The 57,671-nt window shown below is 59.5% G+C and carries 48 protein-coding genes and 1 tRNA gene (2 of these 49 cut by a window edge); 38 read left to right on the forward strand and 11 right to left on the reverse strand.

Annotated features, from left to right (window positions below):
* A protein-coding gene (locus N645_RS0101545) for a TonB-dependent receptor (RefSeq protein ID WP_036159756.1) crosses the window boundary here: on the forward strand, nt 1-969 show its final stretch. 2,088 nt of this gene lie to the left of the window's left edge; only the last 969 of its 3,057 coding nucleotides appear in the window; the start codon falls outside the window, past its left edge; the stop codon is at nt 967-969.
* 80 nt (nt 970-1,049) lie between these two features.
* Here N645_RS0101545 and N645_RS0101550 read toward each other — a convergent pair whose 3' ends face one another.
* Nucleotides 1,050-3,104 (reverse strand): VacB/RNase II family 3'-5' exoribonuclease, encoded by a 2,055-nt coding sequence (locus N645_RS0101550; RefSeq protein ID WP_238559177.1) that lies wholly within the window; start codon nt 3,102-3,104, stop codon nt 1,050-1,052.
* A gap of 83 nt (nt 3,105-3,187) precedes the next feature.
* Between N645_RS0101550 and N645_RS0101555 the strand changes: the two genes are divergently transcribed.
* From N645_RS0101555 to N645_RS0101565, 3 genes are all read left to right on the forward strand, one after another.
* Nucleotides 3,188-4,903 carry a potassium/proton antiporter gene (locus N645_RS0101555; protein WP_024459754.1) on the forward strand — a complete coding sequence of 572 codons (1,716 nt, stop codon included), beginning with the start codon at nt 3,188-3,190 and terminating at the stop codon, nt 4,901-4,903.
* A gap of 251 nt (nt 4,904-5,154) precedes the next feature.
* Nucleotides 5,155-6,759: a methyl-accepting chemotaxis protein gene (locus N645_RS0101560; RefSeq protein WP_238559178.1), complete on the forward strand. Its 1,605-nt coding sequence runs from the start codon at nt 5,155-5,157 to the stop codon at nt 6,757-6,759.
* A 92-nt stretch (nt 6,760-6,851) separates the two neighbouring features.
* Nucleotides 6,852-7,346: a shikimate kinase gene (locus tag N645_RS0101565; RefSeq protein WP_051174294.1), complete on the forward strand. Its 495-nt coding sequence runs from the start codon at nt 6,852-6,854 to the stop codon at nt 7,344-7,346.
* A 29-nt stretch (nt 7,347-7,375) separates the two neighbouring features.
* On the opposite strand, the gene N645_RS0101570 is transcribed toward N645_RS0101565, so the two are convergent.
* The 3 genes from N645_RS0101570 to N645_RS0101580 all read right to left on the reverse strand — a co-directional run bounded on the left by N645_RS0101570 (nt 7,376) and on the right by N645_RS0101580 (nt 9,011).
* Complete coding sequence (locus tag N645_RS0101570) at nt 7,376-7,861, reverse strand: Lrp/AsnC family transcriptional regulator (RefSeq protein WP_081665790.1); 486 nt, start codon at nt 7,859-7,861, stop codon at nt 7,376-7,378.
* 181 nt (nt 7,862-8,042) lie between these two features.
* The gene (locus N645_RS0101575; RefSeq protein WP_024459758.1) at nt 8,043-8,594 is read right to left on the reverse strand and encodes a hypothetical protein; all 552 of its coding nucleotides are present in this window, start codon (nt 8,592-8,594) and stop codon (nt 8,043-8,045) included.
* An 84-nt stretch (nt 8,595-8,678) separates the two neighbouring features.
* Nucleotides 8,679-9,011: a hypothetical protein gene (locus tag N645_RS0101580; RefSeq protein WP_024459759.1), complete on the reverse strand. Its 333-nt coding sequence runs from the start codon at nt 9,009-9,011 to the stop codon at nt 8,679-8,681.
* A gap of 302 nt (nt 9,012-9,313) precedes the next feature.
* Here N645_RS0101580 and adk point away from each other — a divergent pair, with 302 nt between their 5' ends.
* From adk to N645_RS0101625, 9 genes are all read left to right on the forward strand, one after another.
* Nucleotides 9,314-9,967: an adenylate kinase gene (gene adk / locus N645_RS0101585; protein ID WP_024459760.1), complete on the forward strand. Its 654-nt coding sequence runs from the start codon at nt 9,314-9,316 to the stop codon at nt 9,965-9,967.
* A 392-nt stretch (nt 9,968-10,359) separates the two neighbouring features.
* Entirely contained in the window at nt 10,360-10,986 is a 627-nt protein-coding gene (locus tag N645_RS16465) for a hypothetical protein (protein ID WP_152521602.1), read from the forward strand.
* A gap of 226 nt (nt 10,987-11,212) precedes the next feature.
* A complete protein-coding gene (gene tsaB, locus N645_RS0101595) occupies nt 11,213-11,929 on the forward strand; it encodes a tRNA (adenosine(37)-N6)-threonylcarbamoyltransferase complex dimerization subunit type 1 TsaB (RefSeq protein ID WP_024459761.1) in 717 nt (238 codons plus the stop codon).
* Nucleotides 11,930-11,955: 26 nt separating this feature from the next.
* Nucleotides 11,956-12,756, forward strand: a complete 801-nt coding sequence (locus N645_RS0101600; RefSeq protein ID WP_024459762.1) for an undecaprenyl-diphosphate phosphatase — start codon at nt 11,956-11,958, stop codon at nt 12,754-12,756.
* A gap of 56 nt (nt 12,757-12,812) precedes the next feature.
* Nucleotides 12,813-14,132, forward strand: a complete 1,320-nt coding sequence (locus tag N645_RS0101605) for a M18 family aminopeptidase (protein WP_036159759.1) — start codon at nt 12,813-12,815, stop codon at nt 14,130-14,132.
* A 17-nt stretch (nt 14,133-14,149) separates the two neighbouring features.
* Entirely contained in the window at nt 14,150-14,854 is a 705-nt protein-coding gene (locus N645_RS0101610) for a hypothetical protein (RefSeq protein ID WP_024459764.1), read from the forward strand.
* A gap of 20 nt (nt 14,855-14,874) precedes the next feature.
* Nucleotides 14,875-15,903, forward strand: a complete 1,029-nt coding sequence (locus N645_RS0101615) for a cyclic nucleotide-binding domain-containing protein (RefSeq protein ID WP_024459765.1) — start codon at nt 14,875-14,877, stop codon at nt 15,901-15,903.
* Nucleotides 15,903-17,039 (forward strand): DUF3524 domain-containing protein, encoded by a 1,137-nt coding sequence (locus N645_RS0101620; protein WP_024459766.1) that lies wholly within the window; start codon nt 15,903-15,905, stop codon nt 17,037-17,039. The genes N645_RS0101615 and N645_RS0101620 overlap by 1 nt, the downstream gene beginning before the upstream one ends.
* Before the next feature lie 82 nt (nt 17,040-17,121).
* Nucleotides 17,122-18,129, forward strand: coding sequence for a tryptophan--tRNA ligase (locus N645_RS0101625; protein ID WP_024459767.1), 1,008 nt, complete (start codon nt 17,122-17,124; stop codon nt 18,127-18,129).
* 374 nt (nt 18,130-18,503) lie between these two features.
* Here N645_RS0101625 and bioA read toward each other — a convergent pair whose 3' ends face one another.
* From bioA to N645_RS0101640, 3 genes are all read right to left on the reverse strand, one after another.
* On the reverse strand, nt 18,504-19,829 hold the full coding sequence (gene bioA, locus N645_RS0101630; RefSeq protein WP_024459768.1) for an adenosylmethionine--8-amino-7-oxononanoate transaminase: 1,326 nt from the start codon (nt 19,827-19,829) through the stop codon (nt 18,504-18,506).
* A 128-nt stretch (nt 19,830-19,957) separates the two neighbouring features.
* Nucleotides 19,958-20,938 (reverse strand): aldo/keto reductase, encoded by a 981-nt coding sequence (locus N645_RS0101635; RefSeq protein WP_024459769.1) that lies wholly within the window; start codon nt 20,936-20,938, stop codon nt 19,958-19,960.
* Nucleotides 20,939-21,066: 128 nt separating this feature from the next.
* Nucleotides 21,067-22,164 carry a beta-N-acetylglucosaminidase domain-containing protein gene (locus tag N645_RS0101640; protein WP_024459770.1) on the reverse strand — a complete coding sequence of 366 codons (1,098 nt, stop codon included), beginning with the start codon at nt 22,162-22,164 and terminating at the stop codon, nt 21,067-21,069.
* A 345-nt stretch (nt 22,165-22,509) separates the two neighbouring features.
* Between N645_RS0101640 and pgi the strand changes: the two genes are divergently transcribed.
* The 14 genes from pgi to N645_RS0101710 all read left to right on the forward strand — a co-directional run bounded on the left by pgi (nt 22,510) and on the right by N645_RS0101710 (nt 39,244).
* A complete protein-coding gene (gene pgi, locus N645_RS0101645) occupies nt 22,510-24,153 on the forward strand; it encodes a glucose-6-phosphate isomerase (RefSeq protein ID WP_024459771.1) in 1,644 nt (547 codons plus the stop codon).
* A 353-nt stretch (nt 24,154-24,506) separates the two neighbouring features.
* Nucleotides 24,507-26,321, forward strand: a complete 1,815-nt coding sequence (gene edd, locus N645_RS0101650; protein ID WP_024459772.1) for a phosphogluconate dehydratase — start codon at nt 24,507-24,509, stop codon at nt 26,319-26,321.
* A gap of 74 nt (nt 26,322-26,395) precedes the next feature.
* On the forward strand, nt 26,396-27,874 hold the full coding sequence (gene zwf / locus N645_RS0101655; protein WP_024459773.1) for a glucose-6-phosphate dehydrogenase: 1,479 nt from the start codon (nt 26,396-26,398) through the stop codon (nt 27,872-27,874).
* Complete coding sequence (gene pgl / locus N645_RS0101660; protein ID WP_024459774.1) at nt 27,874-28,578, forward strand: 6-phosphogluconolactonase; 705 nt, start codon at nt 27,874-27,876, stop codon at nt 28,576-28,578. The genes zwf and pgl overlap by 1 nt, the downstream gene beginning before the upstream one ends.
* Before the next feature lie 62 nt (nt 28,579-28,640).
* Nucleotides 28,641-29,273, forward strand: coding sequence for a bifunctional 4-hydroxy-2-oxoglutarate aldolase/2-dehydro-3-deoxy-phosphogluconate aldolase (locus N645_RS0101665; RefSeq protein WP_024459775.1), 633 nt, complete (start codon nt 28,641-28,643; stop codon nt 29,271-29,273).
* Between the two features lie 64 nt (nt 29,274-29,337).
* A complete protein-coding gene (gap, locus tag N645_RS0101670; protein WP_024459776.1) occupies nt 29,338-30,348 on the forward strand; it encodes a type I glyceraldehyde-3-phosphate dehydrogenase in 1,011 nt (336 codons plus the stop codon).
* Nucleotides 30,349-30,367: 19 nt separating this feature from the next.
* A complete protein-coding gene (gene pyk / locus N645_RS0101675) occupies nt 30,368-31,813 on the forward strand; it encodes a pyruvate kinase (protein ID WP_024459777.1) in 1,446 nt (481 codons plus the stop codon).
* A 245-nt stretch (nt 31,814-32,058) separates the two neighbouring features.
* Complete coding sequence (locus tag N645_RS0101680) at nt 32,059-32,892, forward strand: M23 family metallopeptidase (protein ID WP_024459778.1); 834 nt, start codon at nt 32,059-32,061, stop codon at nt 32,890-32,892.
* Nucleotides 32,893-32,971: 79 nt separating this feature from the next.
* Nucleotides 32,972-33,169, forward strand: coding sequence for a Trm112 family protein (locus N645_RS0101685; protein ID WP_024459779.1), 198 nt, complete (start codon nt 32,972-32,974; stop codon nt 33,167-33,169).
* A gap of 37 nt (nt 33,170-33,206) precedes the next feature.
* On the forward strand, nt 33,207-35,807 hold the full coding sequence (gene alaS / locus N645_RS0101690) for an alanine--tRNA ligase (RefSeq protein WP_024459780.1): 2,601 nt from the start codon (nt 33,207-33,209) through the stop codon (nt 35,805-35,807).
* Between the two features lie 253 nt (nt 35,808-36,060).
* A complete protein-coding gene (locus N645_RS0101695; RefSeq protein ID WP_024459781.1) occupies nt 36,061-37,308 on the forward strand; it encodes an aspartate kinase in 1,248 nt (415 codons plus the stop codon).
* 256 nt (nt 37,309-37,564) lie between these two features.
* Entirely contained in the window at nt 37,565-37,756 is a 192-nt protein-coding gene (gene csrA / locus N645_RS0101700; protein WP_024459782.1) for a carbon storage regulator CsrA, read from the forward strand.
* A gap of 200 nt (nt 37,757-37,956) precedes the next feature.
* Nucleotides 37,957-38,047, forward strand: a tRNA-Ser gene (locus N645_RS0101705).
* 627 nt (nt 38,048-38,674) lie between these two features.
* The gene (locus N645_RS0101710; RefSeq protein WP_024459783.1) at nt 38,675-39,244 is read left to right on the forward strand and encodes a transposase; all 570 of its coding nucleotides are present in this window, start codon (nt 38,675-38,677) and stop codon (nt 39,242-39,244) included.
* Between the two features lie 71 nt (nt 39,245-39,315).
* Here the strand turns inward: N645_RS0101710 and N645_RS0101715 are convergent, their stop codons facing one another.
* Nucleotides 39,316-42,168, reverse strand: coding sequence for a valine--tRNA ligase (locus N645_RS0101715; protein ID WP_024459784.1), 2,853 nt, complete (start codon nt 42,166-42,168; stop codon nt 39,316-39,318).
* Nucleotides 42,169-42,267: 99 nt separating this feature from the next.
* Here N645_RS0101715 and N645_RS0101720 point away from each other — a divergent pair, with 99 nt between their 5' ends.
* Nucleotides 42,268-43,920: an acyl-CoA dehydrogenase family protein gene (locus N645_RS0101720; protein WP_024459785.1), complete on the forward strand. Its 1,653-nt coding sequence runs from the start codon at nt 42,268-42,270 to the stop codon at nt 43,918-43,920.
* Here N645_RS0101720 and N645_RS0101725 read toward each other — a convergent pair.
* Complete coding sequence (locus N645_RS0101725; RefSeq protein ID WP_024459786.1) at nt 43,889-44,902, reverse strand: glutathione S-transferase family protein; 1,014 nt, start codon at nt 44,900-44,902, stop codon at nt 43,889-43,891. The two genes, N645_RS0101720 and N645_RS0101725, sit on opposite strands and share 32 nt — an antisense overlap.
* Nucleotides 44,903-45,165: 263 nt before the next feature.
* Between N645_RS0101725 and N645_RS16470 the strand changes: the two genes are divergently transcribed.
* The 6 genes from N645_RS16470 (at nt 45,166) to N645_RS0101755 (ending at nt 51,908) form a co-directional block, all read left to right on the forward strand.
* Complete coding sequence (locus N645_RS16470; RefSeq protein WP_024459787.1) at nt 45,166-46,284, forward strand: efflux RND transporter periplasmic adaptor subunit; 1,119 nt, start codon at nt 45,166-45,168, stop codon at nt 46,282-46,284.
* Entirely contained in the window at nt 46,281-49,439 is a 3,159-nt protein-coding gene (locus N645_RS0101735) for an efflux RND transporter permease subunit (protein ID WP_024459788.1), read from the forward strand. The genes N645_RS16470 and N645_RS0101735 overlap by 4 nt, the downstream gene beginning before the upstream one ends.
* 222 nt (nt 49,440-49,661) lie before the next feature.
* On the forward strand, nt 49,662-49,985 hold the full coding sequence (locus N645_RS0101740) for a YqjD family protein (protein WP_024459789.1): 324 nt from the start codon (nt 49,662-49,664) through the stop codon (nt 49,983-49,985).
* A 13-nt stretch (nt 49,986-49,998) separates the two neighbouring features.
* Entirely contained in the window at nt 49,999-50,511 is a 513-nt protein-coding gene (locus N645_RS0101745) for a hypothetical protein (protein ID WP_152521603.1), read from the forward strand.
* Nucleotides 50,508-50,774, forward strand: a complete 267-nt coding sequence (locus N645_RS0101750) for a hypothetical protein (RefSeq protein ID WP_024459791.1) — start codon at nt 50,508-50,510, stop codon at nt 50,772-50,774. Before N645_RS0101745 ends, N645_RS0101750 begins: the two co-directional genes overlap by 4 nt.
* A 15-nt stretch (nt 50,775-50,789) precedes the next feature.
* Nucleotides 50,790-51,908 (forward strand): AI-2E family transporter, encoded by a 1,119-nt coding sequence (locus N645_RS0101755; RefSeq protein WP_024459792.1) that lies wholly within the window; start codon nt 50,790-50,792, stop codon nt 51,906-51,908.
* On the opposite strand, the gene ylqF is transcribed toward N645_RS0101755, so the two are convergent.
* Complete coding sequence (gene ylqF / locus N645_RS0101760) at nt 51,881-52,816, reverse strand: ribosome biogenesis GTPase YlqF (RefSeq protein ID WP_024459793.1); 936 nt, start codon at nt 52,814-52,816, stop codon at nt 51,881-51,883. The two genes, N645_RS0101755 and ylqF, sit on opposite strands and share 28 nt — an antisense overlap.
* A 396-nt stretch (nt 52,817-53,212) precedes the next feature.
* Here ylqF and N645_RS0101765 point away from each other — a divergent pair, with 396 nt between their 5' ends.
* Nucleotides 53,213-54,607, forward strand: coding sequence for a family 43 glycosylhydrolase (locus N645_RS0101765; RefSeq protein WP_024459794.1), 1,395 nt, complete (start codon nt 53,213-53,215; stop codon nt 54,605-54,607).
* Between the two features lie 125 nt (nt 54,608-54,732).
* Here N645_RS0101765 and N645_RS0101770 read toward each other — a convergent pair whose 3' ends face one another.
* Complete coding sequence (locus N645_RS0101770) at nt 54,733-55,365, reverse strand: SDR family oxidoreductase (RefSeq protein WP_024459795.1); 633 nt, start codon at nt 55,363-55,365, stop codon at nt 54,733-54,735.
* A gap of 84 nt (nt 55,366-55,449) precedes the next feature.
* Between N645_RS0101770 and N645_RS0101775 the strand changes: the two genes are divergently transcribed.
* From N645_RS0101775 to N645_RS0101785, 3 genes are all read left to right on the forward strand, one after another.
* Entirely contained in the window at nt 55,450-56,226 is a 777-nt protein-coding gene (locus N645_RS0101775) for a TIGR01458 family HAD-type hydrolase (RefSeq protein WP_238559179.1), read from the forward strand.
* 34 nt (nt 56,227-56,260) lie between these two features.
* Nucleotides 56,261-56,845 carry an HD family hydrolase gene (locus tag N645_RS0101780; protein ID WP_024459797.1) on the forward strand — a complete coding sequence of 195 codons (585 nt, stop codon included), beginning with the start codon at nt 56,261-56,263 and terminating at the stop codon, nt 56,843-56,845.
* Between the two features lie 134 nt (nt 56,846-56,979).
* Nucleotides 56,980-57,671 carry the 5' portion of a glycoside hydrolase family 11 protein gene (locus N645_RS0101785; RefSeq protein WP_024459798.1) on the forward strand. The gene runs 121 nt beyond the window's last position, so 692 of the gene's 813 nt are visible here — the first part of the coding sequence; its start codon is at nt 56,980-56,982; the stop codon falls past the right edge of the window.

The raw sequence follows: 57,671 nt of genomic DNA on the forward strand, positions 1-57,671 counted from the left end.
CTCACCGTGGATCAGAACCAGGTGGGCAGCCCACAACCCTATGGTGCCGCCAACGAGTTCCTGGGCCAGGTCAGTACCGAGCGTTCTTACAGCGATGTGTTGCCCTCGTTGAACCTGCGTTTTGATCTGACCGACGAGTGGGTATTGCGTGCCGCGGCCACCAAGACGATGGCGCCGCTGGATCTGGCCCAGTGGGGTGCGGGACTGGCTCCCAACTACGCTATCGATGGTGAGGCGAGTAGCGATACGTACCAGCAGTTTATCGTGATAGGTGGCAACTCCGACGGTAACCCGGAGCTGGATCCCTGGCGCGCGGACAACTACGATCTGTCGCTGGAATACTACCTGGGGCCCGCCAGTGCCTTGAGTGCCGGCCTGTTCTACATCGATGTCGAAAGTTTCATCGAGAGCGGTTCGGTGCAGATGGCATTGCCGGACCAGGACGGTGTGGTGCGTCGGGAAGTGGAAGTGTCCACCAGTGTTCAGGGTAGCGGCGGTGAGCTGAAAGGGCTCGAGTTGAGTGCCAAGCTCGCCTTCGGTGACTTCCTGTATGACAGTGTGCTGGAGGATTTTGGTGCGGACGTGAACTACACCTACTCACCCAGCGAGTCTGGCAATCAGGATCTCAATGGCGGCGACCTGCCGTTCCAGGATAACTCCGAGCATGTGTTCAACCTGGTGGGTTGGTACGAGTCCGGTCCCTTCCAGGCACGGGTGGCGTACAACTACCGCAGCGAGCGTGTGGCGGGTTACAACCAGACTTGGGGTAATGGCGCCCTGTGGCAGGAGGCGACCGGCTATGTGGACCTGTCGGCCAGTTACGATATCAATGACGCGGTCAATGTGTTCTTAAACGCGTCCAACATCACCGATGAAAAGGAGCAGTACTACCTCGAATTTGAAGATCAGTTCGCCTGGCAGTACGAGTACGAAGCCCGGTACTCCCTGGGCGTGCGCGCGACCTTTTAATCGTCAATAAAAAAACCGGCCGTCAACGCTGTTGGCGGCCGGTTTTTTTTATGCCTCAGGTTTCCTGAGATGGGCGTGATTTACTCCGCGGAAGCGGGGGCGTCCGTCCAGGCTTTCAACCGCTCGGCGGTGGCTTCATCAACCACCTCCAGTATTACCCGCTGGCGTTCATCGTCCACGCCCTGAATGATCACATGCACCTGCTGATCCAGTTGGTACTGTTGGGCTTCATGGGTGATTTTCAGGCGCCGTGAATCAAATGCCGGCTTGACGTCATCTTTGGCCAACCGGACAAAACCTTCAATACCCCAATCGTCCAGACGCACCCCGAAGCCCATGGAGTTCACCAGGGCGATGGTGCCCGTGTGTACGCTGCCAATTTTGTCGCGCACAAAATCACAGGCCAGCCACTGCTCCAACTGACGACAGGCCTGACGGCCTTTCTGAAGCTGACTCTGCAGGCTTTCAAGCAGCGCAGGTTCCGGTGGCTGGGCGGGTTGCTCGCGCAGTATCCGCTTGATGGCCCGGTGATTGTAAAAGTCGTGGTAGCGCCGGATCGGCGAGGTGACTGTGGCGTAATGGGGAAAGCCCAAACCAAAGTGCTCGCTGGCATCGGCGGACAGGGAGGCGGCCTGCAGCATCCGTTGGACAATAGGCAGCAGGGACTCGAATTCCGGAGTATTGTCCGGGTTGACCCGCAGATCGCGCAGCAACTGCTGGAAGTGACGCAGCGCGGTCAGGTCGCCCACCTCGTAGTCCGGAACGTCTTCGTTCAACAGGCTGACGGCATCGTCCAGTCGTTCCGGGCGGAAGCCGACGTGGTTGGAGAAAATGCCCTGCCCGGGGTGCCGGGTGAACAGTTCTCCCGCACAGATGTTGGTGGCAAGCATGGACTCTTCTACAATCCGGTGCGCCTTGGTGCGCTCGCGTTTCTCGATGCGTTCGATTTTCTTCTGATCGTTCAGGACGAAGTAATAGTCCGGACGGTCTTCCATCATCAACGCGTGCTGATGACGGTAGTCGCTGCGTGCGGTGGCGCAGGCGTACAGGGCTTTGAGCATCTCGACCCGCTCGGCGGGCAAGTCAGCGGGGGCGTCCCCACCGTCGAGCAGCTCGGTGACGCCGGTGTAGCTCAGCTTGTGGTGAGAGCGGATCAGGGCCTCGGAAAACCGGTAGTCGGTAATGGTGCCGTCCTGCTGGATGCGCATCTGGCACACCAGGGCCGGGCGGCGCTGATCCGGCACCAGCGAAAAGGTGTCGTGGGACAGCTCCGCCGGCAGCATGGTCACGCTCTGGCCCAGCAGGTAGACGGTGCTGGCCCGGCTTGCGGCGGCCTGGTCCAGGGGGGTGCCCGGTTCGATGTAGCGGCTCGGGTCGGCAATGGCGACCCAGAGGTCCCAGCCGTCCTCGCGCGCCTCCAGGTAAACCGCATCGTCCATATCCCGCGTGGTTTCGGCGTCGATGGTCACAAAGGGGCGATCGGTCAGGTCTTCCTGGTGGTCATCTGCGGTAATGGGCGTCAGGTTGATGGCCTGGGCCTGATCCCGGGCCTTATCGGACCAGTCCGTCGGCAGTTCGAATTTCGCGGTGATGTAGCGGCTTTCCACGCCAGGCTCGCCGGGCTTGCCAATGGCGCTGAGAATGGTGACCTGGGCCTTGCCGTCGTGATGAAATGGATGGCGGCTGAGTTTGCAGTGAATCAGGTCGCCATCGTCGAAGCCTTTGCGCTGATTTGGAGGAATAAACAGCCAGCGGGTAAACTGGGGGACGTCAGGCTCCACAAAATGGGCCTTGCCCTTGACGCGATAGCGACCCACAAAGGTGGTGAATTCGCTGCTCAGCAGTCGCTCCAGTTGCGCTTCCAGTTGATCTTTGCGGTTGGTGGTCAGTTGGACTTCTACCCGATCACCGGGCATGACCTTCATGGTTTCATCGGGCGGAAGAAAGGCATCCCGCCCATCATCGAGGTGGACGAACGCAAAGCGACGGGTAGTGGTGCGCACGGTTCCTTGAGCCAGGTCCTTCTCCGAGCGAAGGTTGGATTTGAGCTGAGACAGCTGTTGCAGTGCGTTCTGATCAAACATGAGAGACAACTTCAGGTTGGCAGGTTCGGTTTCGGGGTCAGGCGCGATCATAACAGGAAACCCGCTGTGACGTTACCGGGGCCGGCACAATTGGCCGGCTCCATTCTCTGGATATGTAGTAGTATTGGCGCCCTATGGATACCTTGAACCAGCTCATTCTGTTTGGCGGAATGCTGTTTGTGATCAGCATTCTCGCCAGCACCCTCTCCCCGCGCATGGGCATGCCTCTGCTGCTGGTGTTTCTTATTATCGGTATGTTGGCGGGGGAAGACGGTCTCGGCGGCATTCGTTACAACGATGTTCAATCGGCGTACTTCCTGGCCACCCTGGCGCTGGCGGTGATTCTGTTCGATGGTGGCTTGCGCACCGATCGGCACAACTTTCGCGTCGGGCTGCGCCCGGCCTTGCTCCTGGCCACCGTCGGGGTGGTGGGTACAGCGGCCCTGACCGGCGCCTTTGCCGCCTGGATTCTGGGCATCGGTTGGGTCGAGGGCTTGCTGATCGGGGCGATCGTGGGCTCCACCGATGCGGCGGCGGTATTCTCGGTATTGAACATGCAGGGGCTGGCGCTCAAGACCCGGGTGGGCGCGACGCTGGAAATCGAATCCGGCCTGAACGACCCGATGGCGATCTTTCTCACCATTATTCTGGTGGAGTTCATGGTCAGCCAGCAGAGCGGTTTTGACGCCCTGATGCTGGGGCAGTTTGTCTGGCAGATGGGGCTGGGGGCTGGCATTGGTCTGCTGGGCGGAAGGGTTCTCGCCTATGGTGTCGCCCGTCTGGCCCTGAGCCCGGGGTTGTACCCTCTGTTGGCCCTGTTTGGTGGCATCTCCATTTTCGGCCTGGCAGCGGTCCTGCAGGCCAGCGGGTTCCTCGCCGTGTATCTGGCGGGCCTGGTGGTCGGCAACCGGCTGTCCCGGGGACTGTACAACATCCAGCGCTTCCATGACGGTATCGCCTGGTTGGCCCAGATCAGTCTGTTCCTGATGTTGGGCCTGCTGGTATCGCCCCGCGAACTGATGCTCTATGCACCCAGCGCCGTGCTGGTGGGGCTGTTTCTGATTCTGGTCGGGCGCCCCGTGGCGGTCTGGCTGTGTCTCATGCCGTTTCAGTTCGCCTGGCGGGAAAAGCTGTTCATCAGTTGGGTGGGGCTGCGCGGCGCGGTGCCGATTGTGCTGGCCATGTTTCCCTGGTTGGCAGGCTTTGAGAACTGGCCGTTCTTTTTCAATATCGCCTTCTTTATTGTGCTGGTGTCTCTGGTGATGCAGGGCTGGACCGTGGCGCCCCTGGCCCGCTGGTTGAAGCTGGATGTGCCCACCACCTCGTCGCGGGTCCAGCGGGTCGAGTTGGGCGTGCCGGGGCAGGTGGGCTACGAATTTGTCGGTTACAAGCTTGCTGAGGGCAGCCCGGCGCTGCGCTCGCCCACCGATAAACTGCCCTTGCCGGCGGGCGCCAGCCTGTTGTGTGTCTTGCGGGAGGATCAGCCGCTGTCGCTCAAGGAAAGTCATACCCTGGAGCCGGGCGATCACGTCTACTTGCTGGCCTCCGCCACGGACTTGCCCGCCCTCGACAAGCTGCTGGTGGGCGTGGACGAGCCGGACCGGCTGTCGGCTCAGGCGTTCTTCGGGGAGTTTGTGGTCACGTCTCGGGCCAAGCTGGCGGACCTCGGCATGCTCTATGGCTTTGAAGTGCCGGAGGAGATGGCCAATTGGAGTATTGCCCGGTACATCTACAGCCAGTACCGCCAGCCGGTGGTGGGCGACCGGGTTCGCCTGGGGGATGTGGAGTTTGTGGTGCTGGATATGCGCGACTCGAAGCTGACCCAGGTCAGCCTTAAACTCCACCGGTAAAATCCCACCCGAATTTTCCTTCAGGATTTTTGCGCCTGGCCGATGATTAACGGACAGGCGTGGTTTTTGCCCTTTCTCGGCTACACTTTAATAACCAATCCCGATGACGCCCAACGCTATATATGGTGGGTGGGGGCTGAAAATAGGTATTTCGATACGGTCTGCTAAACGCCGGATTTTCTTATATAGGTCTTGTTGAAGGGTTCGTTATGTTGAGTTGGTATAACAATATAGGCTTTCGATGGAAGCTGATGCTGCCTTTATCGCTTCTGGTTATTATCTTTATCGCCGTTAGTGTTTACTCGGTCCGAGCGGCCAAGCAGATGGGCAGCTATTCCAATACCATTGGCACGGTGAACCTTCCGGAAATCCAGCTGCTGATGCAGGCCGATCGCGACCTTTATCAGGCGTTGACCGCGGAGCGGGCCATGTTGTTAGCCGATCCCGGAAGTAGTGCGATGGATGCGCTGTATCGGGAGCACCAGGATAACGCTCAGCAGACCTATGACCGCGCCATGCAGTCGCTGGATCTCTCCGAGATTGCGACGGGCGAAGAGCGCGAGACGTTTCAACAGCTCTACGATCGTTGGTTGGAGCTGAGTGAATCCATCGTCGAGGATGCACGCAACGCTGATCAGATGACGCTCGGGTTTTTGGAAGACCGGTCATTCGGTGAGGTGTCGGAAGCGTTTGACGCGTTAAGAACCCACCTGGATGTCGTATCCGAGCGACGATTACGACAGGTTGATGAGCTCAACCAACGTGTCGATGCCGAAGAGGCTCAGATGAGCTCCATTCTCACCCTTTCGGGTGTGGCCGGCACTCTGATCGCCGTGTTGGCCGCCTTATTCTTGCCTCTGGTTGTTACCCGTCCTCTCAATGAAATCAGCGGCCGGATTCACGACATCGCCGAGGGCGATGGAGATCTTACCCTGCGCATCAACCTCGATCGGCGCGATGAGCTGGGACAGCTTGCCGGGCATGTGAACCGCTTTATGGACCGGTTGCAGCAATTGATTGGCGATATTCGTCACACCACCGAAGACGTTTCCGTTTCCAGTGAGCAGGTGCTGCAGGCCTCCACCAGCAGCCAGAAAGCGGCCGACGATCAGGGCCAGGCCATCAATATGGTGGTGGCGGCCGTGAATGAGCTGACCGCCGCCATTCAGGAGGTGGCGCAGAATACCAACGAGACCGCCGACAGTGCCAAAAACGCATCGGGCACCACCGATGTGGGGCGCGAGCGCATTGAGCGGGCCGTGGCCCGGGTGAACAGCCTCTCGGCCCACATTGGCGAAACGGCGGAGAGCATGCGCCGTCTGGAAGAAGAAGCCAAGAACGTCACCTCCGTCATTGATGTGATTCGCGGCGTTGCCGAGCAGACCAATCTGCTCGCGTTGAATGCCGCCATCGAGGCGGCGCGGGCGGGCGAACAGGGGCGCGGTTTTGCCGTGGTGGCGGATGAAGTTCGCACCCTGGCCAGCCGCACCCAGCAGTCCACCGAGGATATCCGCACCATGTTGACCCGGCTTCAGTCCGGCGTGCAGGAAGCGGTTGAGGCCATGACCTCCAGCAGCGAAATGACCGAAGAGGCCGTCACCGCCGCCGGGGAAGCCGGGCAATCCCTGGAGGATATTGCCGAGGCGGTACAGCGGATTACCAATATGGCGATTCAGATTGCCAGTGCCGCTGAAGAGCAGAGTACCGTCACCGCCGATATCGACAAAAACATGGTGGAGATCAACGAGCTGGCGGCCCGGACGCAGGATGATGCGGCGACCACGGCGAGCGCCAGTGGACGCCTGACCGATCTGGCTTCCAGCCTGAGAGAACTGGTGGTAAGGTTCAAGGTCTGACGTTAACGAGCCGGCCCGTGTTTCCGGGCCAGGCGTGATACGAGGAGACTTCCGTGAGCGAGCCGATTGGCAACAGTCTGATACTGGTCGGTATGCCCGGCGCGGGCAAGAGCACCGTGGGGCTGCTGCTGGCGAAAGAGTTGGTCAAGGCCTTTGTGGACACCGACATTCTCATCCAGACCCAGGAGGGTAAGGCGCTTCAGGACATCATTTACGATCACGGCTACGAGTATCTGCGTAAGGTGGAAGAGCAGGTGTTATTGGAGTCGCAGTATCTCAACCATGTGATCGCCACCGGCGGCAGCGTGGTTTACAGCGACCCCGGTATGCAGCATCTGAAAAAAGCCGGCCGGATTGTGTTCCTGGACGTTCCCTTGGAGGAGCTCGAGCGGCGGGTGCACAATTTTTCCACCCGGGGCATCGCCTGCGCGCCGGGACAGACTCTGGCCGACCTATTTGAGGAGCGTCGGGCCCTGTATCAGCGCTATGCCGATATCACGGTGGACTGTGCGACCAAGCACCAGGATGAGGTGGTATCGGAAATCATTTACCAGGAAGCGGAGCAATTCGCTGAAATGGATGCCTGAAGCGTCCCTGCCTCTTTTTCCCGACCTGACTACAGCGGCAGCTCGGTGGTGTATTTCACCTGCTTGAGCGCGAAGTTCGAGCGAATCGAGGCAACATGGGGCAGGGGGCGCAGCTTTTCATTCAGCAACTGCTCGTAATGCTCGATGCTATTGACCACGACCTTCAATAAATAGTCGCTGTCTCCGGTGCTGGCATAGCATTCCAGGACCTCGGGGACGGCCTGTATCCCCGCTTCAAACTCCGCCAGGGCTTCACTCTGGTGGCCGGTCAGACGCACGGCGCTGTGCACCACCACATGCATTCCCACCTTTTTCGGGTCCAGCAGAGTCACTTTCCCCCGGATGATGCCTTCGGCTTCCAGCCGTTTGAGGCGGCGCCAGCAGGGAGTATGCGACAACCCGATCAGGTTGCCCAGATCGGCCATGGAGTAGTCCGCACTGCCCTGGAGGGCGCGCAGAATTTTTCGGTCGTAGTCATCCAGATCAATGGAATCAGAGGCGGTTGATACAGACATAGTTTTTATCCTGATTATGAATTTCTCTCACTACCTATTGTAGGGGGCGCGGGCGCGGCAATCAATTAGGGCGAGTATGATCAATCAGGGGACGGACAGCGGGCGGTTGGCGCTTGAGATCAGACCTCTGCCTGCGGTGAGCAAAGGCCTGATTTGACGACGGTTTTTGGGTGTTTCCTTATTAGGAAGAGAGGCTGCCGCGCCCCCGGCGCCCGGCCGCAATGGGCGTGGCCGGTTCGGTCGTTTCCAGGCTGTCGCTCAAGGGTTCGGAATCCGTCAGGGGCGCTTCCGCCGGTGCAGGCGGCGCCTGTGTCTGAGGGGCCCGGACCTGCTCAAAACGTGCCTTTATACGGGTCAGTTCCTCCAGTGAGGTGCTCAGCTCCGCCAGTTGTGACTGCTTGTCATCTATCTGCTTCTGGAGGGCCGCAATATCCTGCTCGATACCCTGGTGCTCACGGCGAATCCGCTGCTCTTTCTGCTGAGCATCCTGGAGCACATCGTCGGTCCGGATACGCGCGGATTCCAGGGTTTTACAGATGACCTCCATCAACCGGTCATCCGGCTCGTCGGGCAATTGGCGCATCAGCGCCATGGCGTCGTCAATGCTGTATCGGGTTGCGTTGCGGGCTTTGGGCTCATCCACCAGAGGCGCGTGGAAGTCGTCTCGGGTGGGCAGGTCCAGGTCATCGTCTTCCGGTGCATTGTCCTGCTCGTGTCGGTTGAACAGTCCCATAGTCGTATCCTCTGCTGTTGGCAGGTGTCACAAGACCTAAGCATAGTCTACCGCGGACGATTTTTCCGGCGTTGCCAGCCTGATTCAGGCTGGCTCTCCTTTCAGCTTCTGGAGGTGCTTCTGGCTCAACGACAGAAACCGGGGGGTGGGGCCGGAGTCGTTGTAGATCGGATCGCCCAGTTCATCCTCCGCCACGACGGTGCCACCTTTTATATAGGGCATGCCGGATTCCAGCTCGCTCAAGGCGGCGGAGAGCAGGTCAGTGATCAGGCTTTCCGGGGTTTTTTTGGGGTACATCTCGCACAGTGCTTCGATGCGTGCCGCATCTTCCATCGGCAGGTGCACGGCGTAGGCCTGCTTGGTCAGTTCGCCGCGGGCATTTTTTTCCCAATGACTCATGAGTTCGCTGACTTTCATCGATAAAACCTCATTGCTGGTCAGTGTGGGCGGTCGACCGGACCCCCTCAAATTCAGTATAGAGCAGCTTTTTGCGGCCAGCTAACTCCCGATAGGGAAAAGTGGCCACCCGATGTCGGTTCCGCTACGGAACCTCCCGGTTACAGCTTCTCTATATAAGGAATGTGGGTGAAAGTCGCCAAATCAAGGGTTTCCGGGGGCTGATTGTCGTTATATTGTGCTCCCGGGGCCGTGCGTGTATCGTATGCGGTTTTTCATTGGCCATCAGTCCGCCAATCCGTACTGCTTTAGAGGAGCAACCCATGAAAGTAATCCTGCTCGGTGCCCCGGGAGCCGGTAAAGGTACCCAGGCTCAGTTGATCATGGATAAGTTCGGTATTCCCCAGATCTCCACCGGTGATATGTTGCGAGCGGCCGTCAAGGCAGGCACACCGTTGGGTTTGCAGGCAAAAGACATCATGTCGGCGGGCGGTCTGGTGCCGGACGACCTGATCATCGCCCTGGTAAAAGAGCGTATCAAGGCCCCGGATTGCGCCAAGGGCTTTCTGTTCGACGGTTTCCCCCGCACCATCCCCCAGGCGCAGGCGCTGCTGGATGAGGGGATCAAAATCGATCACGTGATCGAAATCGATGTGGATGATGAAGAAATTGTTTCCCGTCTGGCCGGTCGTCGTGTGCATGAGCCCTCTGGTCGGGTCTATCACATCAACCATCAGCCGCCCAAAGAAGAAGGAGTGGATGATATTACCGGCGAGCCCCTGATTCAGCGCGAAGATGATCGGGAAGATACCGTGCGTAAGCGTCTGTCGGTCTATCATGAGCAAACCAAACCGCTGGTCAACTTTTACCGCGACCTGGAAAAATCCGGAAACCCGGACGCACCTCATTACACTCGCATTGAAGGTGTCGGCAGCATTGCGGACATTCGCGCACAGCTGGAATCGGTGCTGAAATAAGCGAAGCGTTACACCTTAGTTTTTGCGATTTCATCAGGGCCCGCTTGCGGGCCCTGATGCGTTTGGGAGCAACGAAAAATTACCCGCGTTGCATTCCGGCAACACCTGAAACGGTTCAGTTTTACCAAAAACGTGATAAAAATTAAAAAAAAGCCGAAAAATCATTAAAAAATTTGCTAAAAACTCGCAATGTGGCTAATTTTTACATAGTATTTGTGTGCAGACTGGAAGCACATAGACTGTGCTCGGTTTATGATTCAACTGATGTGCAAACAACGATACGAAGTTGAGGAGAAACGTTTATGGCCAGAGTAGCAAAAAAGCGTAAGGCAACCGCCAAACGCGCCACCGCAAAACGCACCACTTCAACCACCAAAACCGTTGACGCGGCCGTGGCAAAAGTGGAAGCGAAAATCGAAAAGCTGCAGAAAGATGTTGCTGATCACGCTAAGAAAGTAGAGGCCGCTCGCAAGAAAGCGACGGCGGCAAAGTCGAAAGCCGCTACTTCCAAGCGCGCGGTCGACAAGCGTTCGGCAAAATCTGCCACCGCCGCGGTCAGTAAGGCCAATGAAAAGGCCAAGGCCGCTCGAGCCAAGGTCGCGGAAGCGCGCGTAGAGCTTGCCAAAGCCAAGGCGATGGCAACCGCAAAAGCCGCCGCCGAAGCGGCTGAAGCCAAGATTACCGAGTTGCGCGAAAATCTGGCCAAGCGTGCCGAAACCGATCTCGAGAAAGCCAAGGCTTCCTTCGAGCAGCGCTGGAGAAAGTCCCGCGAGAAAGCGGATGAGCGTAAGGTGAAGGCCGCACGCAAAAAAGCCGCTGCCAAAGCCAAAGCCGCCGAGAAGAAGGCCAAGGTGAAAATGGCGCAGGTCGAGCGTAAAGCTGCCGCCAAAGCCAAGGCGAAAACCAAGAAGAAGGCCACCAAAAAGCGGGCTACCGCCAAGCGGACCACCACTGCACCGGCGAAAACCCGGGCTCGCAAAGCGACCGCCAAGCGCTCCGGTCGTTCGCGTAAGAAGTAAAACGCGAGTCGGCACCGCTCACTCGTCCAGGACGGGCCGGGCGGCCGCTTAGGCCAGGCGAAGCCCTGTAAAGGGATCGCCTTTAGTAAAAACCCGGAACTCCCGGCCAGAAATGGGCTGGGAGCCGGGTTTTTTTCGTTGTGGAGGCTTACGTGAGGTAGATCGATGCACGGCGGGGTGAAATCTGGCAGAATGCGGCGTCTTCTCTCTGGACCCACATGACACTATGACCCGACTTCTTGCCCTAGATACCTCAACCGATGCTTGCTCCGTCGCGCTGCAGGACGGAGAACGGATCATTTCCCGATTTGAGCTGGCCGCCAAGAGCCACACCCAGCGTCTGCTGCCCATGGTGGACGAGGTGCTCTCGGAGGCCGGGTTGGCGTTGGCCGACCTGGATGCGCTGGTGTTCGGTCGCGGTCCCGGGTCATTTACCGGCCTCCGAATCTGTTTGGGGGTGGTTCAAGGGTTGGCGTTTTCGCGGAATTTGCCCGTCGTGGGCGTGTCCACGCTCGAGGCCATGACGGTCGGTTATTATCGGCGGCATCCCGACCTGGCCAGCGCCTCCACGCCGTTGCTGGTTGCGCTGGATGCGAGAATGCAGGAAGTGTATTGGACTCTGGTCAAACCCCAATCCGGTGGCGGCGGTGTTGAAACCTTGACCGATGAAGCCGTTTCTCCCCCGGAGCGGGTCGTCGAGCTTGCCGCCGGGCACACCGGGGAGGCGGGTTTTTATGGCGTGGGGCCGGGATGGCACTACCCGGCATTGGAAAAGCTGGCGCCATCGGCGGTGGATATGGACGTACAGCCGGACGCCCGCGATATGCTGCCGTTGGGTGCCTTTGCGCTCGCGCAGGGGCAGGCGGTGTCCGCCGAGCAGGCCCGGCCCGTTTACCTGCGCGATGAAATCAGTTGGAAGAAACGCGAGCGGATTCGTTCCTGAGCCTCATTATAGTCACGGAAAGCGCTATGGACCTGTTGCAGATTGTTTTTCTGGCCCTGATCCAGGGCATTACCGAATTTCTGCCCATATCCAGTTCGGGGCATCTGCTGCTGCCATCGGAGTTGCTGGGTTGGCCGGATCAGGGGCTGGCCTTTGATGTCGCGGTACACGTCGGCACGCTCAGTGCCGTCGTACTGTATTTTCGCCACAGTCTGGGCGCCATGGCGCGCGACTGGTTGGGGCAGGTGTTTGCCCGTCGCGAAGGCACGGAAGACAGCCAGCTCGCCTGGTATCTGATTCTGGCAACGGTGCCGGCGGCGCTGGCCGGACTGGTGTTTGATGGCGCGATCGAAACCCATCTGCGCTCGGTGTGGGTGGTGGCAATTACCACGATTGTATTTGGCCTGGCGCTGGGCTGGGCGGACTGGCATGGCGGGCGCGCGAAAACCGTATTGGACATTACCTGGAGAACCGCTTTGATCATCGGCCTTGCCCAGGCGCTGGCCCTGATTCCGGGAACCTCCCGCTCCGGCATCACCATAACCGCGGCGCTATTTCTGGGACTCACGCGAACGGATGCGGCCCGCTTCTCGTTTCTGTTATCGGTGCCGGTGATTGCGCTCAGCGGTGGCTATAAGGCCTTACAGTTGTGGTTGCAGAGCGAGCCAGCACCTTGGGGTGAACTCTTGGCAGGCGCGGCTATCGCCGGGGTCAGTGCGTTTGTGTGCATCCACTATTTCATGCACTATATTCGGCAAATTGGCATGATGCCGTTCGTTGTGTATCGGTTGCTCTTGGGGGCCGCGCTCATCTGGGTGGCGCTTTGATTCCCACCCCAAGCAAATCACGCTGTTGTCTCGATTCATTTGGATAGATGTCGTTTATGGTTGATCAATCCTCCCAAGCATTCAATCGGGGCCTGCTGGAATTTCTGCAGGCTTCGCCCACGCCGTTTCACGCGGCGGAGAATATTGCGGCCCAGTTGACCCAGGCCGGCTTCCAGCCCCTGGTCGAGGGTGAGCGCTGGAGTCTCAAACCCGGCGGCAAGTACTGGGTCATGCGCAATGGCTCCTCCGTGATTGGTTTCATTTACGGGCGCGAGCCCATGGAGACCGACGGTATCCGGATGGTCGGTGCCCACACCGACAGCCCCTGCCTGAAAGTGAAACCGCAGCCGGACCTGTCCCGCCAGGGATATGCTCAGCTTGGCGTGGAAGTGTACGGTGGTGCGCTGTTGGCCCCCTGGTTTGACCGGGACCTGTCCATGGCGGGGCGGGTCAGCTATCGCGATGGTGAAGGCCGAATCCGCAGCGGTCTGGTGGACTTCAAGTTACCGGTAGCCGTGGTGCCCAGCCTCGCCATTCATCTGGACCGGGAAGCCAATCGTCAGCGCAGCATCAATCCGCAGAAAGAATTGCCGCCGCTCCTGCTCAGTGAGATGGACGGCGTGGATCAGCCGTCCTTTCGTGATCGGCTCAAGGCCCAGTTATTGGCTGAACAACCGTCGCTGAATGTGGATGAGGTGCTGGACTTTGAAATCAGTCTGTACGACACGCAGCCACCGGCACTGATCGGTCTGGCCCAGGATTTTCTCGCCAGTGCCCGGTTGGACAACCTGTTGAGCTGTTATGTGGGCCTGCAGAGCCTGCTGCAGGCCGATGACCGGCACAGCACGCTGTTGGTGTGCAACGATCACGAAGAAGTGGGCAGTGCCTCCGCCTGCGGTGCCAAGGGGCCCATGCTGCAACAGTTTCTGGAGCGCCTGGTGCCCGAGACGGAAACCCGTATGCGGGTGCTGGATGCCTCCCTGATGATTTCCGCGGACAACGCTCATGGCGTGCACCCGAACTTTGCCGATCGCCATGACGACAATCACGGCCCGCGTCTGAACCGGGGACCGGTGATCAAGGTCAACGCCAACCAGCGATATGCCACCACCAGTGAGAGCAGCGCCCTGTTCCGTGACCTGGCCGAGCGGGCCGACGTGCCGGTGCAGACCTTTGTCTCCCGCACTGACATGGAATGCGGCAGCACCATCGGGCCGATCACCTCGGCTGAAGTGGGCGTCAAAACCCTGGACGTGGGTGTGCCCACCTTTGCCATGCATTCCATTCGCGAACTGGCGGGGCGGGACGATGCGGCCTATCTTCATCAGATCCTCAACGAATTCTATCGCTACCCGCATCCGCCGGGGCAATCATGACACCAGCAGGAGGGTTTATGTCCGGGAGTTTCTATCGTTCAACGCTGGGGCGAGCGGCCTTGCCACTGATGCTTGCGGCGGCTTCGATACTGATGGCCGTCAAGGCAGGCGCCAATGGTGGCCACTTTCTGGTTGATGACGCGGCCACAACGCCACCACAAACCTGTGCCCTGGATACCTGGATCACGCGGATCGATCCGACCACCCGCGCAACGGTGGCACCGATGTGCAATATTACCGGCGCCAGCGAGTGGACCGTGCCACTGGAGTACAACCTGTCCAATGACGAGCTGACCACCATCGGGCTCGATTACAAGCGGGTGTTGTGGGCCTCGCGCAGTGGCCCGGCGCTGGCCGGCAGTGCGGGGTTTCGCTACAACCGGGTGACCAGCGAGATGGACACCTACTATCTGAATATTCCCCTGAGCTTCCAGCCCATGGACAGCCTCACGCTGCACCTCAACGGTGGGGTGGAGCACGATCGGCCACTGGATGACACCTACGCCACCTGGGGCGTGGCGGCGACGTTCAAACCGGTAACCGGACCGATCTGGATTCTGGAGATGTATGACAATGATCGCCGTCAGGATCCGATCATTGCCGGCGGCGCGCGCATGAATGTCGGCAGCACCCGCTGGACACTGGACCTGGGCCTGGCCCGCGATACTCAACTGGACGAGACTGCCTATACGCTGGGGATCAACATTCCCCGTTTGTTTTGATTGCACGGTAGAAACGTTCTATGAGTCTCCAACGGGACACTTTACGGGTTTTTTCCCCTTTCGATCGCCTGTCTGATGAGTACCTGGACAAGGTGCTGGAAAAGGCCGAGTGGGTAGAGATACCCCGCGGCACACTGATCTTTAAACGGGGCAAAACCCTGGATGTGCAGCACTATCTGGTATCCGGCCGGGTCGACCTGATCGATGCCCAGTTTCAGAGCAGCAGCCTGGAGGCGGGATCGGACAATGCCAGTTTCCCTCTGGCGGATCACTCCCCCACGCAAGTCTCGGCCGTTGCCAAAACGGACGTCGAGCTGATTGTTCTGGAGCGCGATTTTCTGGATCTGGTAATGGCCTGGAGTCAGAGCGGCGATCATCCCGAGGGAGACAGCAGCGGGGCGGATGATCATGACTGGATGTCCTACCTGCTGGAGTCGCCGCTCTTTACGCGAGTACCGCCGGGCCATATTCAGCAACTGTTTGTCCGCTTCGAAGAAATCGACGTCGAAAAAGGCGAGTCGATTGTCCGCGAAGGCGAACCCGGTGATTATTTTTACGTACTCGAATCCGGGCGCGCGTCGGTAACCGACAAGGCCGGTCGGGTCTTGGCGGAATTGGGCGCGGGTTCCTACTTTGGTGAGGAAGCGCTGGTCGGTGATACGACCCGCAATGCCAATGTCGACATGCTGACCGCCGGGCGGCTGATGCGCCTGGAAAAAGCGGATTTCAAAACCCTGTTGCAGGAGCCGGTGGTCAAGACCATCCCGGCGTCGGAGTGGCGCGAGCGCTCCGCCTCTTTGGGCGAGTTCGTCATTCTCGATGTCCGTCTGGTGGTGGAGCGGCGTTTCGGTAAGCTGGAGGGCAGTCGCAATCTCCCGCTCGGACAGCTGCGCGGTGCCTTGGGCGAGCTGGACAGATCGACCGCTTATGTCGTTTCCGATGATGCCGGGCGACGCAGCGATGTCGCCGTGCAGTTGCTGGCCCAGGCGGGTCTTGAGGTCTACCTGCTGACAGACGCGGCTCAGTTGCACGGTCAGCCGCTCACCTGATGCGCGTCCTGCTCCTGTCCGGATACGATGCCCCCAGTCATCGTCGATGGCGGGAGCAACTGGCCGCCCGGTACCCGGATTGGCAGTGGACACAGTTGAGTCTGCCCCCGCGTCACTTCAAGTGGCGCATGCGTGGCAGCGGTTTTCTCTGGGCGTTTGAGCAGGCGCACTGTCTGCGTGAACCCTACGATCTCCTGATTGCCACCTCGATGGTGGACCTGTCGGCTCTGCGCGGATTGGTGCCCGAGGTTGCGCGCATTCCCACCCTGGTTTACTTTCACGAAAATCAGTTTGCCTACCCCCAGCGCAAGCAACAGCGGGCCAATGTCGAACCTCAACTGATCAACCTGTACACGGCCCTGTGCGCCGATCAGGTGGCGTTCAATTCCGATTACAACCGGCAGACCTTTCTCACCGGGGTGGCGGACCTGCTGGCGCGGTTGCCGGATCGGGCGCCGGATACCGTTCTGGCACAGCTGCACGCCCGCAGTCGGGTGATGCCCATACCGATCGAGCGCGACTGCTTTGTGCCGGACCGGGCACCAGAGGATGGCCCTCTGACCCTGATCTGGAACCACCGTTGGGAATACGACAAAGCGCCGGATCGGCTGCTCAATGGTCTACGCCGTTTTTTCGAGTTGTGTCCGGCGGGAAAAGCCGGTGAGCCGGCGATTCGAGTGCATGTGGTCGGGCAGCAGTTCCGCCAGCAACCGCCCGCGTTTGACGCGCTGAAGTCCCTGCTGGACGCTCATTACGCCGGAGGCGCCTGGGGTTATGTGGAAAGTCGGGAAGCCTACGGCCGCCTGCTGGCCGAGAGCCATGTGGTGCTGTCCACAGCGTTGCATGACTTTCAGGGTTTGTCGGTACTGGAAGCGGTGGCGGCGGGCTGTCGCCCCCTGGTGCCGGATCGTGAAGCCTACCCGGAGTGGTTTGCGCCCGAATACCGTTACCTGAGCGATCCGGAAAATCCCGAGGTTGAGGCCCAGGCGTTTGCGGAACGGTTGCTGAGTTGGTGTCGGGCGCGGGCCCAGGGCGAATGGCTTGCTGTACCTGATATCGATTTTCTGCATGAGCGGCGCTGGCATCCGGTCTATCGGGATGAGCTGATTGGGCTGTCGCGGACCTCAAAAATCTGAGTGTCGGGTGCAAAACCGGTGTTTCAGCCTGTATCATAGCGGCCTTCCGTTCCCACCACTGAACAGCGATACGATAACGATCATGAGTAAACAGCGGGTTCTAACCGGTATCACCACCACAGGCACGCCTCATCTGGGCAACTACGTCGGCGCCATTCGCCCGGCCATTCGCTCCAGTGAACGGGACGATGCCCAATCCTTCTATTTTCTGGCGGATTACCACGCGCTGATCAAATGTCAGGACCCGGAGCAGGTGCATCAGTCCACCCGCGAGATCGCGGCCACCTGGCTGGCACTGGGTCTGAACACCGACAAAGCGGTGTTCTATCGCCAGTCGGATATCCCGGAAATTCCCGAACTCTGCTGGTTGCTGACCTGCATGGCCGCCAAAGGCCTGATGAACCGCGCCCACGCCTACAAAGCGGCCGTCGCCGCCAATATGGAAGCGGGGGAGGATCCGGACTTCGGTGTCACCATGGGCCTGTACAGCTATCCGGTGCTGATGGCCGCCGACATCCTGATGTTCAACGCCAATGAAGTGCCGGTAGGCAAGGACCAGACTCAACACGTGGAAATGGCCCGCGATATCGCCGCGCGCTTCAATCACCATTACGGTGATCACTTCGTGTTGCCTGAAGCCAAAGTGGACGACCATGTGGCGGTGTTGCAGGGCCTGGATGGTCGCAAGATGAGCAAGAGCTACAACAACACCATTCCGTTGTTCCTGCCCGAGAAAAAACTCAAAAAGCACATCAACAAAATCAAAACCAACCTGCTGGAACCCGGCGATCCCAAGGATCCGGACGATTCCACCGTGTTCCAGATCTGGCAGGCCTTCGCCACCCCGGAGCAGACCGATGAAATGCGCACCGCCTTCGCCGAGGGTATCGCCTGGGGCGAAGCCAAGAAGCAGTTGTTTGAATTGGTGAATGGCCAGTTGGGTGAAGCGCGTGAGCGTTACGAAGCCTTGTTGGCCAACCCGGCCCACATCGAAGAGGTGTTGCAGGCCGGCGCCGAAAAAGCCCGCAAAGAAAGCCGCGAGTTTATTGGTAAACTCCGCGAAGCAGTGGGTATTCGTCCCATTCGGTGATTGTTATGAACGTTCCGGTGTTGCATGACGTCCGGGCCGCTACGGGGTAAGCCCTTTCAAGACACGCCGTACATACATCCCTGTAGGCTCGAATCGCGGGTCCCCCGCTCCACGGTCTTGAAAGGGCTTACCCCGCATCGGCCCTCCGTGGCATGGTTCGCGCTGGACGGATCGGCCCGACGCATCGGAACGAAAATTAAACCGATCCATTGGACTGCTGCGTTACTCTGATGGTGGCACGGAGGCCTGGGGTGGGGTGGACCCTTTCAAGACCGTAAGCGGAGGGACTCCGCGCGTCGAGCCCCCAGGGATGGGTTCACGGCGTGTCTTGAAAGGGTCCACCCCGCCGCAGGCCGGGCGAGATGCGCCATCCATCACCCCAACTCCGCAACCACTTTATAAATTCCTTTGGTCAACTGCCGCAACTCCTCTGGCGTGCTCACAAACGGCGGCATGATGTACACCAATTTACCAAAGGGCCGTACCCAAATCCCTTCCTCAACAAACCGCGGCTGCACCTTCGCCATATCCACCGGCTCGTGCAACTCCACCACACCAATCGCACCCAATACCCGAACATCGGCTACCGCCGGCAAATTCCGACACGCCCCCAGCTCCTCTTTCAACTGAGATTCGATACGCCCAACCTGTCCCTGCCAATCGCTATCCAGTAACAGATCAATGCTGGCATTGGCCACCGAACAGGCCAGCGGATTGCCCATGAAAGTGGGCCCATGCATAAACACCCCGGCTTCACCCCGGCAGATGCCGTCACTGACTTTATCGTTGCACAGCGTCGCCGCCAAAGTCATATAACCGCCGGTCAGGCCCTTGCCCAGACACAGAATATCGGGGCTGATGCCCGCGTGTTCGCAGGCGAACAGTTTGCCCGTGCGACCAAAGCCGGTGGCGATTTCATCGGCAATCAATAGCACATCGTGTTCATCACACAGTTCCCGCACCCGGCGCAGGTAATCGGGGGAATAAAAGCGCATGCCGCCCGCGCCCTGCACGATGGGCTCGAGAATGACTGCTGCGAGCTCGTCTTTGTGCGTCACCAGCAGGGCTTCAAAGTCCGCAATATGGCGCTCGTCCCAGGGTTCATCGATGCCGCATTCCGGCTGGGGGGCAAACAGCTGCTGTGCCAGGGTGTGACTGAACAGCTGATGCATGCCGGTCACGGGGTCACATACCGACATGGCGCCGAAGGTATCGCCGTGGTAACCGCGCCGCAGGGCCAGAAAACGGTGCTTGTCCGGGCGCCCTTGGGATTGCCAGAACTGCATGGCCATTTTCAGCGACACTTCCACCGAAACCGAGCCGGAGTCGGCCAGGAACACTTTGTTCAGGCCCTCCGGGGTCAACTCCACCAGTCGTTTGGCCAGGGTGACGCCGGGCTCGTGGGTCAGGCCGCCGAACATCACGTGCGCCATCTGCTCCAGTTGGTCCTGAATGGCCTGATTCAGGCGCGGGTGGTTGTAGCCGTGAAGCTGACACCACCAGGAGGACATGCCGTCCACCAGCTTTCGGCCGTCGGACAGGTGCAAGTATACGCCCTCGGCCCGTTGCACAGGGAACACAGGAGTGGGGTTCAGAAACGAGGAGTAGGGATGCCAGACGTGCTGACGGTCGATCTCCAGAATCTGTTCGGCGCTGAGCGGGCTGGGGTGGTTGGAGCTGGAGGGATTGGAACTGGACATGCGGGCCCTTCAGAAGTTGCGTGAGTGGAGTGGAAAGGCGCTCACGCTAGCAGAAAAGCCGTTAAAAATCAGCTGTCTTGAGACCATCGGGCCCGGCGCTGGCCGGGCCCGATGGCGGAATGGTGCGATCAGTAGGCGCCGCGAATGTGCTGCTGTACCTGGTCCTGATAGAACCGATACAGGTCTTCATGCAAGCCGTCTTCCAGGGGCTTGAGCGCGCTGACGTTGGCGTTTTCCCGCACTTGCTGAGCGGAGCTGGCGCCGGGGATGATGCTGGTGACCGCGGGCTGGTCCAGAATCCAGCGCATGGCCATCTGCGCCATGGTGTAGCCTTCGGGCACCATGCCTTCCAGTTCGCGCACCAGTTTGACGCCGGTTTCAAACGGAATACCCGCAAAGGTCTCGCCCACATTGAAGGCGTCGCCATCGCGGTTGAAGTTCCGGTGGTCGGTTTTGTCGAACTGGGTGTTCTCGGTGAACTTGCCGCTCAGCATGCCGCTAGCCAGGGGCAAGCGAACGATAATGCCAATGCCCTTGTCTTCGGCCCGGGGCAGCAGTTCGTCGAGCAGTTTCTGGCGGAAGATGTTGAAGATGACCTGCAGTGAGGTCAGGTCATCGTGCTCGGCACAGATCAGCCCCTCTTCAACGGTTTCCACGCTGGCTCCGAAATAGCGGATCTGACCGTCCTGCTGCAGTCGGCGCAGCCAGTCGAAGATTTCGCCGTGGCGCATGACTTCGGTGGGCACACAGTGCAGTTGCAGCAGGTCCAGGGTGTCGGTCTTCAGGCGGTCCTGGGCACGCTTGACCGAGTCCTGCATGTGGGTCAGGGAGTAACCGTCGGGGTAGGCGCCGTCGCCGCGGCCGTATTTGGTGGCAATGACCGGCTTGGGGTTGCGGTTGGCCAGGTGTTGGCCCAGGTAGGTTTCGCTGGCACCACCGCCGTACACATCGGCGGTATCAAAGAAGGTGATGCCTTCGTCCAGAGCGGTCTGAAGGATGGCTTCGACGGTGTCGGCGGTGATCGGGCCGAAGTCGCCACCGAGCTGCCAGCAGCCCAGGCCCACTTCGCTCAATACCAGTTCGCTGTTGCCGAGTTTTCTCGTCTGCATAGTCGCTCCTGTGTTTGCGATACATCGTGATGGGCGGGATCGCCGCCCATAATTAGTCGTTCTGACTATTTACAGTTTAACACTCTGCTGTGGTCAGTGTGTCTTGTGGGTTGATGGGGTCTGGCCAGTCAATCGGTCAGGCACGCCGGGTCAAACGCATAGCCACCGTTGAGCCAGTCCAGCAATTCCCGGGCCTGAGGTTGCCCCGCCTCGGCGAAGGGTTGATAACGGTCTTCCAGGCCGCGTCGCTCGGCGTCCGTGAGCGCATTCAGCCCTCGTTCCTGCAACAGTGCCCGGTCGGCGATCAGGTGTCTGGCCAGCTCGGGCGGGGTGCAGGCCCGGGTCGCGCTCATGAACGCCGCCTCCGGCCGGTAGTCGCCGCCTGCCCGGTAGGCTTCCGGCAGGGAGTGTAGCGGAATCTGCGACAGGTAGGCCTGGTTCATCGGGTTTACCGCGTGGCCCGCGACCTGTCCGCTCAGTCTGGCATGGCTGGCGGGGTAGGCGTCCAGGCGCAAATAGGGGCTCAGGCTCGCACTGTCATTGACCGGGTAATTATCCCAGAGAAAGGGGCGCCGCTGCAGGTATTGGCTGACTTGGGTGAGGTGGTCATCGGGGTAGGTCCGGGAGCAGACTTCCGGCCCGGTCCAGAACAGGTCGATCGACGGATCGAGGTTCTGCCCGAGATGCTCCCAGTAGCCGGCCGGACGCGTTCCGAAAACCTTCTCCAGAACGGGGTCAAAGCTGTAATAGGTCGGGCAGAGGATCAGGTGCTCGGCGCTGCTGGCCTCGGCCGCGACATGGGCCAGGGATACCTGGCGTTCAGCCAGCTCGGGCAGGTCGCCGCGCATATCGTCGAATAACAGTCCCATCAGGTCCGGTTCGAGGCGGTTCAGCGCCTGGAGTTTCCGCGTCAGGGCCTCCCGGCTCTGCGACCAGGGCTCCCGGTAGAGCTCCAGGGGGCTGAGTCCTACCCCGAAGCGGATACCCAGCGCCCGGCAGGTGTCGCGCAGCGCGCACAGGGCCCGCCACTCGTCTTCCGGCCAGGGTGTCTGCCAGTGGCGGCGCAGGTGGGGGTCCGCTTTCGGGGCATAGAGGTAAAAATCGTAACCCTGTCGGGCCAGGAAGTGGACCATGTCGGTCCTGGCCGCCCAGGACCAGGTGCGGCCGAAGAAACCTTCAATGATTCCCAGCGGCGGGGTGGAGTGAACGTCAGCGGATGGGGACATGGCGCAAACTCGGCCTCGACAAATAAGCCAGCTTACCCTGTGAGACCAGCGCTGGAAAGCCGCTCAAATTGACTTTTTCACCCTAAGTGCTTATTATGCCTGCCTTTTTGAAGCACGCTCAATTTCTCGCCAGGCCAGAGGCGGCGGTGCTTTGCAGCGCTCAATCGGCACCTTTGACACCCGGCGCAGCGGCGGTGTCATCGCTAAATACCTACGCAGTCTTTCGCGTCGGTCAACCGAAGCGGCGGTTGGGCGGGCAGGCGACCTGATGCACCGGACGCCGCCAAAAAACCACAATTGCTTCCAACACAAGTGACCCGCTCTGCGGAAAAATGAGGTCGATACATGGCAAGTCCTACCCAGTTACCGAGTTGGCAATCCCTGGCACAGCATGCCGATACCCTGCGTCAGCGGGAGCTCAAGTCTCTGTTTGCCGAGGATCAGTCCCGGTTCGACAACTTCTCCATTCGCGCTCCCCACATCCTGTTTGATTATTCCAAGAATCTGATCACCGAAGAGACCCGTAAGGGGCTGCTGGCATTGGCGGAAGAGTCCAAGGTGGCGGATTGGCGCGATCGCATGTTCGGCGGTGAGCACATCAACCGGACCGAAGATCGTGCCGTCATGCACGTGGCGCTGCGGGACAAGTCGGGCAAGCCGATCATGGTGGACGGCAAGGATGTTCGCCCTCAGGTAGAGCGCGAGCTGAATCACATGCGCGAGCTGGTCACCAGCGTGCGCTCCGGCGAGTGGAAAGGTTTTTCCGGCAAGTCGATCACCGATATTGTCAGCATCGGCATTGGTGGTTCCAACCTCGGGCCGCTGATGGTCACCGAAGCGCTGAGCGCCTACAGCGACGATACGCTGCGCACCCACTACGTCTCGAACGTGGACGGTTTCCAGATCGCCCAGGTGCTGGAGCGGGTCAATCCCGAAACCACCCTGTTTATCGTGGCCTCCAAGACCTTTACCACGCTGGAAACCATCACCAACGCGAACACCGCCCGGGCCTGGTTCCTCAAAGGCGGCGGTTCCGAGTCCACGACCAGCCAGCATTTCGTGGCCGTATCGTCCAATGTGAAGAAGGCGGTGGAGTTCGGTGTAGCGGAGAAAAACATCTTTGAAATGTGGGACTGGGTCGGCGGTCGTTTCTCGCTCTGGTCCACCATCGGGTTGCCCATCGCGTTGCAACAGGGCTTTGATGCCTTTGAGGAGTTGCTGCAGGGCGCCTATGAAATGGATCGCCACTTCTGCGAAGCCCCCTTGGCGGAAAACGCCCCGGTCATGCTGGCCCTGGTCGGTATCTGGAACCGCAACTTCCTCGGCTATCCCTCCCATGCCCTGCTGCCTTACGACCAGTGCCTGCACCGCTTCCCGGCCTACATGCAACAGGCCGAAATGGAAAGCAACGGCAAGTCGGTCAACTGGGAAGGTGAGACCCTGACCTACGGCAGCGTGCCGCTGATCTGGGGTGAGGTGGGCATTAACGGCCAGCACGCCTTCTATCAGTTCCTGCACCAGGGAACCGACATCATCCCCGCCGACTTTATTGGCTCGGTGAAGCCCACCATTGAAGTGGAAGGGCATCACGATGCGCTGATGGCCAATATGTTCGCGCAAACCGAGGCGCTGATGAAGGGCATCGACGCCGATCAGGTGCGTGCGGACCTCAAGGCCAAGGGTATGGATGAGGCGCGGATTGAAGAAATCGTGGCCCACAAGGTGCACCGTGGCAATCGCCCGACCAACACCCTGTTGATGGACAAGGTGACGCCGCGCTCTCTGGGCGCCCTGATTGCACTGTACGAGCACAAGATCTTCACCCAGGGCATCATCTGGCAGATTCACTCCTTCGATCAGTGGGGTGTGGAGCTGGGTAAGGTGCTGGCCGCCGGTATCCAGCCGGAGCTGGCAGACGGCGCCGAGGTGAGCGACAAACATGATGCCTCGACCCGCAGTCTGATAAACTACTACAAACAAGCAAAGTAACAGCGGAAACAGTACGGCCGCCAGCGACCCTGGGTCTCTGGCGGAAAAATCATTTATAACCGCTGCACGGAGACGTGTGAGAGAGCCTCGGGAGTATTGTCCGGCAATGTATCGGATGAGCCCTGAGGAGCATTAGACCGTGAATATAGCAAGTCAGACGAGGCTTGGCGGACTGGCCCTTGGCGGACTGACCATGGTGCCGTCCCCCGGTGCTGTCCGGCCCCCAACGCCGGGTCAGCCCACCCGCAAGCGGGGTGACAGCGCCCGGGGCAGGCCGTCCGACCCGATAAATCGCTCCCGCGGGTGGCGGGCGAGGGCGTCTGGCTGGATGTAAAGTAATCAATGGTGCTGAAATGACTCACAAAAGACTCTCCGATATTACCCAGCGGATCATCGACCGAAGCCGAGATACCCGGGCGGCCTATGTTGAGCGCGTCAATGCGATGCGCAATGATGGCCCCTCCCGCCAGCGCCTGTCCTGTGGCAACCTGGCTCACGGATTTGCTGCCTCTTCCGAGAAAGAGAAACAGCAGCTGATGGATACCGGCGCGCCCAATATCGGGATCGTGACCGCCTACAACGACATGCTGTCGGCGCACCAGCCCTACGTTGATTACCCCGAGAAAATCAAAACGGCCGCTCTCGCCAACGGTGTGACCGCCCAGGTCGCCGGTGGCGTGCCCGCCATGTGTGACGGGGTTACCCAGGGGCGGGATGGTATGGATCTGTCGCTGTTCAGTCGCGACGTGATCGCCATGTCCACTGCTGTCTCCCTGTCCCACGACATGTTTGATGCCGTGCACTGCCTGGGCATCTGCGACAAGATCGTGCCCGGCCTGATGATCGGCTCGCTGTCGTTCGGTCATCTGCCCACGGTTTTTGTGCCGGCGGGCCCGATGCCTTCCGGTCTGCCCAATTCGGAAAAAGTGAAGGTCCGCCAGCTGTTTGCCGAGGGTAAAGTCGGCCGTAAAGAGCTGCTCAAGGCGGAAATGGATTCCTATCACAGCCCCGGTACCTGTACCTTCTACGGCACCGCCAACAGCAACCAGATGCTGATGGAAATGATGGGCATGCAGTTGCCGGGCAGCTCCTTCGTGAACCCGGGCACCGGGATGCGCGATGCGCTGACCACCGAGGCGACCAACCAACTGGTGAAACTGACCCAGAGTGGCGATCAGTACACGCCGATTGCCGATGTGATCGACGAGAAAGCCGTGGTCAACGGCATTATCGGCCTACTGGCTACCGGTGGTTCGACCAACCACACCATCCACCTGACCGCTATCGCCCGGGCCGCCGGCGTGATCATCGATTGGCAGGATATGGCCGACCTGTCCGAAATCATCCCGCTGATGTGCCGTGTCTACCCCAACGGTCTGGCGGATGTGAACCGCTTCCAGGCGGTGGGGGGCATGGGCTTCCTGATCCGAAGCCTGCTCAGCGAAGGGCTGATGCACGAGGACGTGACCACCATTATGGGTAAAGGCATGTCCCATTTCGCCAAGGAGCCGTTCCTGGAAGGCGACAAAATCGAATGGCGCGATGCGCCGGAGAAGAGCCTGGATGAGGACGTCCTGCGCCCGGCCGGCAGTGCCTTCGGCAAAACCGGCGGCATGGCGCTGCTCAAGGGCAACCTGGGCCGCTGTGTCATCAAAGTGTCCGCAGTCAAGCCCGAGAATCGTAAGGTCAAGGCGCCCGCACGGGTGTTCTACCGTCAGGAAGACCTCCAGGCGGCGTTCAAGGCCGGCGAGCTGGACCGGGATTTCGTTGCCGTGGTGCGTTTCCAGGGCCCGAAAGCCAACGGTATGCCGGAGTTGCACAAACTGACTCCGCCGCTGGGCGTGCTCCAGGACCGCGGCTTCAAGGTCGCGCTGGTCACCGATGGCAGGATGTCCGGTGCCTCTGGTAAAATCCCCGCGGCCATCCACCTGACCCCCGAGGCGCTCGATGGCGGCCCCATCTCGCTGGTGCGCGATGGCGACATGATTGAGCTGGATGCCGATGCAGGCAAGCTGGAGCTGCTGGTTTCCGAAGAGGAACTGGCCAGCCGTCAGCCGGAGCAGACCGACATATCCAACAGCCACTATGGCATGGGCCGCGAGCTGTTTGCCCCCTTGCGTGCCGAAGTCGGCCTGGCCGAAGAGGGAGCCACCGTCTTCCGTTGGTAGTGAGAGCGTTCGAGCCCGGTGATCGTGCCGGGCTCAATGTATAACCGCAAATACAGAACACAAGGTTTTAGTCCATGCTGAAAGCATTTGATTTTGTGATTTTTGGTGGTGCCGGTGACCTGGCGCTGCGCAAACTGATCCCGGGCCTGTATCGCGCCTATTGCAATGACGAGTTGCCTGAGGGCACTCGCATTTTCGGTACCTGCCGTCGTCAGGAAGCCGTGGCCGAGTACCAGGATAAGGTTCGCGCTGCCGCCGAACAGCACCTGCGCAAAGGCGAGTTTGTGGCTGAAACCTGGGATCGTTTCGCGAAAATGATCCACCCGCTGTTCCTCGACATCTCTTCCCGGGATGAGCACTGGGAAAAAATGGCGGAAATCCTCAAGTCCGGAAACGACAATCGCGTTTTCTACCTGTCGACGCCTCCGAGTGTGTTCGGTGTCTGCTGTAAGCACATTTCCGAAAGTGATCTGATCAGCCCGACCACTCGCGTGGTGGTGGAGAAGCCGCTGGGTTACGACGCCGCGTCGGCCGATGCGATCAATACTGAAATTGGTGAATACTTCGACGAGAAGTCCATTTACCGGATCGATCACTACCTCGGTAAGGAAGCGGTTCAGAACCTTCTGACACTGCGTTTCGCCAATGGCATCTTCGAGCATCTGTGGGATGCCAAAACCATTGACCATGTGCAGATCAGCCTGTGCGAAACCGTGGGCCTGGAAGGGCGCGCGAGTTTCTACGACGACGCCGGTGCCATGCGCGATATGGTCCAGAACCACCTGTTGCAGTTGCTCTGCCTGGTGGCCATGGAGTCGCCCAACAAGCTGACCGCCGACAGCATCCGCTCCGAGAAGATCAAGGTGCTGGAGTCCCTGCGAGCACTCCAGGGTGATGCGGTCAAGTGGCATACCGTGCGCGGCCAATACGCGGCGGGCGAGATGGATGGCAAAGCGGTACCCGGTTACCTGGACGAGCTGGGCAAAGACAGCAATACCGAGACCTTTGTTGCCATTCGCGCGCACATCGATAACTGGCGCTGGTCGAAAGTGCCGTTCTATCTGCGCACCGGTAAGCGACTGAAAGAGCGTTTTGCAGAAATCGTCATTCAGTACAAAGACGTCTCCCACGAGGTGTATCCCGAGTCGGCCGGCGGAGTAACGCCGAACCGTCTGGTGATCCGTCTGCAACCGGAAGAAAGCATCCAGATGGTGCTGATGTCCAAGAACCTGGAAAAGCACGAAACCGAGCTGACGCCGGTGGTGTTGAACCTGAACCTGGCTGAGAAGTACAAGCACTTTGTCAGTGACGCCTACAAGCGCCTGATGCTGGATGCCGCCGCCGGTGACCCGAGCCTGTTCATTCACCGCGCGGAAGTCGACGCGGCCTGGGGCTGGGTGGACCCGATCATCGAAGCCTGGCAGCGCCCGGAAAACAAGCCCATGGCGTACCCGGCTGGCTCCTGGGGTCCCGAAGCGTCCGAAGAGCTGCTGTCCGGCGATGGTCGCAGTTGGTTCAACATGGATGAGCTGCTGACGGAGGATCAGGACTGATGTTGGACGAAAAGATTTTTGACAGCCGCGAAGCCCTGTTGGCGGCGTTGCAGGAAGATTGCGTGGCGGTACTGGACGAGGCGCTGAAAGAGCGTGATCAGGCCAGTTTCCTGGTGTCCGGTGGCAGCTCTCCGGCGCCCCTGTATCAGCGACTGAGCCAGATCGCTCTGGACTGGAAACGGATCCAGGTGGCCTTGGTAGATGAGCGTTGGGTCGAGCCGGGCCACGCCAAAAGCAACGAGACGTTTGTGCAGAAAAATCTTCTGCAACACGCTGCCGGTCAGGCGCCGTTTCTGGGCATGAAGAACTCGGCGGAAACTGCCGCCGAAGGCCTCGCCGCCTGCGAGCAGGCCTATCAGAAGCTGGCCCAGCCGTTCGATCTCACCATTCTGGGTATGGGGCCGGACGGTCATACCGCGTCCCTGTTCCCCAACGCCGAAGGGCTTGAGGAAGCGCTGACCACCGATTCACTGTGTTCGGCGATTACCGCGCACCAGAGTGAAGTGACCGGTGAGTACACTGAGCGTATGACCCTGAGCCTGGCGGGTATCGTCAATTCCCGTCGTCTGGTTCTGCTGATCACTGGCGAAGAAAAATTGCAGGCCCTGCGTGCCGCGCAAGGTGAAGGTCCGGTGGGCGATATGCCGATTCGTGCCGTTCTGCGTCAGAACAAAGTGCCAGTGACACTGTATTGGGCTCCCTGAGGCGTCGCGCCCGGGATCGCTCGTATTAATCAACCCAGTTACCGAATCAAGAGGAAAGCATAGTGGCATTAAGTATCGATAAAATTGTTCAGGTGGCTCCGGTCATTCCCGTCATGGTCGTGGAGCGCCTGGAAGATGCGGTACCGCTGGCTCAGGCACTGTACAACGGCGGCCTGAAGGTACTCGAAATCACCTTGCGTACCCCGGTGGCGCTCGATGCGATTCGCGCCATGGTCGATGCGTTGCCGGAAGATGCCGTGATTGGCGCGGGCACCATCGTCACTCCGGACGATCTGAAGAAAGCCGTCGAAGCCGGCTCCACGTTCCTGGTAAGCCCCGGCACCACGGCGGAGCTGATCGAAGCCGCCAAGGCCAGCGATGTCCCTCTGCTGCCCGGTATTGCCACACCCAGTGAAGCCATGAACCTGTTGGCGCACGGCTTTACCCACATGAAGTTTTTCCCGGCGGAATCCGCCGGTGGTGTGTCCATGGTCAAATCAATTGGCGGACCCTTGCCGCAAATCACTTTCTGCCCGACCGGTGGCATCAACCTCGCCAAGGCGCCCGAGTACCTGAGCCTGCCCAACGTGGCCTGCGTAGGGGGTACCTGGATGGCTCCCAAAGAGCTCATCGCCGAGAAGCGTTGGGACGAGATTGAAAAACTGGCTCGTGAAGCGGCCCAACTGGCACGCTGATCACGCCTGAATGCGTTTGTAATTTCTCTTTTAGATTGTCCGAATTGTAACCAGGAGATGTGTAATGACCATTAAAGTAGCAATCAACGGCTACGGCCGCATCGGCCGCAACGTGCTGCGTGCGCTGTACGAATCCAACTATCGCGACCGCATTCAGGTGGTCGGTATCAACGACCTGGGCGACGTAAACCTGAACGCTCACCTGACCAAGTACGATTCGGTCCACGGCAAATTCCCCGGCGAAGTATCTGTCGACGGTGAGAACATGATTGTAAATGGTGATGCAATCCGCATTACCTCTGAGCGTGACCCGAGCAAGTTGCCCTGGGGCGAACTGGGTGTGGACGTGGTGTATGAGTGCACCGGTATCTTCACCAGCAAAGAAAAAGCCAGTGCCCACCTGGAAGCCGGCGCGAAGAAAGTGATCATTTCCGCACCGGGTACCGATGTGGACGCGACCGCTGTTTACGGCGTCAACCACAAGACCCTGAAGGCGACCGACCAGATCATCTCCAACGCCTCTTGCACCACCAACTGCCTGGCACCGATTGCCAAGGTACTGAACGACAAGTTCGGCATCGAGCAAGGCTCCATGACCACGATCCACGCCTACACCAACGATCAGAACCTGAGCGACGTGTATCACACCGACGTATATCGCGCCCGTTCGGCCACTCAGTCCATGATCCCGACCAAAACCGGTGCCGCTCGCGCGGTAGCGCTGGTGCTGCCGGAACTGAAGGGCAAGATCGACGGTATGGCGGTTCGTGTGCCGACCATCAACGTCTCTCTGGTTGACCTGAACGTGCTGGTTTCCAAAGACGTGACCGTCGAGGAAGTGAATGCCGCCATGAAGGAAGCCGCCGAAGGCGAAATGGCGGGTGTACTGGAGTATTGCGATGAGCCGCTGGTGTCCATCGACTTCAACCACAACCCGGCCTCTTCCAACTACGACTCTCTGCAGACCAAGGTTTTCAACGGTCGTTGGGTAAAAGTCATGTCCTGGTACGACAACGAGTGGGGCTTCTCCAACCGCATGTTGGATAACACCCTGGCGCTGATGCAAGCCAAGTAATAAATACTGAGAGAGAGTTATGTTAAGACGTACCAAAATTGTCAGCACCCTGGGGCCCGCCTCTGAAGCTCCGGAAATGCTGGAAAAACTGATTCTGGCGGGCGTGAACGTCGTTCGCCTGAACTTCTCCCACGGGTCGCCGGAAGAGCACAAGCAGCGCGCGGAAAACGTGCGTGCCATCGCCGCCAAGCACGACCGTTTTGTGGCCGTGCTGGGCGACCTGCAGGGTCCGAAGATCCGTATTTCACGCTTCAAGGACAAGAAAATCGAGCTCAAGCTTGGTGACAAGTTTGTTCTGGATGCGGACCTCGGCCGTGACGAGGGAGACCAGAACCAGGTTGGTATCGACTACAAGGAGCTGCCGGGCGACTGTAAGCCGGGCGATAACCTGCTGCTGGACGATGGCCGCGTGGTGCTGGAAGTGGAGAAAATCGAAGGCAACCGCGTGTACTGCGTGACCCGTATTGCCGGTCCGCTGTCCAACAACAAGGGCATCAACCGTCAAGGCGGTGGCCTGTCGGCTCCGGCTCTGACCGAAAAAGATCTGGCCGACATCAAAACCGCGGCGGATATCGACGTCGACTATCTGGCCGTGTCTTTCCCGCGCAGTGCGGACGACATGAACAAGGCTCGCGAGTTGATGCGGGCCGCCGGTGGCGAGCGTGCGGGGCTGGTAGCCAAAGTTGAACGTGCTGAAGCGGTTGCGGACGACGAAACCCTGGACGCTATCATTGAAGCCAGTGATGCGGTCATGGTTGCCCGTGGTGACCTGGGTGTGGAGATCGGTGATGAGTCCCTGATCGGTGTACAGAAGCGCATCATCGAGCGCTCCCGTGCCCTGAACAAGGTGGTGATCACCGCGACCCAGATGATGGAGTCCATGATCAAGAACCCGATGCCGACCCGCGCGGAAGTGTTCGACGTGGCGAACGCCGTACTCGATGGCACCGATGCGGTGATGCTGTCCGCGGAAACCGCCGCTGGCGACTTCCCGGAAGAGACCATCAAGGCCATGGTGCGTATCATTCTGGGGGCTGAAAAGCACCTGAGCGGCAGCCAGAGCACCTATCGGGTCGAGGAGACATTCCAGACCATTGACGAATCCATCGCCATGGCGTCGATGTATACCGCCAACCATCTCAGCGGTGTGAAGGCGATTATCTCTCTGACCGAGTCCGGTGCGACCCCGCGTCTGATGTCCCGCATTGGTTCTCAGTTGCCGATTTTCGCCTTCTCCGGGCGGATCGATACCCAGCGTCGCGTGGCGCTGTATCGCGGTGTCCAGCCGGTACCGTTCGAAACCGACAGCTCGGCACCGGGCCATCAGGATCATATGCGCGCGATCGAGATCCTGAAAAGCAAGGGTGTGCTGAGTGACGGTGATCTGGTGATTGTCACCAACGGTGACTCCAACCAGTTGGGCGGCACCAACACCATGAAAATACTGCGGGTGGGCGAGCAGTAAGCTCAATCCTCAGTCATGGTATAAAACGAAAACGGCAGCCCTGAGGCTGCCGTTTTCGTTAACGGCGGATGCGCCTTCAGCTTATTCGCCCTACGGATGGCACGGCAGTACCCGTAGGGCGGATAAGCGAAGCGCATCCGCCGCTCCCACAGCACCCCATCCCCGCACCACATGGTTACCCCAATCACTTAAGTTCGTGCTAACCTGCTCATTAAATGATCCATTGATGATGTCAGAGGCATTACATGCTCAGAAAATTCGCCGCACTCCCGCTCACCCTCCTGGTGGCCCTCTCGGCCCAGGCCCTCGAAATCCACCACGGCGACTGGCAGCAGGGCGCCGTCATTCGTGGCGGGGTGACACCGGGTAGCGAGCTGAAACTGGGGGATCGCACTGTGCGGATTGCCGACGACGGCCAATTTGTGATTGGTCTCGACCGGGATGCCGAGTCGCCCGCCAGGCTGACCCTGATACCCCCGGCAGGGGAGCCCGAGCACTTTGAATTCCCCGTCAAAGCCCGGGATTACAATATCCAGCGCATTGAGGGTGTTCCACAGAGTACAGTGACTCCGGACCCGGAGCAGGTCAAGCGCGCCCGGGCCGAAGCGGCTCTCGCCTGGAAGGCTCGCCAGCATGATCTGGCGCGTACCGATTTTGCGCAGTCTTTCCAGTGGCCACTGGTCGGGATCATTACCGGCGTTTACGGCAGTCAGCGGTTTTATAACGGTGAGCCCCGTTCGCCTCATTACGGGGTGGACATCGCCGCGCCACAGGGCACCCCGGTGGCGTCCCCGGCGCCGGGTGTAGTCACCCTGGTGCACGAGGATATGTTCTTCTCTGGTGGCACCCTGATTGTGGATCACGGTCACGGTCTGTCGTCCACCTTCATTCATCTGCACCGGATTCTGGTGGAAGAGGGGGAGGAAGTCGGTCAGGGGGATATCATCGCCGAGGTGGGCGCCACAGGGAGGGCGACCGGCCCGCATCTGGACTGGCGCATGAACTGGTTCGACCGACGGGTCGACCCGACCACTCTGGTAGGGCCGATGCCCGAGCCGGAAGACGTGGCCCGCAACTGATTTGCGGGGCCGCTCAGTAGCGTTGGAGTCGCGCCCCGGTGTAAGATAGCGGCTTTTATCTCATTCCCCGAGGGGCGCTATGATCGACAAAAAACTGCTCAGTCTACTGGTCTGCCCGGTGAGCAAGGCTCCACTGGAGTACGACGCTGAAAAGCAGGAGCTGGTGTGCCGAGCCAGCCACTTGGCTTACCCCATTCGCGATGGCATCCCGGTGATGCTGGAGAGCGAAGCGCGCCAGTTGACCCAGGAAGAGCGGGAACAGCTCGACCGCCCCTGAATCGCCCCATTTTGATCTCGATAACCACGGATACGCTATGAAAAGCGCAGAAATTCGCGACGCCTTCTTGAAGTACTTTGAGCAGCAGGGGCACACCGTTGTCCCCAGCAGCTCCCTGATTCCGGGTAATGACCCGACCCTCCTGTTCACCAATGCCGGCATGGTCCAGTTCAAGGACGTATTCCTCGGCGAAGAACACCGGGATTACCGCCGTGCGGCCAGTTCCCAGCGTTGTGTGCGTGCCGGGGGCAAGCACAACGACCTCGAAAATGTCGGCTATACCGCGCGCCACCACACGTTCTTTGAGATGCTGGGCAATTTCAGCTTTGGAGACTACTTCAAGCGCGACGCGATCAAGTTCGCCTGGGAGTTTCTGACCGATGTACTCAAACTGCCCGAAGAGCGGTTGTGGGTGACCGTCCATATCAGCGACGATGAAGCGGCCGATATCTGGCAGAAGGAGGTGGGGGTCAGCCCCGAGCGCTTCTCCCGCCTGGATGAAGACAACTTCTGGCAGATGGGGGACACCGGCCCCTGTGGTCCCAGCTCGGAAATCTTTTATGACCACGGCCCGGATGTCCCTGGTGGCCCACCCGGCAGCGAGAATGACGATCTGGACCGGTACATCGAGATCTGGAACCTGGTGTTCATGCAGTATGAGCGCCACAGCAATGGCGAGTTGAAGCCGCTGCCCAACCCCTCCATCGATACCGGCATGGGCCTGGAGCGGATTGCCGCGGTCATGCAGGGCGTGCACAACAACTACGACATCGATCTTTTCCAGCACCTGCTCAAAGCCGCGGCCGACGCGACGGGTGCCACGGATATGGAAAACAAGTCACTGCGGGTGATTGCCGACCATATCCGTTCCTGTGCGTTTCTGATCAGCGACGGGGTGCTGCCCTCCAATGAAGGGCGCGGTTATGTGCTGCGCCGCATTATTCGCCGCGCCGTGCGCCACGGTCACCAACTGGGCCAGACCCAACCGTTTTTCCATCAGTTGGTGGTCGCGCTGGCCGAGGTGATGGGTGATGCGTATCCGGAGTTACGCCAGCAACGGGCACAGATCGAAAAGGTGCTGCTGTTGGAAGAGGAGCAGTTCGCCAAAACCCTGGATAAGGGGATGGTGGTCCTCGAAGGGGCGCTGGAAGATCTGAGTGGCACCGAGATTCCCGGCGATATCGTCTTTACTCTGTACGACACTTACGGTTTCCCTGTCGACCTGACCGCAGACATTGCGCGTGAGCGCGGTCTGACGCTGGATATGCCCGGTTACGAACAGGCCATGGACGCCCAGCGCGCCCGGGCCCGCGCGGCGGGCAGCTTCAAGGTGGATTACACCTCGGCCGGGCTGGACCTGCCGGCCACCGAGTTCCTGGGCTATACCCAGCTTGCGGAGCAGGGCAAGATCCAGGCGTTGCTGAAAGACGGCCAGCTCGTGGACCAACTGGAAGAGGGCGATGAGGGCGCCGTGGTGCTCGATCGCACGCCGTTTTACGCCGAGTCCGGTGGTCAGGTGGGCGATACCGGCTACCTGGAAGCCGATGGTGGTCTGCGCGTTGAGGTGCGTGACTGCAACAAGCAGGGGAGCAGCCATCTGCACATTGGCCGGGTATTGCACGGCCGTCTGGCGGTGGGCGATACGCTGTCGGCCCGGGTCGACGGCAATGTGCGTTCGGCCACCGCCCTGAATCACTCGGCAACCCACCTGATGCACGCGGCGCTTCGTGAAGTGCTGGGCGAGCACGTGACCCAGAAAGGGTCACTGGTGGATTCCGAGCGTCTGCGTTTTGACTTCTCCCACTTCGAGGCGCTCAAGCCCGAAGAGATCAAGGCGATTGAAGCGCTGGTCAACGAACAGATTCGCGCCAACACCGATGTTCAGGTCGAAGAGATGGATATCGACAGTGCCAAGACCAAAGGCGCCATGATGCTGTTCGGTGAAAAGTACGGTGATCAGGTGCGCGTGCTGACCATGGGGGATGGGTTCTCGGTGGAACTCTGCGGCGGTACCCATGTGCGCCGCACTGGTGACATCGGCCTGTTCCGGATCACCTCTGAATCCGGCGTGGCGGCGGGCGTTCGCCGCATCGAGGCGGTGACCGGAGCGGGTGCCCTGGCGCTGTTTGATGAGGTAGAGGCGCTCGCCGATCGCACCGCTCAGGCCCTGAAGACCCGCCGTCCGCAGGTGCCGGAGAAGGTCGAGCAACTGCTGGCCCAGAACCGCAAGCTGGAAAAGGACCTGAGCGCGCTCAAGGCCAAGCTGGCCACGGCAGGCAGTGGCAGCCTGCTGGACCAGGTTCAGGAGGTCGCCGGGGTCAAGGTACTGGCGGTCAAGCTGGAGGGGGCCGACAGCAAATCCCTGCGCGAGAGCGCCGATCAGCTGAAAAACAAGCTTGGCAGTGGCGTATTGCTGGTCGCGGCGGTAGAGGGTGAGAAGGTCTCATTGGTTGCCGGGGTGACCAAGGACCTGACCGACCGGATCAAGGCCGGTGACCTGATGCGCGACGTGGCAGCCAAAGTTGGCGGCAAAGGCGGCGGCCGCCCGGATATGGCCCAGGGCGGTGGAACTGACCCCAGCGGGCTGGACAGTGCCCTGAGCGCCGTCCCCGAGTGGGTCAAAGCCCAACTCGCATAACGCTTTTCGGGTCGGTTACGGCGGATGCGTGTCATAACGCTGCGCTCGGCCCCTACGCATAGCACGGCAGGTCGCGTAGGGCGGATAAGCCGAAGGCGCATCCGCCGTAACCAAACCGCTAAAAAAGACTTTTACGGGCCTGAAAAACTATTTCGCTAAAGCGCGATTTACGCTTTAATAGCGGGCCGCGCATGGCGCGCAATGTTGCAACTGAGCCGGTTCTCCGGCGTACTGGTCGAGGAAGCGTTCGGGCATGAGTTTGTTCGTACAGAAATACGGTGGCACCTCCGTGGGCACCGTCGAGCGGATTGAAGCCGTGGCTGACAATGTGGCGAAATTTCGTGACCAGGGCCACGATATGGTGGTGGTGCTGTCCGCGATGAGCGGCGAGACCAACCGCCTGATTGCCTTGGCTCAGCAGATACAGGACAACCCGGACCCGCGCGAATTGGACGTGCTGGTGTCGACCGGTGAACAGGTCACCATTGCCCTGCTGTCGATGGCGCTGAAAAAGCGCGGCTACGATGCCCGGTCCTACACTGGTGGCCAGGTGCGTATCCTGACCGACAATGCCCACACCAAAGCCCGCATCCAGGCCATTGACGAAGCCAATATGCGCGCCGACCTTGAGGCCGGGCGTGTGGTGGTGGTCGCCGGTTTCCAGGGCGTGGACGAGCAGGGCAATATCACCACCCTTGGACGGGGTGGCTCAGATACCACCGGCGTGGCCCTGGCGGCGGCGCTGAAAGCCGATGAATGCCAGATCTATACCGACGTGGACGGCGTATATACCACCGACCCACGAGTGGTGGAGCGCGCCCGGCGGCTGGACCGGATCACCTTCGAAGAAATGCTGGAAATGGCCAGCCTCGGCTCCAAGGTGCTGCAGATCCGGTCGGTTGAATTCGCCGGCAAGTACAAAGTTCCGTTACGGGTGTTGTCGAGCTTCCAGGAAGGCCCGGGCACCCTGATTACACTCGATGAGGAAGACGACACTATGGAACAACCCATTGTCTCGGGCATTGCGTTCAACCGCGATGAGGCAAAAGTGACTCTTGCCGGTGTGCCGGACACGCCGGGCGTTGCCGCCCGTATCCTGGGCCCGGTGGGCGCGGCCAATATTGAAGTGGACGTGATTGTCCAGAACGTGGGCGCCGACAACACCACAGACCTGACCTTTACCGTCAACAAAGGCGATCTGAAAAAGACCGTCGGTGTCCTGGAAACCGTGGCCCAGTCCATCGGCGCCCGGGAAGTTCGCGGGGATGACCGGGTCGCCAAGGTGTCCATTGTCGGGGTTGGAATGCGCTCCCATGCCGGGGTGGCCTCCACCATGTTCAACGCCTTGGCCGAAGAGAACATCAATATTCAGATGATCACCACCTCGGAGATCAAAATCTCCGTGATCATCGAAGAGCGTTACCTGGAACTGGCGGTTCGCTGCCTGCACACGGCCTTCGGACTCGACAAAGAGCCCGAGGAAAGCCGGGACCGGGGTTGACCGCCGCTGGGCCGGGCGTGGGGCGGTTGGTTAGCGATCGCTCAATAAATCTGGTACAGTTAGCGCGCGTTAATACAAGCAGGGAGAACAAAGCACATAAAAGGGTGGAAAATGTTTGTCCTAATCGCCAACTATGGTCAATACTTCAAGGGGGTTTGTAGTTTGACGCCCATTGGCGATCGGGGTTAGCCGAGAAGCGGCATCGGACGATGGAGTCTACGCCGTGTTCTTACAGGATGAGTGAAGGAGATTTATTATGTTGATTTTGACCCGCCGTATTGGCGAAACACTGATGGTTGGTGATGAAGTGACAGTCACTGTACTTGGCGTGAAAGGCAATCAGGTCCGTATCGGTGTGAATGCACCCAAGGATATCGCCGTTCACCGCGAAGAGATTTACCAGCGTATTCAGCGTGAGAAACAGAACCAGGATGAGCAACTGGACTGAAACCAGACTCGTCAACGGGCCTCGGGAGCGTAATCAACCACCTCCCGAGCCGCTCTTCCCTCTGGAAATTCCGGTCAAGTTCTGACCAGACGCGATTTTGATCGCACTTTTTTGCATCCAACCACTCTCAACCCTTTGATTTTTCGTGAGATATGGTATGATGCGCCGCACTTGTCGAGAGGCAGGTGACAAGTTGTTTTGGAGAGGTGGCCGAGTGGCTGAAGGCGCTCCCCTGCTAAGGGAGTATACCCTAATCCGGTATCGAGGGTTCGAATCCCTCCCTCTCCGCCATATACAAAAAAGCCCGGCATATGCCGGGCTTTTTTGTATATGGCGGAGAGGGCTGACTTGGTTCGAACCCTCCGGTTCGACCAATCGCCTGGAGCGATTGGGACCGCCGAAGGCGCCCGAAGGGCGAGGCGCATGGATGCGCCTCGGTCTATCCCGGCCCCGCCGCAGATCCGGAACGATCAGTACCGCCGAAGGCGTCCCGAAGGGACAGGGAACATGGATGTGCCCTGGTATATCCCAGCCCCAGACGGACCACCCATCACCCCACGTAGGGCGGATCGGTCCGACGCATCGGAGCGAAGCGCATCCGCCGTAAATGCACGTAATGCCTATGTGGTAAATGCGACTATTTTGGGCAACGGCGGATGCGCGCCTCGCGGCGCTTATCCGCCCTACGCGGATTTATACCGCTGCGCTCGGCCGTAGGGCGGATAAGGGCGCAGCCCGCATCCGCCGTAACCTAACCCAACCCAAATGCACCCGCCGGAAATTTTCTTGTTCGCCCCAAAACTTTGATCGACCTCTCAGTCATAAGCCACGTTGTCGCTTGATGCCGCTATCGGCTTGGCTCCGTTCGTCCTATTGGATACCCTTTGTGGCGACATTATCCAAGGACTGGAGCCCGCCATGCCCAACTACCGACGCACTTACATTCCCGGTGGCACCTATTTTTTCACGGTAACCCTGCAAGATCGGCAATCCGATTTTTTGACTCGCTATATCGATACCCTCCGCGACGCCGTGCGCCGGGTGCACCAAACGCGTCCTTTTGCCATCGATGCCTGGTGCGTCCTGCCGGATCACTTGCATGCTATTTGGACCTTACCGCAATACGATACCGACTACTCCGGCCGCTGGAGGGAGATCAAGAAGGTGTTTTCAAAAACGGTGATTGCGATGGAGGGATTGGCCCGAGATGCCACAATCTGGCAGCAGCGATTTTGGGAGCACGCCATCACCAGCGAGCAGGATTTTCGCAATCATATGGATTACGTGCATTACAATCCCGTCAAACATGGTTGGGTAAATGCGGTGCAGGATTGGCCGTATTCGACCTTCCATAGAGCGGTAAAAGAAGGCATTTATCCGAAGGATTGGGGCGGGAAAGGGGGATCGATCTCCGTGCTGGCGAACGATAGGTGGCGTAGGGCGGATAAGCGCGAAGCGCGCATCCGCCGTTCCCCAAGGTTGCGTTAATCGATAATGTCACGGGTATTTACGGCGGATGCGCTTCGCTTATCCGCCCTACGCAAAGTCGAGGAAAATTATCAGAGACTCTCGATTCGACGTACCTGCTCCTGCAACTTACTCAACGCGGATTTCAACCCGTCCAACCGATCGCGCTCTTTATCGACCACCTCTTTAGGCGCCTTGTCGACAAAGCTCGCATTGCCCAGCTTGCCTTCGGTTTTCTGGATGTCTTTTTCCAGCTTGACGGTTTCTTTGCTCAACCGCTCAAGCTCGGCGTCCTTGTCGATCAGGCCGGCCATGGGTACCAGCAGCTCAAGATTACCCGCCAGTGCTGTGGCGGACACCGGGGCTTCGTCCCCCGGGTTCAGCCAGGTGGCGTCTTCCAGGGCGGCGAGTTTGATCAGGTACTGGCGGTTGTCGTTCAGGCGGCGCTGATCCTGACCGGAGCCGTTGTAGAAAAACAGCGGCAGTTTTTTCGCCGGGGAAATGTTCATTTCCCCGCGAATGTTACGCACACCCAGAATCACCGCCTTCAGCCATTCGATATCGGCTGAGGCCTCGGCATCCACCTTGCCCTCATCGGCCACGGGGTAGGGCGCGAGCATGATGGTCTCGCCCTGGGCACCGGCCAGCTCTTTGATCTTCTGCCAGATTTCCTCGGTGATAAAGGGCATCAGAGGATGCGCCAGGCGCAGGGTGGTTTCCAGCACGCGGATCAGGGTGCGGCGGGTGCCACGTTTCTGTTCGGCGCTGGCATTCTCGTCCCACAGGACAGGCTTGGACAGCTCCAGATACCAGTCGCAGTACTCGTTCCAGATGAACTCGTACAGGGCCTGGGCGGCCAGATCGAGGCGATAGGTGTTCAGTGCCTCGGTGACGGTTTGCTCAGCGTTCTGCAGGCGGGAGATGATCCACCGGTCCGCCAGCGACAGCGCGACGTCACCGCCGTCCTGCCCGCAATCCTCGCCTTCGCACTGCATCAGCACATAGCGGGTGGCATTCCAGATTTTGTTGCAGAAGTTGCGGTAGCCTTCCACCCGGCCCATATCGAATTTGATGTCACGCCCGGTGGACGCCAGGGAGCAGAAGGTGAAACGCAGGGCGTCGGTGCCATAGGCGGCAATGCCGTCCGGGAATTCTTTGCGGGTCTGTTTTTCAATTTTCTGGGCGTCTTTCGGGCGCATCAGGCCTTTGGTGCGCTTGGCCACCAGGCTTTCCAGATCAATGCCGTCGATGATGTCCAGCGGGTCCAGCACGTTGCCTTTGGACTTGGACATTTTCTGCCCGTAACTGTCGCGCACCAGACCGTGCACGTAGACGGTTTCGAACGGCACCTGCGGCTTACCGTTTTCGCCTTTGATCAGGTGCATTGTCAGCATGATCATGCGCGCGACCCAGAAGAAAATGATATCGAACCCGGTCACCAGCAGGTCGGTGGGGTGGAACTTCTTCAGGAAGTCGGTCTGTTCCGGCCAGCCGAGTGTGGAAAAGGTCCACAGACCCGAGCTGAACCAGGTATCCAGTACGTCTTCGTCCTGCTCCAGCTTGACGCTCTGGGGCAGGTCGTACTTGCTGCGGATTTCCGCCTCGTTGCGGCCCACATACACCTTGCCGTTTTCGTCGTACCAGGCGGGAATCCGGTGGCCCCACCAGAGCTGACGGCTGATACACCAGTCCTGAATGTCGCGCATCCAGGAGAAGTACATGTTTTCGTACTGCTTGGGGACAAACTGGATGCGACCGTTTTCCACGGCCTCAATGGCCGGCTCGGCCAGGGGCTTGGTGCTCACATACCACTGGTCGGTGAGCCAGGGCTCGACCACCACGCCGGAGCGGTCGCCGCGGGGCTGCTTCAGGGCGTGGTCTTCGATCTTGTCCATCAGGTCGGAGGCCTGCAGGGCTTCGACAATCGCTTCGCGCGCGGCATAGCGGTCTTTACCCGCCAGATCCTCGGGCAGAGCGGTGTCGATATCGGTGCGCGACTGACCGGCATAGTTGAATACCTGGGCGGTGCCCAGAATGGCCGCGTCTTTGTCCAGCACATTGATCAGGGGCAGGTCGTGACGTTTGCCTACTTCGTAGTCATTGAAGTCGTGGGCCGGGGTGATCTTCACGCAGCCGGTGCCGAAATCCTGATCCACATAGTCATCGGCAATGATCGGAATGCGACGGCCCACCAGGGGCAGTTCGATGAATTTGCCCACCAGTGAGGCGTAGCGCTGGTCTTCCGGGTGCACGGCCACGGCCGAATCGCCCAGCATGGTTTCCGGGCGGGTGGTGGCCACCACCAGGTGGTCTTTGCCGTCGGCGGTTTTTTCGCCGTCGGCGAGCGGGTAGCGCATGTGCCAGAAAAAGCCTTTCTCATCGTGGTTTTCCACTTCGAGATCGGAAATGGCGGTGTGCAGTTTCGGGTCCCAGTTGACCAGGCGCTTACCCCGGTAAATCAGGCCGTCTTCGTACAGGCGCACAAACGCTTCCTGAACGGCTTTGGACAGGCCCTCATCCATGGTGAAGCGCTCGCGGCTCCAATCCAGAGAGGAGCCCAGACGGCGCAGCTGGCGGGTGATGTTGCCGCCAGACTCGGCCTTCCACTCCCAGACTTTCTCCAGGAATTTTTCCCGACCCAGATCGTGCCGGTCCCGACCTTCGGCGGCCAGTTGCCGCTCCACCACCATCTGGGTGGCGATGCCGGCGTGGTCGGTGCCCATCTGCCACAGGGTGTCGTCGCCCTTCATTCGGTGATAGCGGATCATCGCGTCCATCACCGCGTTGTTGAAGCCATGACCCATGTGCAGGCTGCCGGTCACGTTCGGCGGCGGAATCATGATGCAGTAGGGGTCATCTCCGCCCTGGGGCTTGAAGTAACCTCGATCTTCCCAGGTCTGATACCACTCGCGCTCGATGGCGTGGGGGTTGTACGTTTTTTCCAAAGACATGCGGTAACCTGTACTAAGCTTCGTGTATGACGGGCTGGCGTGAAACCCGCGATTATACAGCTTCCAGACCCACCGGCCTACCGGGAGGTGACCATGAGCGAGCCCCACTCGCGCGATTCCCAGACAGAGACTCATGAAGTGTTCAACGTGCCGCCGCCGTTGGAAGGCTATGACGCCTACCGGGAAGATGTGGCGCTGCAGGAGTTGATCAAAACCGGTGGGGCGGGGTGGGCCGAAGCCGCGCTGCATGAGCAGGGGCGGGCACTGGGTGATCCGGGGTGGATTCAATGTGGTTTTGACGCCAATGCCCATCCGCCCGAACTGCGCACCCACGATCGCTGGGGCCATCGGCTCGACTGGGTGGACTATCACCCGAGCTATCACCGGTTGATGGGCAAGGCCATTGCCGAGGGCCTGCACGCGAGTCCCTGGCAGAACCCCCAGCCCGGCGCCCATGCAGCCCGGGCCGCCAGCGTCTATCTGCAGACGCAATTGGAGCAGGGTCACGGTTGCCCGATCACCATGACCTTTGCGGGTATCCCGGTGCTGAAAGCCCAGGAGGGCCTGCCGGCGACCTGGGTGCCCAAGTTGTTGTCCGGGGAGTACGACGGCAGCAATCGGCATTTCAGCGAGAAAGCCGGGCTGACCCTGGGCATGGCCATGACCGAAAAACAGGGTGGCTCGGATGTGCGCGCCAATACCACCCGGGCGCGGGCCCAGGGTGATCATTATCGGTTGACCGGCCACAAGTTTTTCATGTCCGCCCCCAACTCCGATGGCTTTCTGACGCTGGCGCAGACCGATGCAGGCCTGTCCTGTTTTCTGGTGCCCCGCTGGCGTTCCGAGGGCGGCAAGAATGCGCTGCTATTGCAGCGGTTGAAAAACAAGGCCGGCAATGTTTCCAATGCCTCCAGTGAGGTGGAGCTGCGTGGGGCCGAGGGCTGGCTGCTGGGTCAGGAAGGGCGCGGCGTGGCAACCATCATCGAGATGGTGGCCCTGACGCGATTTGATTGCACCGTCGCCTCGGCCGCCGCCCTGCGTCAGGCGGCGGTGCAGGCCATTCACCACTGTGTGCATCGCCGGGCCTTTGGCCGGGCGTTGGTGCAACAGCCGCTGATGCAGAATGTGTTGGCTGACCTGGTGATTGAAAGCGATGCGGCCGTGACCTTGGCGATGCGCTTGGCTCAGGCCCTCGACCATCCACAGGACTCTCAGGAACAGGCGTTTCTGCGCCTTGCGACGGCACTGGGCAAATACTGGGTGTGCAAACGGGTGGCCGGGCACAACGCCGAGGCGATGGAATGTCTCGGTGGCAGCGGGGTAATGAACGAATTCATGACGGCGCGGCTGTACCGGGAGGCGCCGATCAACGCCATCTGGGAGGGCAGCGGCAATGTGCAGTGTCTGGACATTCTGCGGGCATTGGACAAGCAGCCGGAATCCCGTGAGGCGCTGTTCAGCGAGTTTCAGCGCAGCCGGGGGGTGGACAGCCGGCTGGATCGTTATGTGACCGACCTCGAGGCGGCGCTCAAGGTGCCGGACGCGCGGGAATATCGGGCCCGGAGCCTGGCCGAGGCGATGGCGGTGGCCTTGCAGGCGTCATTGTTGTTGCGCCACGGCGATCGGCGTGTGGCGGAGGCGTTCATCGCCAGCCGGATTGAGCAGCCGCACGGGTTGTACGGTAATTTGCCCAAGGGGGTGCCGGTGAAGGAGATTATTGCCCGGGCGTTGCCGATGTATGGGTGATGTCACCCCGATCATGCGGCGCATCCAACCCCAACTCCGGCCCCACCGGCACAATCCGGGTCGGGTTAATGGTGTCGTGGCTGTAGTAATAATGATGCTTGATATGGTCCATATGCACCGTCTCTTTCACCCCGGGCACCTGGTACAACTGGCGCAGGTAATTCGACAGGTTCGGGAAATCCGCAATCCGGTTCCGGTTGCATTTGAAATGGCCCACATACACCGCATCAAAACGCACCAGCGTGGTAAACAGCCGCCAGTCCGCCTCGGTCAGGGTGTCCCCGGCCAGAAACTTCTGCTGTCCCAGTAGCGCTTCCACATCATCCAGCGCGGCGAACAGCGACTGAAAGGCTTCCTCATACTTGTCTTGCCGGGTGGCAAAACCGGAGCGGTACACCCCGTTGTTGATGTTGTGGTACACCTTCTCGTTAATCGCATCGATCTTTGAACGCAGCGCTTCCGGATAAAAATCCCGGGGTGATTTTGCCAGGTCCCAAAAGCCGCTGGAGAGCATGCGGATGATTTCGGCGGATTCGTTGTTGACGATGGTTTCTCGCTGCTTGTCCCAGAGCACCGGAACGGTCACCCGGCCGGAGTAATCCGGTTGTGCTTTGGTGTACACCTGGTGCATACAATCAAAACCGTATAAGGGCTCCGGGCCCTCAGTGCTGAAGGTTTTATCGGCCCGGAACTCCCAGCCGTTTTCCAGCATGTGCGGGTGCACCACCGAGACGCTGATGACGTCCTCGAGCCCGAGCAGAGCGCGGAAAATCAGGGTGCGATGAGCCCAGGGGCAGGCGTAGGACACATACAAGTGATAGCGCCCCGCCTCGGCTTTGAAGCCGCTCTCACCGCTGGGGCCGGCGCTGCCGTCCCGGGTCACCCAGTGGCGGAACTGGGCATCTTCCCGAATGAATTCCCCACCGGTTTTTTCGGTGTCGTACCACTGATCATGCCACTTGCCTTTGACTAGCAGGCCCATGGTTGTGCTCCCCAAGTTGATGTCAATTGATTCAAGGCTAACGGCCTTTACGAAAGATATCCACGGGAGTGTTAAGTGAGATAACCAATCTTTACATTTACTGTTCGGCCCGCAACCCCCGTTATCTCGTCATTTGTATGATTTTAGCGTAGGCTGTAATGCTTCCGAATGATCGTTTGTGATAACAAAGCAGTATCCCTGACATCCAGGGAATTCCCGACCTTAATTGACCTAAAAACCATCAGACGCTTATGAAAATTTCGATGTTTTGCTCTCGTGCCAGTCGCGCCCTATTGGGTGTTCTGGCGGTCTCCGTGACCGTTGCCTGTTCCGACTCCGGTGAAGAGCCGGGAGGCCCCGGGGGCGGACCGGGGGAGCGTACGCCGCAGCCGGTGTTGACGGCGGCGGCAGAGTACGGCTACGAGACCACATCGCTGGAAGCGGTGGGTACATCCCGCGCACTCAAGTCGGTCACGATTGAATCGGCAGTGTCTGGTGAAGTGGTGGAAGTCAATTTCTCGGCCGGGGATAAAGTAGAGCAAGGGCAGGTGCTGCTTCGCCTGGACGACCGGGACGAACGCCTGGCGGTGCAGGCGGCCGAGTTGGAATTGGCCGATGCCGAGCGTCAGCTCGATCGGTATCAGCGCTCGGTACAGAGCGGTGGCGTGACCCAGTCCGACCTGGATGATGCTCGCAGTGCCGTTGAGCGCGCCCGTATTGCGCTGGAACGTGCCCGGGTCGATCTGAACTACCACACCATCCGCGCGCCGTTCAGCGGCTACGTCGGGCTGACCGACCTGGACCCGGGCGCCTGGATTGATCCGGATACCGCCATTACAACCCTGGATGATCGCAGCACCCTGCTGGTCCGGTTTGAATTGCCCGAGTTGCTGCTGGGCAAGCTCCAGCGCGGTGAGGAAATCGAAGTGACTACCTGGAGTAATCGTTTCGCCCAAGCGAGCGGCACCATTGTCGACGTGTCGTCCCGCGTGGATGAAACCCGCCGGACATTCACGCTGCGCGCCCATGTCGATAATGCCAATGACGTGTTGCTCCCGGGAATGAGCTTTCGGATCAACCTGAGTCTTCAAGGCAACCGCTACCTTTCAGTACCCGAAGTGTCGGTCCAGTGGGGTGGTGAAGGCGCCTATGTGTGGACCATTGCAGATGGCAAGGCGCAGCGGGTTGCAGTCAACCTGATCGAACGGAATCAGCGCGGTGTCTTGGTGGAAGCGAACCTGCAAGAGGGTGACCCGATCATTACCGAAGGTGTGCATATCGTTCGTTCGGGCATGGACGTTCGCCCCTTGAACGCCGAACTGGGCGAGAATGACGGCGCCTATCGGGACTCTGGAGAATCAGAGGAAGGAGAAGAGTCGTGAGCGATGAAAAAAACCGGGCTGACATTCAGGAAGTCAATGACCTCCCCAGTCTGAGTATTCGCCGCCCGATTCTGGTACTGGTCATCAACCTGTTGATTGCCCTTGCCGGCGCAGCGGCCATTCTCGCGGTGGAAGTGCGTGAGCTGCCGAACATCGATTACCCCTATGTCAGTGTAAACGGCAACTATCCGGGTGCCTCACCGGAAACCATGGACGCCGAAGTCACCTCCGTTGTGGAGGGGGCCGTAGCGCGAGTGACCGGTCTGCGCTCTGTCCGCTCGGACAGTGAAGAGGGCAACTTCCGGATGTCGCTCGAGTTCAATGCGGGCGTGGATCTGAATGATGTGGCCTCTGAAGTCCGCGAAGCGGTCAGCCGTGTGCAACGCGAGCTGCCGGAAGATGTGGAACAATTGACGGTGGTCAAGGCCGACCCCGATGCCCAGTCGATCATCAATATCGCCGCCATCAGTGATTCACTGAGCGAGACGGAGCTGACTCAGCGGATTGAGCGGGACATCATTCCCGAATTGATTTCGGTCAACGGAGTCGCCGATGTTCAGGTGTTTGGGGGGCGTGACCGCATTGTCCGGGTGGTGATGGACCCAATGAAACTCGCCAGTTTCGGATTGGGCGTCACCGATGTCGCCAATGCCCTGCGCAATGCCCCCTACGATGTGCCCAGCGGTAGCTATCGCTCCAGCGATCAGGAATTGCTGGTCCGGGCCGACGCGACGGCGACCACGGAAGAAGATATTCGAAGTATTATCGTCGAGGGCAACACTCGGGTCGGGGATATCGCCCGGGTGTTTTATACCCCGCGTGATGCTGATTCACTGGTGCGGTTCAACGGCCAGCCGGTTGTGGGTATGGGTGTGATTCGACAGGCCCAATCGAACACGCTGGAAATTTCCAATGGCATTCGCGAGATCCTCGGACCACTGGACGAACGCCTTACCGACGTTGAGTTGACCATCACCGAAGATAATGCCACGTTCATTCGCGGCTCGGTGAAAGAGGTCATTACCAGCCTATTGCTGACGGTGGCTATTGTGATCGGCACCATCTGGCTGTTCATTGGCTCCTTCCGGGTCACCCTGGTGCCGAGCCTGGCCATTCCCATTGCGCTGGTGGGAACCGTGGCCGCCATCTGGGCGCTGGGATTCTCCATCAATATTCTGACGCTGCTGGCCTTGGTACTGGCCACCGGGCTGGTTGTGGATGATGCCATTGTGGTGCTGGAAAACATTCAGCGCCGTCGCGGGCAGGGCCTGGGTGCGCGTGCCGCCGCCGTGCTCGGGACCCGCCAGGTGTTCTTCGCAGTGGTCGCGACCACGGCAGTTCTGGTGTCGGTATTTGTGCCGATTGCCATTTTGCCCAGTACTGCGGGTCGGCTGTTTCGGGAGTTTGGTTTCGTTCTGTCCATCGCCGTTGCGATATCTTCCTTCGTCGCTCTTTCACTGGTTCCTGCGGCGGCTGCACGGATATCCCCAGAGCGTGAGGGTCAGCCCCATCCATTTCGTAATAAACTCACCGAGTTTGGCAATCTGATGGTCGGTGTTTACAGCTGGATGGTCGATCATGCGTTGCGTTATGCCTGGACCACCTTCGGTATCGCCGTGCTGATTGTCGCGCTGGCCGGTTATGCCTACACACAGGTACCCAAAGAGCTGGTGCCCAGCGAAGACCGGGGGGTGATTTACATTGGTCTCAACGGCCCTGAAGGCGTTGGTTTGGACTACATTGAGCGTCAGGCCGGGCTGGTCAGTGAAATCGTTCAGCCGATTGTGGAGTCTGGGGAAGCCCGGTTGGCCTTTTCCATTCTCGGTTGGCGTGACCCGAATCGCGCCCTGTTTGTTCTGCCCCTGGCGGACTGGAGCGAACGCAGCCGGAACCAGCAGGCCATTGCCGCCGAAATTGAACCCAAACTGAAAGAGCTGCCTGGTGTGACCAGTTGGGTTGGCGCCGGTAACAGCCTGAACATTCGTGGTGGCGGTGGTCAGGGAGCAACCATTCAGTTGGCCCTGACCGGGCCGGACTACGATGAGATTTACCAGGCGGCGCAGAGTTTTATCAAGGAAGTGGAAACCCGCTACGATCATATCTCCGACCCGGATATGGACTACGACCCCAACAAGCCGCAGCTGTCCATCAATGTTGATCGACGCCGAGCCTCTGAGCTAGGTGTTGAGCTAGCGGATATTTCCGCCACCCTGCGGGCAATGGTTGATCGCTATGACCTGGTCGACCTGAGCGTGGGCGATGAAGCCATTCCCATTATTCTGGAGTCCGCGACTGGTCAGATTCGCAGCCCCGATGATCTGTTGAATCTGTACATCAGCTCGAGTACCGGCGAGTTGCTGCCGCTGTCCAGCGTCGTGACCCTGACCGAGGAAAATATTGCCGCAGAACTGGAGCGCAATGCGCAGCGGCGCTCGATTGAAGTTGAGTTTCAACTGGACTCGGAATACCCCCTGCAGACCGCGGTGAACGAGGTGCGAGCCGTCGCGGCCGATACCTTGCCGCGGGGCATCGGGTTGATTTTCCAGGGTGAAGCTCAAACCCTTGATGAAACCTCGCGGGAGGTGGCGCTGACCTACATCATTGCACTGGTGGTGGTATTCCTGGTGTTGTGCGCCCAGTTCGAAAGTTTTACCAGCGCCCTCATTGTCATGGTCACGGTACCGTTCGGTATTGCGGCCGCGATTCTGGCGCTTCTGATTACTGGCACCAGTATCAATATCTATTCCCAGATCGGGCTGGTGATGTTGATCGGCCTGATGGCCAAAAACGGTATTCTGCTGGTTGAGTTTGCCGATCAGTTGCGGGATCTGGGACACGATGTGTACAGCGCCGTGCGTACCGCCGCCCTGGTGCGTCTGCGGCCCATCGCCATGACCCTGATGTCGACCGTGCTCGGGGGCCTGCCGTTGATTCTCAGTTCCGGCCCCGGGGCGGAATCCCGCTGGGCCATCGGCTGGGTCATTTTTGGCGGGCTGGGCTTGGCCGCGCTGTTCACCCTGTTCCTCACGCCGGTGGTGTATCTTGGCCTGGCGCGCTTTGCCAAACCCCGTGCCGCCGAGGGTGAGCGTCTGCACGGTGAACTGGCCGATGCCGAAGCAATTCCCGATAGTGACGCCGAATGGCGTGCCTCCTAGGAACCTCCAGAGGACTTTGGTGCCGAAAGGAAACGTCCCGGTCCTCTCGACCGGTTTTGAGGTGGGGTGCTCACACTCGGGCCCCAAAAAGGTGTTAAGCTAGTCAATGGAGCCCTTCGGTGCTGCGCGTGGTTCTCATCTCATGAGTGCCTCGCGTAGAGCGCCGCAACGGTCACATTACTGGCTGCCACTACTCTGGCATGACGCCAAAAGGAGGCTGAAATGGCAACATCATCCAAAAGTACCGCTGAAAAAAGCACCACCGAAAATGGCGCCGAAACGGGCGCTCCCTTCACCGAAAAAACCGTTGCAGCGGCACACGAAGCGATCGATCGTTTATCCGAGCGTGTGGCCCAAACGGAAGAGCGCTTGCGCGGTGCCGCCAGTCAGGGCCAGCAGAGCTGGACTGAAAAGCAGGAAGAGGTGCGGGCACAGGTGGAAGGTTCGGTTTCCAGTGCACGCGACTACGCTCGGGAAAATCCGTTGATGACGGCAGGTATCGCTTTTGCGGCGGGCCTGATTGTTGCCAACCTGCTTCGCCGCTAGTCCGGGGCACTGAATGCGCGAAGGCGAACAGACAAGATCCCGGGACCATGGCGGAGCAGGACCCCAGGCAGGCGGCGAAGAGGGTAACGCAGAGTCGGTAAACGATGCGGCGAGTGAGCCACCTCCGGAGTCGTCTTTGCTGGACCTGGCGACCGCCATGGTCATTCTGATTCGCCAGACCTGGATCGACCGCTGGGCGCTGTTCAAAGCCGAGGCCCGCCTGGCGGCCAGAAGTCTGGCGCTGATTCTGCTGGTGAGCATTCTGTTGGCCATGACCCTGATGCTGGTCTGGGTGCTGTTGCTGGCGGTGGTCAGCTACCTGGCCTGGCAGGCCGGTGTGCACTGGGGCTGGATTGCCGCCGGGTTGATGCTCGCCCAGTGCGTCATGGTGGTGTATCTGCGCGGGCAGCTCCGTCGCTTGTCGCGCTGGTTGCGTTTTCCGGAAACTCGACGCGCCTTTGCGCGAGTGGCCAGTGATGACGAAACCCCGGAAACGTCCACAAAGGAAACGGAAGCCGCGTCATGATTACCGCATTATTCCTCAAACGCCAGACCCGGGAAGTGGCTCGCTTGTCCTCCGCCATTCACCATGAACGCCGGGTGCTCAATGCACTTCGTCACGAGGCGCGTACGGGGCTGGAAACGCATCTGCAAGGGGGCTGGGCAGTGGCAGGCTGTTTTTCGGCCGGCTTCCTGACCGGGCGTTTTGGCGGCCGGATGGCCAAGGCAGTACGTACGCTTCCGCTGATGCGACTGGCCCGCCAATTGTGGGCCCACCTGCTGGTGTAAGGATTCATCCACCTCATGTTCAAACCCTTTTCCTCGCACTTTGGTCTGCCCCATTTCCAACTGATTGCCTTACTGGTGCTGGCGACGATCGCCTTGGTGGCGGCCCTGCATGTTGCCTCTCCGATCCTGATCCCGATCACCATGGCGTGGTTGCTGAGCGCGCTGCTCGCGCCGGTCATCCGCTATGGTCAGCGGTACGGCATTCCGCCCACGCTCTCGGCTCTGGTGTTGATGGGGCTGTTGGTTTACGGCGTGGTGCTGATCTTCCTGTTGCTGATTGAACCGGCCGAGCAGTGGTTGCAGGATATTCCGGAAGTGGTGCGCGGATTTCGCGAAAAGCTCTCGGAGTTCAGCGGGCCGTTGTCAAACCTCCAGGCGGTGACCGAAGAAGTGCGTCAGCTGTACATCCTGGGCGATGGCGACAAGATGACCCCGGTTGAAGTCAAGGTCGAACGGGAAAGCACCTTGGGTTCGTTTGTCCTGGCCAATCTGCCGACGCTGTTGGCCGGGCTGACCATTGTGGTTTTTCTGACCTACTTTCTGCTCGCTGCGGGTGACCGTTTTCTGCGCAAGGCGACACAACTGGGGGCCAATCTCGGTTCGCGCCGCCGCATAGTGCGCATTGCGTATCGCATTCGTCAGGACATTTCCCGCTATCTGGCGACCATCACGGTGATCAATATACTACTGGGTGCCTGTGTGGCGCTGGCCATGAAGTTGCTCGGCGTGCCCAACGCCCTGCTGTGGGGAATCATGGCCACCTGCTTCAACTTCGCGCCTTACGTCGGCGCGGTAGTGATGGCCGGGATTCTCGCTCTGGTCGGACTGGCCACCTTCCCGAGTATTCCCCAGGCACTGCTGGTGCCGGGGGTGTATATGGCACTGTCGGTTACCGAGGGGCACATGATTACGCCAATGGTGATCGGGCGGCGGTTGGCCGTTACCCCCACCGCGGTGTTTATCTCGGTAGTGGCCTGGGGCTGGTTGTGGGGCGTGGCCGGGGCGCTGATGGCGGTTCCGTTGCTGGCGAGCTTCAAGATCGTCTGTGAAAATGTGCCGCAGTTGATGCCGATTTCACGACTGCTCGATAACAGCTCACCCAAGCGTCAACGCCGGTTTTTGCGCGCCCGCTGACGGCGCAGCTTGGCTTTTTCTTCCTTTTCGATTTTGGCCCGTTCGTCGGCCTCCCGGGCTTCGGCCTCTTCGCGTTCGGTCATCTCCGGCGTTTCCAGCGTAATGGGGCCGAGAACCCCGTCCCGCAGTTCACTGATCAGCAGCGCGGAGACTTTCTCCAGATCCACCTGGCCGCCCTTGCGCACCGTACCCCGAGCCCGGCCGATGCTTTCCAGCAGCTCCAGGTCGTCTTCGGGAAGCTCCGTGAGCCGGTAGCGGGCCTTGAGCGCCTCGGGGTATTGCTGGCCCAGATAGGCCACGGTAAACAGCGCCACTTCCGGGTAGTCAAAGATCTTCTCCTTGATCGCCCCGGTGGCGGCCAATCGGTATCCGCAACTGGGCGGATTCAGTTTGGGCCACAGAAATCCGGGGGTGTCGGTCAGCACCACCCGGTTGTCCAGTTTGATTCGTTGCTGGGATTTGGTGACCCCGGCTTCGTTGCCGGTTTTGGCAATCTTGCGCCCGGCGAGGATATTGATCAGGGTGGATTTGCCCACGTTCGGAATCCCCATGATCATCGCTTGGGTGTTGCGTGCGCTCAGGTTCCGGTCCGCCAGAATGTCCTGAATCTGAACCAGCAGTCGACGAATGCTCTCGGGCTTGCGGTGCGTGACGGGTAGGGCGGTTACGCCCTGTTCCTGCTCCAGGTGGGCCACCCAGCGCTCGGTCATGGCCGGGTCCGCCAGGTCGGCCTTATTGAGCAGTTTGATGCACGGCTTGTCGCCGCGCAGCGCGGGAATCATCGGATTCTCGCTGGAGTAGGGGATACGGGCATCGAGCACCTCAATGACCACATCCATATGGGCCATCACCTCCGCAATCTCCTTGCGGGCCTTATGCATATGTCCGGGAAACCAGTTAATCGCCATTCAATTCTCTACCAGGCTGTGTGTTCATCGGCGGGGGAGGGCGATTGTGCCCGCAATCCACCCTAACCACAACCAGCTAGCCAGTCATCGAATACCCGCGTAGGGCGGATAAGCGCGCAGCGCGCATCCGCCGTAACCCAACGAGCCAACCATCGAATGCCACATCAGATTGCGTAGGGGCCGAGCGCAGCGGTATAACCCCGCATCCGCCGTAACCTAAACCCGTTTCCAGTTGTGCCACCCAAAATTATCGAAATAACAGATACCACCAACTATTCAAAAATTGTATTACAAATCCTTGGCGACCCAATCCCAACCTTGATACCCTCAATCACGCACGATAATAGGATAATAATACGAATGGACCCACTAACCATAAGCATAAATAGGTGACCCATGAGAACAACGATACTCCGTCTACTACCGACCCTGCGCCGCCTCGGCCTGGTTGCCCTGCTGTTGGGTGCTCCTCCCGCCCTGGCACTGGACCTGACCGGCATTACCAACTCCCATGACCCCTCTACGCTGGTGCGTGATGGGGATACCTACTTCCATTTCACCACCGGTAACGGCGTCTGGTACTCCCGGTCCACCGATCTGGTCCACTGGGATAACCCCGGCGATATCTTCGGCAGCTCCTGGCCGGCCTGGATCAACGACGCGGTGCCCGGCTTTGAAGGCCACTTCTGGGCGCCGGATGCCATCCAGATGGGCGACTATTACTACGTCTACTACTCCGTCTCCACCTTCGGCAGCTCCCGCTCCGCTATCGGCGTAGTCCGCACCCCTTCGCTAAAGAACCCCAACTGGCAGGACCTGGGTGTGGTGGTGCAGTCCTATGGCGGATCGGAGGAAATTAATGCGATTGATGCGGCCCTGTTCCGCGATCACGACGGCAAGGTATATATGTCCTACGGCTCCTGGTTCGGCGGCCTAGGCGTGGCGGAAATCAATCAGAATACCGGTAAGCTCGCCAGCGCTGTCACCAAAATTTATGGCGGCGGCCACCAGTCCATTGAAGCGCCGTACATTACCCGCAACGGCGATTACTACTACCTGTTCTTCACCCGTGGCCTCTGCTGTCGGGGCGCGGACAGTACCTATGAAGTGCAGGTGGCCCGCTCCACCAGCGTGTTTGGCCCCTATACCGGCGAGCGCAACCTGTTGCCCAACGAAGACGGCAAGCGCAAAGGCCCCGGCCATATCGGCGTGCTCAAGCAGGACGGTTGTAACTACGTCACCACCCATTACTACGATCTGAATGACGGCGGCAATGCCAAGCTGGACATTCAGCGCATGACCTTCTCCGGCGGCTGGCCCTCAATGACCCACAACTTCAGTTCCATCACCAGTTGTGGTGGTGTGAGTGAAGGGCTGTATCAGTTCGAGTCCCAGCTCAGTGGCAAACTGTTGGAAATAGCCAATGCCGATACCGCCAACGGTGGCAACGTCGTGCAGTACGATGACAATGGTGGCCTGCACCAGAAGTGGTACGTGGTGGATCACGGCACGGGCGAATACAGCCTGATCAACGGCCTGAGCCTGAAGGGTATGGATGTCTGGGAAGGTAGCACATCGGCGGGTACGAATATCGCCCAGTGGGACTACTGGGGCAGCGCCGGTCAGCGTTGGCAGATCAACCCGGCGGGTAACTACGTGGAAGTTGAATCGGTACTGAGCGGCATGGTGCTGGATGTGGAAGGAAAAAGCACCGCCAACGGTGCCAACATCCTGCAGTGGAACAGCACCGGCGGCACCAATCAACGCTGGACCATGATCCGTCAGTATTAATCACCAACCTTGTTACGGCGGATGCGCCTTCGGCTTATCCGCCCTACGGCCGGGCGCAGCGGTATAGACACGCGTAGGGCGGATAAGGGCGCAGCCCGCATCCGCCGTAACCCAACTCGAATCGCTCACCCCAAACAAGCCGCAATCGGCTGATCCCCATGAAACAGGGGATAAATCTTCCCGATCGTCCCCGGCGACCCCAGACAATGCTCAATCGCCAATGCCACATCCGCGCGGGAAATCCACTGGTCCTCGGCCTTCTCCGGCCAATGGTTGATCACCCGTCCCGAGGCCGGGTCATCGGTCAAGCGTCCAGGCCGCAGAATGGTGTAGGGCACGCCGCTCGACAACAGGTGATCATCGGCAATTTTCTTGCACACGGTGTAATGCTTGATCTTGGCTGGCCCCGCTTCCGGATCTTCCGCGCCACGCGAGCTGACCATCACAAACTGTTGAATACCCCGGGCCTTGGCGATATCCACCGCCTTCATTGCGCCCCACATATCCACCAGAATGGTCTTGTCCGCCCCGGTTTTGGCGCCCGAGCCGGCGGTAAACACCACCTTGTCACAGCCTTCAAACGCATGGCTGAAGTCGCCTTCCAGATCCGCAATCACGGGCTCGGCACCCAGAGAGCGCACCGCCTCGGCCTGCTGCTCGTTACGCACCATGGCGCGCGGTTTCTGGTGGTGGTCCGCCAGTTCCTGGACCAGTAACTGGCCAATCTGCCCGTGAGCGCCAATAATCAAGGTAGTCATTGCGTGTTTCCCCTCATCTCCAGTGCAATGACAACACCTTACCATGAAGACAAAAAGTCTGGCATCATCCGAAAAGAGCCGTCGATGCCACTGGAGGCCGCCATGAACGACACCCGCATCAAAGCCGTATTTTTCGATCTGTCCGGTGTTCTGTACGAGGGTGATCGGCGAATCGACGGCGCCATTGAGGCCGTCGCGGCGGCCAGAGACCGAGGCCTGGTACTGCGGTTTGTCACCAACACCGCCACCAAGTCACGTGAACAGTTACTGGAGAAACTGCAACAACTGGGCTTTGATGTGACAGCGCAAGAACTCTTCACCGCCCCCGATGCGGCACTGGCCTACGTGCGGGAACACCAGTTGACCCCCTACGCGCTGGTCCACCCCAGCATCAAGCCGCTGTTCGAGCCCCAGAGTGACCGCGAACCCGACTGCGTGGTGCTGGGCGATGCGCGGGACGAGTTGAACTACCGTAACCTCAACCAGGCGTTTCGCATCGCACAGGCCCACAAACGGCTGATTGCCATTGGCGAGAACAAATACTTCAACGACGGCGATGCCCTCTGTCTGGATGCCGGCCCCTTCGTCCGGGCGGTCGCCTGGGCGGCGGATGTGGAGCCGGTGGTCATGGGCAAACCCAACCCGGAATTCTTCCACCAGGTAGTCGCCTCTACCGGCCTGGCACCCGACCAGTGCCTGATGATCGGCGACGACGTATTTGGGGATGTGGAGGGGGCACTCAAAGCCGGTTTGCAGGCCCGGTTGGTGAAAACCGGAAAATATCAGGCTGGGGACGAGAAGAAATTGAGCCCGGCCGCGATAGTTCTGGATTCTGTAAAAGTATTACCGTCGATGCTATAACGAAGGTATTCGAGTGCGAGTATCAGGAGGCTTGGTGAACAAAAGTGTTACTCAACTATCCGATTTTCTACTTCAACTTGACGGCCTGAAGTCCGTGAACCGTCGGACGTATATCAATGGCGGTGAGCGCGTAGAAAATTCGGCTGAACATTCCTGGCACCTGGCGATGGCGTGTTGGGCGTTCTCGGAGTTGTTGCAAGATGATTTTGATGTTTTGACACTTATCAAGCTGGCGTTGGTTCATGATCTGGGTGAAATTGATGCTGGTGATACGTTTCTTTACAGCGCCAATCGAGAGACTGCCCACCTTGAAGAGCGCAAGTGTGTTGAGAGGATTGCATTCCACCCTGGAAACCCCATCCAGAACTTATTGACCCTGTGGGACGAGCAGGAGTTTGGGCAAAGCAGGGAGGCCAAACTGCTGAAGGTTATCGATCGACTGCTGCCGTTTCTGCACAATATCTCCAGTAACGGGCGAGCATGGCAGGAGAACGGGATCTATAAAAGCCAGGTGTTGGAAATGCATCAGTTTGTTAAGCAGGAACAGCCGGACATCTATCAGTGGGTGGTTGCAAAGGTAGATTACGCGGTCGAGCAGGGGTGGCTGAAGGAGTCCTGAAACCGCTTATTTTGGCTTTGTGTTCGAGGCGGATAAATGCTCTAATAATGGTCATAAGGACCACTACTGACATTCAAGCTCCCGTGCACCTCAGGTATGGAGGTCTCGCCGGGAGACAATAAGAGGACCGAGCTTTGAAAACCCATCGTCTTACGAATACTGCACTGGCTCTCGCCTTGTTTGGCGCTGTGGGCTGTGCTACCGAGCAACAGACTCCGGATTCCAGCGCTACAGCTTCCGCGGCCGGTATCGAGAAATTCAAGGCCTATACCCAAAAATTCACCGACGACACCGTGATTACCGACAGTCATGCCACCGGGCACGTGGGGGATTTCTTCTTCACTCACTGGAAGGACGGCGGTGCCACTACTCTGGCGCTGGAAACCGACGGGTCCTTCAAAGTGGAGTGGGAAGGCGGCGGTTATAACTACGTCGGCGGCCCCGGCTGGCACTATGGCGATGAAGATCGGGTGATTGGATATCGGTTTGACGAGGACAGCGGTGCGAGCTATATCACCCTGTACGGCTGGGGCTACGATGAAACCATGCCGAAGGACGATCCGGCCCACCTGGTGGAGTATTATATTCTCCAGCGCTGGACCTACGACCCCAGTCAGGACGGTGAGTACGGGAAGACCTTTGTCAGTAACGGCGTCGAGTACTCTACGTATCGCTCAGTACGCGAGCAGAAGCCGTCGATCAACAATACCTCCACGTTTTACCAGTACTGGAGCAAGCCGACGGAGCAGCGCGAGTTGGGCAAGGACTACGAAATCAACTTCGCCGATCATGTCAAAGCGTGGGCGGATACCGGCTGGATTATTCC

The organism is Marinimicrobium sp. LS-A18 (assembly GCF_000463525.1).
In the GTDB taxonomy this organism is placed as follows: domain Bacteria; phylum Pseudomonadota; class Gammaproteobacteria; order Pseudomonadales; family Cellvibrionaceae; genus Marinimicrobium; species Marinimicrobium koreense.

Excerpts from the sequence above, each read along its gene's own strand:
- N645_RS0101550 (WP_238559177.1), bottom strand. The coding sequence starts at position 3,104 with ATGATCGCGCCTGACCCCGAAACCGAACCTGCCAACCTGAAGTTGTCT.
- N645_RS0101555 (WP_024459754.1), top strand. The coding sequence starts at position 3,188 with ATGGATACCTTGAACCAGCTCATTCTGTTTGGCGGAATGCTGTTTGTG.
- N645_RS0101560 (WP_238559178.1), top strand. The coding sequence starts at position 5,155 with ATGCTGCCTTTATCGCTTCTGGTTATTATCTTTATCGCCGTTAGTGTT.
- N645_RS0101565 (WP_051174294.1), top strand. The coding sequence starts at position 6,852 with ATGCCCGGCGCGGGCAAGAGCACCGTGGGGCTGCTGCTGGCGAAAGAG.
- N645_RS0101570 (WP_081665790.1), bottom strand. The coding sequence starts at position 7,861 with ATGTCTGTATCAACCGCCTCTGATTCCATTGATCTGGATGACTACGAC.
- N645_RS0101575 (WP_024459758.1), bottom strand. The coding sequence starts at position 8,594 with ATGGGACTGTTCAACCGACACGAGCAGGACAATGCACCGGAAGACGAT.
- N645_RS0101580 (WP_024459759.1), bottom strand. The coding sequence starts at position 9,011 with ATGAAAGTCAGCGAACTCATGAGTCATTGGGAAAAAAATGCCCGCGGC.
- adk (WP_024459760.1), top strand. The coding sequence starts at position 9,314 with ATGAAAGTAATCCTGCTCGGTGCCCCGGGAGCCGGTAAAGGTACCCAG.
- tsaB (WP_024459761.1), top strand. The coding sequence starts at position 11,213 with ATGACCCGACTTCTTGCCCTAGATACCTCAACCGATGCTTGCTCCGTC.
- N645_RS0101600 (WP_024459762.1), top strand. The coding sequence starts at position 11,956 with ATGGACCTGTTGCAGATTGTTTTTCTGGCCCTGATCCAGGGCATTACC.
- N645_RS0101605 (WP_036159759.1), top strand. The coding sequence starts at position 12,813 with ATGGTTGATCAATCCTCCCAAGCATTCAATCGGGGCCTGCTGGAATTT.
- N645_RS0101610 (WP_024459764.1), top strand. The coding sequence starts at position 14,150 with ATGTCCGGGAGTTTCTATCGTTCAACGCTGGGGCGAGCGGCCTTGCCA.
- N645_RS0101615 (WP_024459765.1), top strand. The coding sequence starts at position 14,875 with ATGAGTCTCCAACGGGACACTTTACGGGTTTTTTCCCCTTTCGATCGC.
- N645_RS0101620 (WP_024459766.1), top strand. The coding sequence starts at position 15,903 with ATGCGCGTCCTGCTCCTGTCCGGATACGATGCCCCCAGTCATCGTCGA.
- N645_RS0101625 (WP_024459767.1), top strand. The coding sequence starts at position 17,122 with ATGAGTAAACAGCGGGTTCTAACCGGTATCACCACCACAGGCACGCCT.
- bioA (WP_024459768.1), bottom strand. The coding sequence starts at position 19,829 with ATGTCCAGTTCCAATCCCTCCAGCTCCAACCACCCCAGCCCGCTCAGC.
- N645_RS0101635 (WP_024459769.1), bottom strand. The coding sequence starts at position 20,938 with ATGCAGACGAGAAAACTCGGCAACAGCGAACTGGTATTGAGCGAAGTG.
- N645_RS0101640 (WP_024459770.1), bottom strand. The coding sequence starts at position 22,164 with ATGTCCCCATCCGCTGACGTTCACTCCACCCCGCCGCTGGGAATCATT.
- pgi (WP_024459771.1), top strand. The coding sequence starts at position 22,510 with ATGGCAAGTCCTACCCAGTTACCGAGTTGGCAATCCCTGGCACAGCAT.
- edd (WP_024459772.1), top strand. The coding sequence starts at position 24,507 with ATGACTCACAAAAGACTCTCCGATATTACCCAGCGGATCATCGACCGA.
- zwf (WP_024459773.1), top strand. The coding sequence starts at position 26,396 with ATGCTGAAAGCATTTGATTTTGTGATTTTTGGTGGTGCCGGTGACCTG.
- pgl (WP_024459774.1), top strand. The coding sequence starts at position 27,874 with ATGTTGGACGAAAAGATTTTTGACAGCCGCGAAGCCCTGTTGGCGGCG.
- gap (WP_024459776.1), top strand. The coding sequence starts at position 29,338 with ATGACCATTAAAGTAGCAATCAACGGCTACGGCCGCATCGGCCGCAAC.
- pyk (WP_024459777.1), top strand. The coding sequence starts at position 30,368 with ATGTTAAGACGTACCAAAATTGTCAGCACCCTGGGGCCCGCCTCTGAA.
- N645_RS0101680 (WP_024459778.1), top strand. The coding sequence starts at position 32,059 with ATGCTCAGAAAATTCGCCGCACTCCCGCTCACCCTCCTGGTGGCCCTC.
- N645_RS0101685 (WP_024459779.1), top strand. The coding sequence starts at position 32,972 with ATGATCGACAAAAAACTGCTCAGTCTACTGGTCTGCCCGGTGAGCAAG.
- alaS (WP_024459780.1), top strand. The coding sequence starts at position 33,207 with ATGAAAAGCGCAGAAATTCGCGACGCCTTCTTGAAGTACTTTGAGCAG.
- N645_RS0101695 (WP_024459781.1), top strand. The coding sequence starts at position 36,061 with ATGAGTTTGTTCGTACAGAAATACGGTGGCACCTCCGTGGGCACCGTC.
- csrA (WP_024459782.1), top strand. The coding sequence starts at position 37,565 with ATGTTGATTTTGACCCGCCGTATTGGCGAAACACTGATGGTTGGTGAT.
- N645_RS0101710 (WP_024459783.1), top strand. The coding sequence starts at position 38,675 with ATGCCCAACTACCGACGCACTTACATTCCCGGTGGCACCTATTTTTTC.
- N645_RS0101720 (WP_024459785.1), top strand. The coding sequence starts at position 42,268 with ATGAGCGAGCCCCACTCGCGCGATTCCCAGACAGAGACTCATGAAGTG.
- N645_RS0101725 (WP_024459786.1), bottom strand. The coding sequence starts at position 44,902 with ATGGGCCTGCTAGTCAAAGGCAAGTGGCATGATCAGTGGTACGACACC.
- N645_RS16470 (WP_024459787.1), top strand. The coding sequence starts at position 45,166 with ATGTTTTGCTCTCGTGCCAGTCGCGCCCTATTGGGTGTTCTGGCGGTC.
- N645_RS0101740 (WP_024459789.1), top strand. The coding sequence starts at position 49,662 with ATGGCAACATCATCCAAAAGTACCGCTGAAAAAAGCACCACCGAAAAT.
- N645_RS0101745 (WP_152521603.1), top strand. The coding sequence starts at position 49,999 with ATGCGCGAAGGCGAACAGACAAGATCCCGGGACCATGGCGGAGCAGGA.
- N645_RS0101750 (WP_024459791.1), top strand. The coding sequence starts at position 50,508 with ATGATTACCGCATTATTCCTCAAACGCCAGACCCGGGAAGTGGCTCGC.
- N645_RS0101755 (WP_024459792.1), top strand. The coding sequence starts at position 50,790 with ATGTTCAAACCCTTTTCCTCGCACTTTGGTCTGCCCCATTTCCAACTG.
- ylqF (WP_024459793.1), bottom strand. The coding sequence starts at position 52,816 with ATGGCGATTAACTGGTTTCCCGGACATATGCATAAGGCCCGCAAGGAG.
- N645_RS0101765 (WP_024459794.1), top strand. The coding sequence starts at position 53,213 with ATGAGAACAACGATACTCCGTCTACTACCGACCCTGCGCCGCCTCGGC.
- N645_RS0101770 (WP_024459795.1), bottom strand. The coding sequence starts at position 55,365 with ATGACTACCTTGATTATTGGCGCTCACGGGCAGATTGGCCAGTTACTG.
- N645_RS0101775 (WP_238559179.1), top strand. The coding sequence starts at position 55,450 with ATGCCACTGGAGGCCGCCATGAACGACACCCGCATCAAAGCCGTATTT.